Here is a 56475-nt window from a genome sequence, read left to right as displayed (position 1 = left end):
TTCGCCCCCGAGCAGGTGGAGTTCGTCGCCGGCGACTGCCGGGCGGCCGTGGCCGTCCTGCAGGGCGCCGAGGAGCTGGAGCGCTGGCGCCCGGCCCTGGAGCGCCTGCCGCACCTGCGCACGGTGGTCCTGCTGGACGCCGGCGCCGTGCCCGCGGAGCCGGGACCCGGCGGCACCGTGTTCGTCGGCTGGGAGGAGTTCCGCACCACCGGGCGCCGCCGCTACAGCGCCGACCCCGCGGCCGTGCACGAGCGCGCGGCCGCGCTGCGCCCCGAGGACACCGCCACTCTGCTCTACACCTCCGGCACCACCGGCAACCCCAAGTGCGTGCCCGAGACCCACCGCCAGGTCCTCTTCCAGGCCACCATCTCCCTGCGGGCCACCGACCTGCCCGTGGGCGGCTCCTCGATCAGCTATCTGCCGCTGGCCCACATCGCCGAGCGGGTCCTCAGCGTGTACCTGCCCCTGCGCGTCGCCGGCCACCTGCACTTCTGCCCCGACCCCGCCCAGCTCGGCGCCTACCTGGCCAAGGTGCGCCCGCACGCCCTGTTCGGGGTGCCCCGGGTGTGGGAGAAGCTGCAGTCGGGCCTTTCGGCCGCACTGGCCGCCGCCCCCGACGAGCAGCGCCGGGCCATGGCCGAGGCCGCCGAGACCGCCCGCGCCTACCTGGAGGCCGGCCAGTACGGCCGCGCCCGAGGCGCGGAGCTGGAGAAGCGCTTCGCCGAGGCCGACGAGCGGGTGCTGGCCCCCGTCCGGGCGCTGGTGGGCCTCGACCGCTGCGAGCACTTCATCACCGCCGCCGCGCCCATGCCCGAGGAGACGCTGCGCTTCTTCAGCGGCCTGGGCGTGCTGATCCGCGACGTCTACGGCATGACCGAGAACTGCGGTGCGGTCACCGCCAACCGCGTCGACGCCTACCGTTTCGGCAGCGTCGGGCTTCCCTCCGACGGCATGGAGGTGGCGGTGGCCCCCGACGGCGAGATCCTGGTGCGCGGCCCCGTCAACACCGCCGGCTACCTCAACCGGCCCGAGGACACCGCCGCGCTGTTCGACGCCGACGGCTGGCTGCACACCGGCGACCTCGGCTCCATCGACACCGACGGGTTCCTGTTCGTGCGCGACCGCAAGAAGGAGCTGATCATCACCGCCGGCGGCGAGAACATCGCCCCGGCGGCCGTGGAGAACCGCCTCAAGGAGCATGCGCTGATCGGGCAGGCGATGGCCTGCGGCGACGGCCGCCCCTACCCGGTGGCGCTGCTGACGCTGGACCCCGACACGGCGCCCGGCTGGGCGCAGGCCCGGGGCATCGCAGAGACCGACCTGGCGTCCCTGGCCGCGCACCCCGAGGTGCTGGCCGAGGTCGAGCGGGCCGTCGAGGCCGCCAACGCCCGCCTGGCCCGCGTCCAGCAGGTCAAGCGCTGGCGGCTGCTGCCGGGGGAGTGGACGGTCGCGGGCGCCGAGCTGACGCCCTCGCTCAAGCTCAAGCGCCGGGTCGTGCAGCGCAAGTACGCCGAGGAGATCGCCGCGCTCTACGCCGACTGAGCCCGCGCCGCGCAGCGCCGGGCGAAGCGCACGACCTCCTCCAGCACCTCGTCGCGGTTGATCTCGTTGAACACCTCGTGGCGGGCGCCGGGGAAGATGCGCACCGCGAGGTCCTCGCCGGCGAACTCCTCGATGCCCACCCGGGTGTCGGCGATCGGCACCAGGGTGTCCCGCGAACCGTGCACCCACAGCAGCGGGGTGTCGCCCAGCCGGCCGTGCTCGCGGATGCGCTCCAGCTCGGCGGTGAGGGCCTCCAGCAGCTCCCGCTTGAACGGCCCGTGCCAGACCAGCTCGTCGGCGGCGTAGTCGGCGCCCACCTGGGGATCGCGCGAGAGCGTGGAGGGGTCCACCGGGACGTCGGGGATCTCCGGTTCGGCCAGCAGCGCGCCCGCGGTGCTCCAGCGCCCCAGCACCGGCCCCGACAGCGCCAGCCCGGCGAGTTCGCCGGGATGCAGCTGGGCGTAGCGCGCGGCGATCATGCCGCCCATGGAGTGGCCGACCAGCACCAGCGGCAGCGTGCGGTAGGCGGTGCGCGCCTGGGTCACGAGCCGGTGCAGGTCCTCGACCACCCCGCCGAAGTCCTCGATGAGCACCCGTTCGCCCGAGGAGCGGCCGTGCCCGCGGTGGTCGAGCCCGTAGACCGCGGCGCCGTTGGTGCACAGCGTCCCGGCGGTGTGCTCGTAGCGGCCGATGTGCTCGCCGTAGCCGTGCACCAGCACCGCCAGCCACGTCGGCTCGGCGCTCTGGGGCGCCCACGCCCGCGCGTAGCGCCGCTCGCTGCCGCCGCTTCCGCCGGCCAGTTCCCATTCGCGCACGTTGACCACTGCGGCTCCTCTTCCGCTCGTCCTGTCCGTCCTGTGCTTTCCCGCGGGCCTGCGGGGTGCTTCGACGCGCCGTCTTCCCTCCTCGCTCGGTCGCTCGTTCCCTCGCTCCCTCGCTCGTCAGTCCAGACGGCGCCGCACCCCTCCGGCCCGCTCAAGCCTCGCTCCCTCGCTCGTCAGTCCAGCCGGCGCCGCACCCCTTCGGCCCGCTCGGGCCGGGGCACGCCCCTGGCGGGCAGCCTACGGGGCCCGGGCGCCCTCGTCGGCTCCCCCCGCCCACGCGGGGGTGCGCATCCGGCCGGCCGCGTAGGTGATCAGCGGGCCGGCCACGGCCAGGATGATCACGTAGGCCGCGGCGAAGGGCACCAGCCGGGGCTCCGCCACCGCGGCCAGGCCCGCGATCACCACGGAGAACTCGCCGCGCGGGATGAGCACCGTGCCGGCGCGCAGCCGGCCGCGGCGGCCCACGCCGTCGCGGCCGGCCGCATACCAGCCCACCGCCGTCTTGGTCAGCGCGGTGACAGCGGCAAGCGCGGCGGCGGCCGGCAGCATCGGCACCAGCTGGCGCGGATCGATCGTCAACCCGATCGCCAGGAAGAACACCAGCGAGAACAGGTCGCGCAGCGGCTCGACGGCCAGCCGCGTGCGCTGGGCCAGCTGCCCGCTCAGCGCCAGGCCGACCAGGAACGCGCCCACCGCCGCCGACGCGTGCGCGGCCTCGGCCGCCCCCGCCACCAGCAGCGTCAGCCCCAGGATGCGCAGCAGGAACTGCTCGGAGTCGCCGGTGTCGAGGACGCGGTTGATCGGCCCGTGCAGGCGCCGCGAGGCGAACAGCGCGATCGCCACCGCCAGCAGCGCCGTGGCCAGGGTGAAGGTGGTGCGGCCCAGCGTGCTGCCGATCACCGCCGCTCCCAGCAGCGGCAGGTACACCGCCATGGCGATGTCCTCCAGCACCAGCAGCGACAGCACCGAGGGGGTCTCGCGGTTGCCCAGCCGGCCCAGGTCGTCCAATAGCCGCGCCACGATGCCCGAGGAGGAGATCCAGGTGATGCCCGCCAGCGCGACCACCCCGCGCCAGTCCAGCCCCATCAGCAGCCCCGCGGCCGCCCCCGGCAGCGCGTTGAGCAGCGCATCCAGCAGCGACGACGGCAGGTGCAGCCGCAGGCTCTGGGAGAACTCCTCCGGCGAGAACTCCAGGCCCAGCAGCAACAGCAGCAGCACCATCCCGATGGCCGCGCCGGTGCCGATGAACTCGCCCGCCGCCGGCACGGGCGCCAGACCGCCCTCGCCCAGGGCCAGCCCCGCCAGCAGGTACAGCGGCACCGGGGACAGCCCCCAGCGCCGCGCGGCCGAGGAGATGAGGCTGAGGACGACCAGCACGGCGCCGAGTTCGAGGAACAGGGGGACGGAGATCTCCATGGCGCCGCGGCCTAGGAGGCGCCGACGATGTTCTCGACGCCGGCGATGCCCTCGTCGGTGCCGACCACGACGAGGACGTCGCCGGCCTGCAGCCGCTGGGCGGGGGTGGGGGAGGCGATGACGGTGTCGCCGCGCACGATGGCCACGATCGAGGCGCCGGTGCGGGTGCGCGCCCTGGTGTCGCCCAGGGTGCGGTCGCGGTAAGGCGAGTCCTCGCCGATCTCGATCTGGCCGGAGACCAGGCCGGGGACCTCGCGGGTGAGGTCGGCGAAGCGCTCGGCCACGCGCGGCGCCCCGAGCATCTCGGCCACGGTCTCGGACTCCTCGCGTGTCAGGTGCAGCAGGTGGCGCGGGGTGTCGGGATCGCCCCTGCCGTAGACGAGCAGCTCCGTCTCGCCGCTGCGGCGGGCGACGACGCCCACGCGCTCGCCGCGGGAGGTGGAGAACTCGTAGCGGATGCCCACGCCGGGCAGTAGGACCTCGGTGACCTCCATGCCCACCATGTTCCCGGGGTCCGCGCGTCTACGCCCGGGGGCGCGCGGCGCGCGGGCGGCCGGTGCGCGGCCGGTGGCCGGGAACGGCCGAGCCTCCTGCGCTGGCGCCACGATTCGTGGGATTGTATACAGGGCAGTAGAACCCGCAGTACCATCCCAACTCGGACGACGATTCACGCAACGGAACAATCGCCAATATCAGTCCAGTGATCTACAGACGCGACGAAACAGGCATCTTTAGGCTGGAGCTGCGCCGGGAACGATCCCAGTGACGTCACCGCCGACGCATCCGCATCGCTGAGGCTGGACGGCCACCCGGAAACTGAGAGGTGACGCGCCATGCTGGCCGATTCCTACGGAAGGGTCGCCACCGACCTGAGGGTCTCGCTCACCGACCGCTGCAACCTGCGCTGCACCTACTGCATGCCGCCCGAAGGGCTGGAGTGGCTGCCCAAGGACGAAGTCCTCACCGACGACGAGGTGAACCGGCTGATCCGCGTCGGCGTCACCATGCTCGGCATCGAGGAGATCCGCTTCACCGGCGGCGAGCCGCTGCTGCGCCGCGGCCTCACCGGCATCGTCGCCGCCGCCACCGCCCTGCGCCCCCGCCCGCAGACCGCCCTGACCACCAACGGGATCGGCCTGGCCCGGACCGCCCCCGCCCTCGCCGAGGCCGGCCTGGACCGCGTCAACGTCTCGCTGGACACCGTGCGCCCCGACGTCTTCGAGAAGCTCGCCCGCCGCCGCCGGCTGCCCGACGTCCTGGAGGGCATGGCCGGCGCCGCCGCGGCCGGTCTCACCCCCGTCAAGGTCAACGCGGTGCTGATGCGCGGCGTCAACGACGACGAGGCCCCCGACCTGCTGGCCTACTGCCTGGACCACGGCTACCAGCTCCGGTTCATCGAGCAGATGCCCCTGGACGCCCAGCACGGCTGGCGGCGCGACACCATGGTCACCGCCGACGAGATCCTCGACCGCCTCAGCGCCGCCTACCACCTGGAACCCGCCGACGACCACACCCGCGGCAGCGCCCCGGCCGAGCTGTTCTACGTCGACGGCGGCCCGGCCACCGTCGGCGTGATCGGCTCGGTCACCCGCCCATTCTGCGGTGCCTGCGACCGCGTGCGGCTGACCGCCGAGGGACAGGTCCGCAACTGCCTCTTCGCCCGCGAGGAGTCCGACCTGCGCCCGCTGCTGCGCGGCGGCGGCAGCGACGAGGACATCGCCGCCCGCTGGCGCGCCGCCGTCGCCACCAAGCTGCCCGGCCACGGCATCAACGACCCCAGCTTCCTCCAGCCGTCCCGCCCGATGTCGGCGATCGGGGGCTGAGGGAGATCTCGGCCCGGCAGCGAGGTGTCAGGACGGCGTCGGCACCGGGGCGGCCACGACGGCGGTGGGTTCGTCCAGCCACACCTCCTGCCGGTCGGATGTGACCGTCAGACCGAACCTGGAGTGCTCGGGCCGCCCCGCCGCTTCCCACCAGCGGTAGGCGGCGGCCAGTTCGTCGAAGAGCAGCCGGGGGCCGTGCTGGCGCACCTCGTATTCGCCTCTGCTTTGCGGGGTGACGCGCCACGACGCCCACGACCCCGAACCCGGATCCATCAGATACACAGTGAACTTCGGATTGCCGTCGATGTCGTCGTCGAAAACCAGCAGGTCCTTGACGCCCGGTAGCAGGAGGCCGATCGCGAAGGACGCGTCGAAGTCGCCCACCGGGTCGTAGGGGTGCAGGTCCGTGCTGCTCACCGCATACCCGTGCTCCGGGCGGACGCGATCATCCAGCGTCCCATGCGGAGTACGTTGCGAGCGGACCCACATGAACCCCGCATTCCCACCGAACCTCCCCGACGCGCGCAGCCCGTCCGCGGCCACGTCCAGTCGGGCCAGGGTGCCGTTGTGAAAGGACGTACCCCAGGGCGTCACGATTCGTCCGCCCGGTCGGGTCTGCTCCACCCACACGCCCGGAACCTGCTGCACGGCGGCGGTCGACAGGATCCGGTCGAACGGGGCGCCGTCCGGGTAGCCCTTCGTGCCGTCTGCGGCGACGACCTTCACCGGCCAGCCGGCCGCTGCCGTCGCCGTGCGGGCGGCATCGGCCAGGCGCGTGTCGACCTCGACCGTGGTCACGTTCTCCACGCCGACGACCGCACCGATCAGGGCCGCGTTCCATCCGGTGCCGGTGCCGATCTCCAGGACCTGCTGCCCGGACGCCAGATGGGCGGCCTCCAACATGTCCGCGACGATCGACGGTTTCGACGCCGAGGAAGAGAAATAGCCGCGTCCGGTGTCGGCGCCGTCGTCGAGCTGGGTGATCAGCGGCCGGTCCTCATAGCAGGCCGCCATCCACGCCTCAGGGTCGTCCTGGCGGCGTAGTCGCACCGGCGGGCTTCCGCTGTCGAGCCATACGGTGGCGGGCATGAAGAGGTGACGGGGAACAGCCGTGAACACGTCCCGCCACGCCGGAGGAAGGATCTCGGCGAGGCGGGCTTGGCGGTCGACGACGGTCGTCACTTGTCGTCCTCGCCGCGTTCGTGTCGGCCGCCACCGCTGCCGCCGTCGTCGGGAGTGGGCGGAGGGATGGGGCGGTCGGGTTTGTGGCCGTCGCTGTTGCTGGAGTCTTCGCGTTTGCCCATGGTGGTCTCCGAGCATCGGGGCCGTCGATGTGGAAGGTATCCGACCGAGTGCGGTCTGTACCAGCCTGACCAGGGGCGGCCACCTGGCCGCCAGGTCCGCACGTGGAGGTTGCGAGGAAATCCTGTTGCCCCTGCCCGCACCCGTCTGGCTTGATCGGGGACACACCCGGGCCGCCTTGTGGGTAGCGGTGCCGGCAGGTTTCGGCTGGAGGAGGTGGCCCATGGCCTACACCGAGGCTCCCGGTGCGCGGGTTCCCATCCGAATGTGGGCCGACCCCGACTCGGTCGAGCCCGCGGCGATGGACCAGTTGCGCAACGTCACACGGCTGCCGTGGGTGCACGGCCTGGCCGTGATGCCCGACGTCCACTACGGCAAGGGCGCGACCGTGGGCTCGGTGATCGCCATGCGCGACGCGGTCTCACCCGCGGCCGTCGGCGTCGACATCGGCTGCGGCATGACCGCGGTGCGCTCCAGCCTCAAAGCCGGCGACCTGCCCGAGGACCTGGGCCGGCTGCGCGCCGGGCTGGAGCAGGCGGTGCCCGTCGGCCACCAGGCGCACAAGCGCCCGGTCGACCCCAAGCGCGTCCACGGGCTGCCCACCTCCGATTGGGGCCGCTTCTGGGACCGCTTCGGCGCACTCGCCGGCCCCGTGCAGAAGCGCCGCGAGCGCGCAGCCCACCAGATGGGCACGCTGGGCGGCGGCAACCACTTCCTGGAAGTCTGCCTGGACGACGAGGACGCCGTGTGGCTGGTTCTGCACTCGGGCTCGCGCAACATCGGCAAGGAGCTGGCCGAACACCACATCGAGTGCGCCCGCGAGCTGCCGCACAACCGCGACCTGCCCGACCGCGACCTGGCCGTCTTCGTCAGCGGCACCCCGGAGATGGAGGCCTACCGGCGCGACCTGTTCTGGGCCCAGGAGTACGCCCGGCGCAACCGCGACGTCATGATGGGCCTGGCCTGCGACGTGCTGCGCAAGGCCGTGCCCGGCGCCGGCTTCGGCGAGCGGATCTCCTGCCACCACAACTACGTCGCCGAGGAGACCTACGACGGGGTGCCGGTGCTGGTCACCCGCAAGGGCGCCATCCGCGCGGGCACGGGCGAACTCGGGATCATCCCGGGGAGCATGGCGACGGGCACCTACATCGTGCGCGGGCTGGGCAACCCGGCCTCGTTCAACTCCGCCGCGCACGGCGCCGGACGGCGGATGAGCCGCAACCGGGCCCGGCGCGAGTTCACCCGCGAGGATCTCGTCGCCCAGACCGCCGGGGTGGAGAGCCGCAAGGACGCGGCCGTCATCGACGAGATCCCGGCCGCCTACAAGGACCTCAGCGCCGTCATCGAGGCCCAGGCCGACCTGGTCGAGGTGGTCGCCCACCTGCGCCAGATCGTCTGCGTGAAGGGATGAGGCCGCAACCCGGCTCCGGACCGCCCCGCGGCTAGCTCTCGGGGCCCGCGCCGGCGGGCGGGTCGGCGTAGATCCCCTCCAGCATGCCGGTGGCCTGGCCCACCTCGATGAGGTAGCCGTCCGGGTCGCGCATGTAGCAGCGGATCTCGGCCTTGCGGTCGATGGGTTCGGTGAGGAACTCGGCGCCTTTGCCGCGCGCGCGGTCGTAGAAGGCGGCGATGTCGGCGACCCGGATGTTCAGGAACGCCGAAACGGTGTCGCCGGCCTCCGGCGGGCGCAGGGTGATGCCGGGCTTGTCCGGGGTGGGGCCGCCGCCGGGATTCATGATGATCCAGGTGTTGGCGACCCGGACGATGCACGGGTTGTCCTCCAGCACCACCGAGCCCGCCAGCACATCGGCGTAGAAGGCCCGCGATCGGGCCACGTCGGACACCGTGAGGAAGTGGGTGACCACCAGGCCCTCGCTGGGCGCGGGAAGGTCGTTCGGATCCATGGCAGGCCGCCTCTCACGCCTCGGCGGCGGTTCTGCCGCCGAGGACGATCTCCTCGTCGGGGCCGGGGACCCGCAGCGCGGGCAGGGCCTGCTCGATCTCGGCGCGGGAGGGCTCCAGCCACGGCGGCAGTCTCAGCGCCCGGCCCAGCCGCATCAGCGGCTCGTCGACCGTGAACCCCGGCGGATCGGTGGCGATCTCCAGCAGCACGCCGCCGGGCTCGCGGAAGTAGATGGAGTGGAAGTACTGCCGGTCCAGCACCGGCGTCACGTTCAGCCCCTGGCCGACCAGGGCCTCGCGCCAGGAGACCTGCTCGTCGTCGTCCGGGGTGCGCCAGGCGATGTGGTGCACCGTGCCGGCCGCCACCAGGCCCTGGGGCACCTCGGGGCGGCACACCACGTCCACCAGGCCGCCGGCCCCGCCCTCGCCGGTGGCGAACCGGAAGCGGTTGTTCGCCTCCTCGGCGAAGCGGAAGCCGAGCGTGTCGGTGAGCAGCCCCGCGGTGTGTTCGTAGCCGGCCTCGGTCAGCGTGACCGAGTGCAGTCCCCGGACGGCGTGCTCGTCGGGGACCGGGCCGCCCTCCCACGCCGGCGCCGCATCGGCCTGCCGGTGGGCGACCAGCTCCAGGCCCAGGCCGTCGGGGTCGCGTACCGGCAGGGCCTCCTCCTCCAACCGGTGCGCCACGGTGCCGACGTCTGCCCCGCGTGCGCGCAGGCGTTCGCGCCACCAGCCCAGCGAGCCCTCCGGGACGGAGAAGGCCACGGCCGTGGCCTGGCCTGCGCCGTGCCGCCCCGGCGGCGCGCCCGGCCAGGGGAAGAACGTGATCAGCGTTCCGGGCTGCCCGGACTCCCCGCCGAAGTAGAGGTGGTAGGTGTCGGGTGCGTCGAAGTTCACCGTGGTCTTGACCAGCCTCAGCCCGAGGACGCCGTGGTAGAAGTCGGCGTTGCGCTGCGGATCGGTGGCGATCGCGGTCACGTGGTGCAATCCGGTGGGAGCACTCGGCATGGCTGCGCCTTTCTCCGTTTGCCGGCCCCGGCGGCCGGTCTCCGGGCGCGAGCTCCGCGTCGGATTCGGCGTCTCGCCTGCCCGTATCCGCCGGGCGGTGCCCTTGCCTGTAGCGGCCACGACTACCCCCGCGGCCCTGGGCGGTAACCGCGCGAGGACGTCGGGAGTGCGATCGGCGGGGCACGGACCGGCGGCCGCGGAGCGCGGATGGCATGCTGAAGGCGGCGCCGCCGTCGGCGGCGGCCCGGCAGCCGGGAGGGAGCGCGCGATGGCCGATCCGGAGCCCTTCGACGCCGTGATCCTGGCCGGGGGAGCGGCCCGCCGCATGGGCGGCGGCGACAAGCCCGGCCTCGACGTCGGCGGAGCCAGCCTGGTCGAACGCGTGGCCGCGGCGGCCGCCGCGGCCGCAGAGGTGATCGTCGTGGGACCGCCCCGCGAGCGCCCCGCCGCCCGCTACGTCCGCGAAGACCCGCCGGGCTCGGGGCCGGTGCCGGCCCTGCGCGCCGGACTGGCCTGGGTGGCGCGGCCGCGGTTCGCCCTGCTGGCCGGCGACCTGCCGTTCCTGCGCGCCGCCGACATCGAGGCCCTGCGGCGCGCGGCCGAGGGGCGCAGCGGCGCCGTGCTCGTCGACGCCCAGGGGCGGACGCAGTGGCTGCTGGGGGTCTGGCGCACCGACGCCGTCCGCGGCGCGCTGGCCGACTACGCGGGGCGCTCGCTGCGCGGCCTGCTGGGACCGCTGGATCCGCTGCCGGTGGCGGCCGAAGGCGCCCTGGTCCGGGCCGCGTTCGACTGCGACACCCCCGAGGAGCTGGCCCGTGCGCGCGCGGCCGGTGAGCAGGCGGGCGGCGACGGGAGCTGAGGGCCGCCCGCCGGGTCGGCCGCTTCCGCCGCGCGACGCCCGCACGGCGACCCGGGCGCCCCGCACCCGCCGCGCACGTCGGCGGGCCCTCACGCGTCCCGCGCCTGCGCGGCCTCCGCCGCCTCTTCGGTCGCGCCGGTCGCGTCGGCCTCCCAGCGCAGCAGGTCGCCCGGCTGGCAGTCGAGCACCTCGCACAGCGCGGCGAGCGTCGAGAAGCGCACCGCCTTGGCGCGGCCGTTCTTGAGCACCGCCAGGTTGGCCGGCGTGATCCCGACGCGCTCGGCCAGCTCTCCCACGGACATCTTCCGCTTGGCCAGCATCACGTCGATGTCGACGACGATCGGCATCAGATCACCCCGTCCAGCTCGTCGCGCATCCGCGCCGCCTCGGCGTCGCGGTCGATGGCCTGGGCCAGCAGCATCCGCAGCACCAGCACGATCAGGGCGACGCCCAGAACGGCCACGCCCACCCCGCCCAGCAGCAGGACCACGCCCGGGGCCACGGCCTCGCCCGGCGCGAGCAGGAAGCCGAGCGCGAACACCAGGAGCGCGGCCGCCACGAAGGCGCCGATGACGATGTGCACGTAGCGGAACGCGGCGGGGGAGAACACGGTCCCGCGCCGCACCATCGTCACCAGCCGCCACACGCACACCATGACGACCTGGGTCGTCACGATGCCCAGGACGATGATCACCAGCACCGGAACGCGCAGGTGCGCGACCTCGGGATCGAGCCCTTCCATGTCGGCGGCCAGCAGCGGCACCATCACCGCCTGCACGAACACCGAACCCGCGAGCAGTCCCGCGAGCACGGCGCGCAGTGCGAGCACCGTCAGGTTTCCCATCGCTTCTCCTTCGATCGAATCACGACAGGAATCTATCGATATTCGATAAGCATGGCAAGGCGTCCTGTCTAGGAGGCCGATCACCACAGGAGGTTGCGGCAATGGGGCTGTGATGCGCGAAGCGCTGTGCGCCAGCTTGCCGCCGAGCGGAGGTGCACTTTTGCGCCGGCCCGCCACCGGTGGTGCGGCTCCGCCTGACAGGTTCAGCGTGCGCTCGGCGGCAAGCTGTGACCGCGCTTCGCGAGGCGCACCCATTGCCGCAGCCCCGGTGGTGGCCGCCCCGGGTGGTGCCCGGTGGGTTCCTGGAAAGCGGCGCCCCCGCCGTTCTTAAACACGGCTTAACGGGCGCGGCCGACCCGCGGCGGCACGCAGGCATGCGGCGCGCAGCGTCTCGGTCTCGTTGATCACCGCGGGCCCGATATCAGCGGAAGCGGGCGGCGCGCCGGCGTCTCACCGCGCGAAAGAGCGCGCAGTGCGGTGCAGACGGCTCAGCCGGTGAAGTCGGCGAAGGGGACGGTCTCCAGCAGGAAGCCGCGCACGCCCAGGAACTCGCCCAGGTAGGCGCGGTGCTCGTCGCAGGCCAACCAGGTCTTGCGGCGGTCGGGCGTGTGCACCTTGGGGTTGTTCCACACCAGGACCCACACGGCGGGGTTGCGGCAGCCCTTGCGGGAGCAGTGCGGCGCCTCGTCCTCGGGCGCGTCGTTGCCTGCGGTCATCGTGTGCTCCCCTTCATCGCCCGGTCCTGCCGACGGCCGGCGGCTACGCAACGTACCCGTCGGCGCGCATGAAAAAGCGACGTCGGGTGGCTACGGGGGCAAACCACCCGACGTCGCAACCGGTGTTCCGACGGGGGCTCGAAACACCGCTCCAGCGCTCCGACGGGGGACCGGAGCGCTGAACCCCAATGTACACCGCCGATCCCGTGTGTACGTCAAGACTTAGTTACGACGTGATCTCGGGAGAGTCCCGCAGGTCAATCGCCCTGCTCCGCGAAACCCGAATAAACGGGCATGTTCCACACGTGTCACGGACCGCAGTCCCACGAGCGGGCAAAGCCCCGCTTAGCCGCGCGCCAAGCGGTCAGTGGTCCCCGCGCGCCCCGTTGTCCGCGCCGCCGGCGACGGGAAGTGTGATGGGACCACATCCGAGCAGGAGGCGCACATGTCGCACAACACCTACCGCGTCACCGAGATCGTGGGCACCTCGCCCGACGGGCTGGAGCAGGCCATCCGCAACGGCATCGACCGCGCCGCCGCCACCCTGCGCCAGCTCGACTGGTTCGAGGTCACCGAGATCCGCGGCCACCTGGAGGAAGGCTCGATCGGCCACTTCCAGGTCGGCATGAAGGTCGGCTTCCGCCTCGACGAGTAGGCCCGCAGGACCAGGCGGAGGGCCGGCCGGGCAGGCGCACGCGCCCCCGCCGGCCTTTCGGCCCGCGACGGGCGGATCCGCCGCCGGCGGAACCGCCCGCCCCCGTCACGATGCGCGGCTGACCGTGGACATGTTGAAGTCGGGCACCCGCAGCGGCGGCATGGCCGTGCGGGGGAACCTGTCGCCGACCTCGCGGCCCAGGGTGGGCACGGTGGCTCCGGCCTGGGTGGCGCGGTCGAGGAGGGAGACCGGGGACTCGTTGAACCGGAAGTTGTTCACCGCACCGGTGACCTCGCCGTCCTCGACGAGGTAGACGCCGTCGCGGGTCAGTCCGGTCAGCAGCAGGGTCTGCGGGTCGACCTCGCGCATGTACCACAGGCACGTCAGCAGCAGCCCCCGCTCGGTCTGCGCGACCATCTCCTCCAGGCTCGCGGCGCCTCCGTCGGCCTCCAGCACCAGGTTGTCGATGTGCGGGGTCAGCGGCAGGCCGGTCAGCTCCGCCGAGCGGCGGGTCTGGGTCAGGGCCGCGAGCTTGCCGCCGGAGACCCACTCGGTGCGGCTCAGCGGCAGCCCGTTGTCGAAGGCGGTCACCCGGCGCCCCGGGCCCGCGGCCGTGATGAACGGCGCGCACTCCAGCCCCGGGTAGGCGGGGTCGCTGAACAGCGTCAGCGGCATCGCCGACAGCCGCTCGCCGACGCGGGTGGCGCCCTGGCCCTGGGCGCCCGAGAACACGGTGCGCCCCTCGGCGGCGTCTCGCGCGGTGGCCGCGGAGTACAGGAACAGCATCAGGTCGGCGACCGCGCTGGGCGGCAGCAGGGTCTCATAGCGCCCCGCCTCGATGTCGACGGTGCGCCGGGCCCAGCGCATCCGCCGCGCCAGCTCCTCCTCCAGCGCACCGGCGTCCACATCGGAGAAGTCGCGGGTGGCGCTGCCGACCCAGGCCGAATGCCCGTCGGCGGCGGAGAACGACGTCCCCGTCTTGGCGTTCAGCTCGACCGTCCCCGACGGCTGGTCGTGGCGCAGCCGCACACCGGTCGAGCTGCCGAAGAAGACGGCCTCCACGGTGTGCTCGGCGTAGCCGTACAGCCGCCGCCCGGCCGCCGAGCCCCGCTCGAAGGCCCGGCCCAGCCCCGGCGCCAGCCCGGAGAACACCGAGATGTCGGTGGCGGGCACCGGCGCGTCCCAGTCCGCGGCCTGGGGAGTCCGGGCCGAATCGGGCTCCAGCAGCGCGGTGGCGTCCTCGGTGGGCAGCGCGTTGGCGGCGGCGTCCTCGGCCGCGCGCACCAGGTCCTCCAGGTCCTCATCGGCGAGTCCCGAGCGGGTGCGGGCGCCGACGGACACGCCGCGGCCGGAGGCGTCGAGCGCGATCACCGTGACCGTGCGGCCCTGCGTGGCGCCGTTGGTCGTCAGCGAGTTGCCGGCCCAGCGCAGGTTCGCCGTCGACGCCTCCTCGACCAGCACCATGCAGCCGTCCGCGCGCGCCAGCTCCAGCGCCCGCTCCACCACCGCCTGCGGGTTCATGCCGCTCACTTGCCTGCCTCCTGCACCGTGTTGAGGACGCGCACGCCCGAGAAGACCGCCGACGGGCAGCCGTGGCTGACCGCGGCCACCTGCCCGGGCTGTCCCTTGCCGCACATGAACGAACCGCCCAGCTCGTAGGTCTGCGGTCCGCCCAGGGCGCGCATCGACCCCCAGAAGTCGGTCGTGGTGGCCTGGTAGGCGACATCGCGCAGCATCCCGGCGATCCGGCCGTTCTCGATGCGGTAGAACCGCTGTCCGGTGAACTGGAAGTTGTAGCGCTGCATGTCGATCGACCAGCTCTTGTCCCCGACGATGTAGATGCCGCGCTCGACGCCCTCGATCAGCCCGTCGGTGGAGGGGCCGTCGGGGTCGGCGGCCAGCGAGACGTTGGCCATGCGCTGGATGGGCATGGTCGCGGGGGAGTCGGCGTGGGCGCAGCCGTTGGAGGAGTCGTAGCCCTGCAGGTGCGAGATGCGGCGGTCGCGCTGGTAGCCCACCAGGACGCCGTCGCGGACGAGGTCGAAGGACGTGGTGGCCACGCCCTCGTCGTCGTAGCCGATGGTGGCCAGGCCGTGCTCGACCGTGCGGTCGCCGGTGACGTTCATGATCTCCGAGCCGTAGCGCAGGCCGCCCAGATGGTCGGGGGTGGCGAACGAGGTGCCGGCGTAGGCGGCCTCATAGCCCAGCGCCCGGTCCAGCTCGGTGGCGTGGCCGATGGACTCGTGGATGGTCAGCCACAGGTTGGAGGGGTGCACGACCAGGTCGTAGGCGCCGGGCTGCACGCTGGGAGCGGCCAGTTTCTCGGCGAGCAGCTCGGGCAGGCTGTCGAGCTGGGGTTCGACCTGGGACATGTACTCCCAGCCGCGCCCGGCCGGCGGCGCGATGGTGCGCATGCTGTCGAGCAGGCCGTCGCGGGTGGCGAAGACCTCTGCCACCGGGGCGATGCGCACCCGCTGCTGGGTCGTGGTCGTGCCCGCGGTGTCGGCGTAGAACTTCTGCTCCTTGACCGCCACCATCGAGGCGTCGACGTGGTCGACCCGGTTGTCCTTGAGCAGGCGGCGGCTCCACCCGGCGAGCATGGCGGTCTGCTCGCGCTGGCCGACCTCGAAGGGGTCGACCTCGTAGGAGGAGACCCACGTGGCGTCGGGGTGCGCGGGTTCGGGGGCGAGCTCGATGCGCTCGGTGGCGGCCGCGGCCGAGACCTCGGCCACCCGCACGGCGCGCTCGGCGACGGAGGCGGCGGAGTCGGGGGTGAGGTCGGTGGCGGCGGCGAACCCCCACACTCCGTTGTGGACGACCCGCACGGCGAAGCCGAGGGTGTCGCTGTCGGACTCGGAATCGAGTTCGGCGTCGGAGAGCGAGAGGTAGCGGCCCCGGATGCGCTCCAGTCGGAAGTCGGCGTGGTCGGCGCCCAGATCGCGGGCCTTCTGCAGCGCCGCGTCGGCGAGCCGCCGCATCGGCAGGGCGAGGAAGTCAGGATCGATGTCAGGCACGGTTCCCCAACCTAGCGAGCCGGAGCCGTCCCATGCCAGGATGTTCCGCTCTCGGGGGAAACCGCCGGGGCGGGGGGCGGCCTCAGCCGCCTTCCTGCACGTCGACGTGCACGTGGTCGAGGTGGCGCATGATCGCGTTGTCGGGGTCGTCGGCGACATAGGGCCACCAGCCGCCGCGCGAGCCGCGGGCGTTCCAGATCTCGTCGTCGAAGATCACGTTGGCCACGTGCAGTTTCTCGGCGTGGGCGACCAGCCAGTGCGCCAAAAGCCAGCCCTCGCGCCGGTTCTCCTCGCTGATCGGCCGGTAGAAGAAGTCGATGGCCCGCCCGTCGTAGTGGGCGGAGTCCTCGCCGTGGCCGGTCGAGATGCCGCCGGGTTCGTAACCGCCGACGCTCACGGGGCCGAAGACCTCGTTCACGGAGTCGAGCACGGCCTGGGCGCGCGGCGTCAGCCCGGTCTCGGTGAGGTCCTGTTCGGCCAGGGCGTCGGGATCGGTGGCACGGCAGGTCAGGCTGGGCCCGGGCTCGTCCGGCGGGCCGTGCAGCAGCCGGTCGAGCACCGCGGGATCGATGCCGGAGGTGTCGGGGGCCTCGGCTCCGCGGGCGCGCAGCGCCGCCGCGGTCGTGGCCAGGCGCGCCTCCTCGACCGTCAGCAGGACCGTCCCCTCGGCGGTGCGCACGGAGCAGGGGTCGGCCCAGGGCAGGGCGGTGCGGTCGATCCCGGCCCGGGCCAGCAGCCACGGGCCGGCGGCCGCGAGTCCGCTGCCGCACAGGACCAGGACCGCCAGAATCACCAGGGCACGGCGGCCCCGGGTCGTGGGTGTGCGCATATGCCCGACTTTAGCCTGCGCGGAGGTGAAAGCCCGGCTTCAGTCGATCGCGGCGAGTCACCGGCGGCTCCGTGTCCGCCGCCGTGGCCTGGACGCCGCGTGTTTCGCTGAGAGCGAACGGTCACCCGGCGTCGCCGCAGGCATCGACCGCGGTGCCCCGCGGCGGACTCGGGCGGATGTGCGAACCTGCGCACATTGGGGCGGTGGCGGGTGACGGGCGAAGGCGGGCGGCGCGTAGCGTCTCCGTTGGGGCGGTGGCGGGTGACGGGCGAAGGCGGGCGGCGCGTAGCGTCTCCGTTGGGGCGGTGGCGGGTGACGGGCGGGAATAGCGCATCTCCGCCCAAGGCTGACGGGACGGAGGACACCGTGCGGCGGCGGGCCGAGAGGCCCGCCACACAGGATGGAGGCGTGCGTGCGCAGTTCGGCGGAGGCGGCATTCGACGCGGACGGCGGGCAGGCGGATCGGTCGGCGCACGGGGCGGACCTCGCCGCCGACGGCTTCCGCCGCGTCATGGCCGAGCACGCGGCGGGCGTGGTAGTGGTGACGGCCGCAACGCCCGACGGGCCGGCCGGGGTGACCGCCACCTCCTTCACCAGCGTCAGCCTCGACCCGCCGCTGGTGTCCTTCTACATCGGCGACCGCTCCTCGACCTGGCCGCGGCTGCGCGAGGCGCCCGCCTTCGCGGTGAACATCCTCGGCGAGGACCAGCAGGAGGTCGCCGCGCGCTTCGCCGCGCGCGGCATCGACCGCTTCGCGCCTCCCACGCGCTGGCAGCGCGGCGCCGACGGGCAGCCGCTGCTCCTGGGCGCGGCCGGCCACCTGCTGTGCCGCAAGCACGACGTCCTTGCCGTGGGCGACCACTGGCTCGTGGTCGGCCGGGTGGTCCGGACCCGCGTCTCGCCCGCCGCCGGACGCCCGCTGGTCTACCACCGGGGCCGCTACGGCGGGTTCTCGGCCTAGCCGCGGCTACGTCCTGCGCTTCGCGCCACGTACTTGTTCAGAACCGGCTTGCCGCCGAGCGGCGGTGCACATCATGCGCTGAAACCCGGCCACCGGTGGTGCGGATCCACCTGGCAGGTACCGCGTGCGCTCGGCGGCAGGCAAGCACGTGACGCGAAGCGTCCCCGCTGGGGTGGCGGCGGGCTGACGGGCGGGCCGCGCTACGCGAGGCGCGCCCATTGCCGCAACCCGGGGGTGGCCGCCCCAGGTGGTATCCGGCGGGCTCCTCTGCCCTGGCGACAGCAGGAACCCTCCGGGGACCATCCAAGTCGGGCACCACAGCGGCTGCGGCAATGGGGCTGGATCGCGCGTAGCGCTGCGTGCCAGCTTGCCGCCGAGCGCACGGCGCACCTTCGCGCCGGAAGCCCGCCACCGGTGGTGCGGCTCCGCCTGGGAAGAACCGCGTGCGCTCGGCGGCAAGCTGCGACCGCGCTACGCGAGGCGCGCCCATTGCCGCAACCCGGGGGTGGCCGCCCCAGGTGGTACCCGGTGGGCTCCTCGGCCCTGGCGACAGCAGGAACCCTCCGGGGACCATCCAAGTCGGGCACCACAGAGGCTGCGGCAATGGGGCTGGATCGCGCGTAGCGCTGCGTGCCAGCTTGCCGCCGAGCGCACGGCGCACCTTTGCGCTGGAAGCCCGCCACCGGTGGTGCGGGTCCACCTGGCAGGTACCGCGTGCGCTCGGCGGCAAGCTGCGACCGCGCTACGCGAGGCGCGCCCATTGCCGCAACCCCGATGGTCACCGCCCCAGGTGGTGCCCGGTGGGTTCCTGCAAAGCGGCGCCCCCCGCTCTCAAACAGGACGTAGCCGCGGCCGGCCGCTCTCCGCCTCAGGGGCAGAGGGCGTCCAGCGACGTGGCGTCCTCGCCGACCTGGCGGCCGGGGGCGTCGGGGGAGGGCTCGTCCAGGCCGGTGTACTCCTGCCAGGCGGTCTGGTCCTCGCCGCCACCGCCACCGTCGCCGCCTCCGCCGGAGGAGTCCGATTCGCCGCCGCTGGGCGAGGCGGCCACCTCGTCGTCGCCCTCGTCCTGCTGCTGGGCCGACTGCAGGTCCTCCTGCTCGCCGATCGCGTCGGCGATGAGCTCGCGGATGTTCTTCCAGTCCGGGTGGGCGGTGTTGACCTGCGGCGGGGAGAGCTGGAGCGTCGACATCCGCCCCTTGTCGGTCACCCGGTCGGCCAGGTCGATGAACGCCGGCACCTTGGCCTGGGGGATGTCGGTGCGCAGCGTCTTCTTGGTCGCCCCCGCCAATTCCTGGAAGCTGGTCAGCACCGTGGTCGGCTCGGTCTGCTCGGCGACGTACATCAGCAGGCAGCCCTGGCGGCCCATGCGGGCGTAGTCGTTGCTGTTGGTGCGGCTGCGGCCGTACCACAGCGCCTCGTAGCCGTCGAGGTGCTGATGGCCGGCCTCCAGCACCTTGCCCTCCTGGCCGTAGGGGATGGGCTCCTCGATGTGCACGTCGATGCCGCCGATGGCGTCGATGAGCGAGGCGAAGCCCTGCATGTCCACCAGCGCGTAGTAGTCCAGCTGCAGATCGAGCAGGTGGCTGATGACGCGCTTGAGGGTGTCGGCGGCCGGGTCCTTGGCCGAGGGGTCGACGGCCAGCTTCTTCGGGCTGTCCGCGACGGTCTGGTAGACCTCGTTGAGCAGGTCGTCGAAGCCGTAGGGCGGCGGGTAGCGCTCCGCGAGGGCCGTGCCGTCGGGGAACTGGACGTTCTCCAGGTTGCGCGGCAGACCGATCAGCACGACGTCGCCGTGGTCGACGTCGATGCTGGCCACGATCATCGAGTCGGTCCGCAGCCCGTAGCGGTTGCTGCCGGCGTCGCCGCCCAGCAGCAGCACGTTGACGCGGTCGCGCCCCGCCCACGGGTTGGCCTCGTCGTGCGGGGGCGCCCCCGCGTGCGGGGGCCCGAAGACGGAGTTGAGGGTGTCGTAGGCGGTGTAGGCCGTGCGCAGCACCGCGGCCGCCGGCGCGGCCACCGCCAGGCACAGGGCCAGGACGACGGCGCCGCCGGTGAAGCGGGTGAGCGCGCGCGAGCCCGGCGGGCGCACGATCACCCACGAGTGCACGATCACCGTCATCCACAGCACCGCGACCGCGAAGGTCACCGCGGAGGCGGTGAGCAGCCAGCGCCCCTGGACGGCCAGCTGCGCGCCGCTGAGGACGTCGCCGTTGAGCAGGGCGATGCCCACCCCGGCGGCGACAAGGAGGACCAGGTAGCAGCCCAGGATCACCCATCCGGCCGTGCGGCGGCGCATGCGCAGGTGGGCCAGGCCCGGAACGGGCAGCGATCCGGCCGTCCACAGCAGCGCCCGCGCGGTGGTCGCGGGACGGGAGGCGGCCGCGGGCTCCGGCTCCTGTCGATCCCGTCCTTGTGCCATGGATACCCCTTACTAAGCCGCCCGTCCCTGGTCGCCGTCCGACGGCCGGAGTCGTCGGGCGGTCGGACGTCGCACCCGTCCCTACCGCTCACGGCGACGAACATGCCGCAGAACAGTGTCTCGCTTTGCCGGAGTTGTTCGCACACGCCGCCCCGTCGTCGGCATGTTTGTTACGTGCCTGGGATGTCGGTATACCCGCCTGGATGTCCGTATCTCCGGCGATGGAGGGCCAAAGTCGTCCTTGTTTCTTTCGTGATCAGTAGTTAACCGTCGCAACAACTGCCATGATCTGGCCGCAGGAGGGGGCGGCGCCCGGGGGGAATGGGCGCCGTCATGTGAGGGAAAGGCATGCAATCGTGCTCGATGCGGTCGATGCGGCGCTCATCAGGGCGCTGCAGGGGGACGGAAGAGCGACATACCAGGCACTCGCCGACGGAGTGGGACTCTCCCGGACAGCGGTCCGGGCACGTGTCAAGCAGCTGGTCGGAGCAGGTGCCATCCGGATCGTGGGAGTGCTGCACGCCGGTGTACTGGGGATGGAGGTGTTCGCCCACATCTCGTTTCGCGTATCGGGCCCCGTCGGCCCGGTGCTGGAGGAGCTGGCCGGGCGCGAGGCGGTGGTCTTCGCCGCCCATACCGCCGGGCGCTTCCCGGTCGTTGCGCACGTACGCGTGCGCGACGACGAGGCGCTGGCCAAGGAGCTGGGCGCGCTGCGCTCGCTGAGCGGCGTCGTCGGAGCCGAGGCCTTCCGCGGCGGGGCCATCGCCAAAGACGCCTACAGCAGCGTACGCGAGCTGCGTGAGATCTCGATCGATCCGCTGGACTGGCGGCTGGTCCGCCACCTGCAGCGCGACGGGCGGGCGTCCTACGCCGAGCTCGCCCGCCAGGTCGGCCTGTCCCAGGCCGCGGCCCGCTCGCGGGTGGTGCGGCTGATCGAGGCCGGCGTCATCCACGTCACCGCGATCGCCGAACCGGCCGCGGTGGGCGCCAGTGAGCAGGTGGGCTTCGGGCTGCGCTGCCGCGGCGACTCGGCCGCGGTGGCCGCGCGGCTCGGTAGCCTGTCAGGGGTCTCCTTCCTCGCCACGGGCTTCGGGCGCTACGACGTCATCGGCTCGGCCAGCGCGGCCGACCGGCCCTCGCTGGTGGAGGCGCTGGAGGCCGTGCGCGGCTGCCCCGAGGTCACCTACGTGGAGACCTGGGAGCACCTGGCGGTGACCAAGGAGCGCTACGGCGGCGACTCCGTGCCCGCCGCCTGAGCGGTCCGCCGTCCCCGCCGCGCACGCGCTGCTCGGCGGGGACGGCGGCACACGGGTACGAAAAGCGGGGGCGATGGGCGACGAGGCACCGGGGGGCACGCTGCGGCTGCGCGGCCGGGAGTTCGGTCCCGGCAGCCACGCGGTGATGGCGGTGGTCAACCGCACGCCCGACTCCTTCTACGACCGCGGCGCCACCTACGCCTTCGGCGCCGCGCTGGAGGCCGCCGACGCCGCCGTCGCCCACGGCGCCGACATCGTCGACGTCGGCGGGGTCAAGGCCGGCCACGGCCCCGACGTCACCGTCGCCGAGGAGATCGACCGCACCGCCGGGTTCGTCGCCAAGCTGCGGTCGCGTCATCCCGGGCTCGTGATCTCGGTGGACACCTGGCGCTCGGAGGTGGGTCGCGTCTGCGTCGAGGCCGGTGCCGACGTGATCAACGACACCTGGGCCGGCGCCGACCCCGGCCTTGCCCGGGTGGCCGCCGAGACCGGCGCCGGGCTGGTGTGCAGCCACACCGGCGGGCTGGCGCCGCGCACGGACCCGCACCGGGTCCACTACGGCGACGTGGTCGCCGACGTCGCGGCCACGGTGACCCGACTGGCCCGCCGCGCGGTCGAGCTGGGCGTGCGCCCCGACCGCGTGCTCGTCGACCCCACCCACGACTTCGGCAAGAACACCTACCACTCGCTGGAGCTGACCCGCCGCCTGGGCGAGCTGGTCGCCGCGGGGTGGCCGGTGCTGGTGGCGGTGTCCAACAAGGACTTCATCGGAGAGACCCTGGACGTGCCCGTCGAGGAGCGCGGACCGGGCACGCTGGCGGCGCTGGCCGTCTCGGCGTGGCAGGGCGCGCGGGTCTTCCGCGTGCACGACACCGCCGCCGCGCGCGCCGCCCTCGACGCCGTCGCCGGGCTCCGCGCGGGTCCCGGCAGAGGTCGGAGGCTGTAACCGCCGGTAGCGGGTTTTTGGATTTTCCGCTTCGTACGTCTTGCGTGCCGGTTAAGTTACCCGTGAGTATAAGGGCAGTCGGGTCGCAGGGGAGAGCCCCGGCTCTTCCCGGCAGCCCCGCCCCGGGCCGGGCACCGGGCCCGCCGCCGGGAGCAGGGGGCGGCTGCGGCCCGCACGGCGCGCATGCAATGGGAGGCTGACGTGGCGCTTGCGGACACCATGACTGCGATGGGCACTGCCGCGCTGACGCGGTGCGGAGCCAAACCGCTGGGGTCCCACCTCTTCGCGGTCTGGCCCGGGTCGTCCTTCGCCGCCACGGCGCTTCCGGTGCGCTGCGCACCCGGCGACAACCTCGCCCTGCACGTGGCCGTCGCCCAGGCACCACCCCAGAGCGCCCTGGTCGTGGACGTCTCCGGCGAGCCCGAGTACGGCTACGTCGACGAGATCCTGGCCGTGGCCGCGCGCATGCGCCGCATCAGCGGCATCGTGATCGACGGGTGCGTGCGCGACGTCGCCGCGATCGCCCGCGCCGGACTGCCCGTCGTCGGCGCCGGGGTCTCGGTGCGCACGCCCGGCCACGACGCCGGCGGCGCCGTGGGCCGCGAGGTACTGCTCAACGACGACCGCGCGCCCACTCCCGTGCGCCGCGGCGACTGGATCGTCGCCGACGACGACGGCGCCGTCTGCCTGCCCCGCGGCCGGGCCGCCGCCATCGTCTCCGAGACCGTCGAGGCGGTCGCGGCCGACCAGCGCATCGTCGACGCGCTGATCGCGGGCGCGAGCACGCTCGATCTGCTCAACCTGGACCCCTCGCGCGTGGCCGGCTGGGAGGGCGCGGGAGTCGCCGCGGCCCGCTCGGCCGAGCGCGCCGGCTGAGCCGCCCCGGGATCGCCCCCAGCGGCGGTGATCTTGTACCGGTGGTCATCGTGCGCGATCACGCGTGGTCACCGGTACAAGACCGGCGAGCGGTTCAGGGCCGCGCCACCACGCCCGGGGTGCCGTCCTCCACCACGAAGCTCGCCCGCGTCGACACCGGCGCGCCCGGGCGGGTCACATACGGCACCACGCGGAAGTCGGTGCGCCACTCGGTGGGCGAGAGCGTGCAGCGCACGTAACCGCGCTGCTCGTTGACGAACGCGAAGTGCGGATTGGCCTCCAGGAAGCGCCGCCCCTGCTCGCTGATGTCCGCCCCGTCGCCGGTGGTGGAGATCGAGGTGCCGACGAACTCGGTGGCCACCGTCGGCGCGTCCTCGTCGCGGTAGTCGGCCTTCAGGTCGGCGGCGTAGTTCTGGTGCCGGTCGCCGGTGACCACCACCAGGTTGCGCACGCCCCGCTGCACCGCGGCGTCGAGCACCCGCTCGCGTTCGGCGGCGTAGCCGTCCCAGGGGTCCATCCACACGCTGGTGCCCTCACCGGGCGTGTTGTCGGTCTCGGTCATCGGCGACTGGTTGCCCAGCACCTGCCAGCGCGCCTGGGAGCTGCTGAAGCCGTTGATCAGCCAGTCGCGCTGGCGCTCGCCCAGCATGGAGCGGGACGGGTCGAAGCGGGCGTCGCAGTCGTCCTCCAGCCGCCCGCTGCACGCCTGGTCGTCGCGGTACTGGCGGGTGTCGAGCATGGTGAAGTCGGCCAGGCGGCCGTAGCGGATCCGGCGGTGCAGGCCCATGTCGGGGCCCGCCGGCATCGAGGACCGGCGCAGCGGCATGTTCTCGTAGTAGGCCTGGAACGCGGCGGCGCGCCGGCTCCGGAACTCCGCGCGCGGGTCGTCGTCCTGGGAGATCTCGTCGGCCCAGTTGTTGTCGACCTCGTGGTCGTCGGGCGTGACCAGCCACGGGAAACTGCCGTGGGCGTTCTGCAGGTGGGGGTCGGACTTGTAGAGCGCATAGCGCACCCGGTAGTGCTCCAGCCGGGTGGTCTCCACCAGCAGGTGGTCGGGGACCTTGCCGCGCAGGTCGCCCTCGATGGGGTACTCGTAGATGTAGTCGCCCAGGTGCAGCACCAGGTCGAGATCCTCGTCGGCCATGTGCTCGTAGGCGGTGTAGTGGCCCTGGTCCCACTTCTGGCAGGAGGCGAAGGCGAAGGCCATCGAGCCGGTCATCGACATCGGCGGGGGAGCGGTGCGGGTCCGGCCCACCGGGCTGACCTCGCCCATCGCGCGGAAGCGGTAGTAGTACTCGCGGCCCGCGCTCAGGCCGGAGACCTCGGGGTGGACGGAGTGGCCCAGTTCGGGCGAGGCCACCGAGGCGCCGCGGCGCACGACGCGCCGGAAGCGGGAGTCCAGGGCCACCTCGTACTCGACCTCGACGGGCTCGGTCGGCATGCCGCCCCGGCCGTCCTCGGCCAGCGGCTCGGGGGCCAGCCGGGTCCACAGCACGAAGCCGTCGTGGGTGGGGTCGCCGGAGCCCACGCCCAGGGTGAAGGGGAAGCCGGCCTTGGGCGCGGCGGAGGCGCTGGCGGAGAACAGGCCGGTGCCCAGCGCCACCGCGGCGGCCGAGGCGGTACCGATGCCGAGGAAGCGGCGGCGGTCGAAGCGGGTACGGGAGCGGGCGGGCACAGGGGCGGTGTGTCTCGGGGCGACGGGCACAGCAGACCTCCAGCAGGATTCGGGCCTTGTACGGGGGTCGGGTCCGAGCCGATGATCCGACCCCGCCGTGGCCGCAGAACGAGGCTATGGACACGCTGTGGTGAAGTCTCAGTGACACACCGTGGCGATCGCAGAGCGCTCGACATTCCGGGTCTGACCAGCCCGAAGGCCGCAAACGACCCCCGGCGCGGTCACGCCGAGGGCCTGGAGGTTCACCCGCTGTTCGCGCCGCGGGGGCGCGTGGGCGGGGGGTTACGGGGAGGGGTTAGAGAGAGTGAAGCTCGGCCAGAAAGGCGGCCCACTCGCGGTGGGGGAAGGCGAGGTGGCCGTGGTGGGGGTGCTGGGTGTCTCTGAGCTGGGCGGAGTCGCCGTCGGCGCGGCATTCGACGCAGTCGCCCGATGCGTGGCTGTACGTTGACTTAGTCCACTCGGTATTCACGTTCCGCCTCCTTGATCAGTGCGCAGCTATGGGACGGATCATAGGCAAAGGCGCTCAGCGTGCCCCATAGCGCCCCCAACCGGTGTACCTCGGCCATGTCGTCGATGAGCACGCCGCCGCTGACGTGCTCCGCATAAGCCATGGGCAGTCGGTCGTGGAACGAAAAGAGCCGGAAGTGACCGGCAAGGCCGGCGCGGGTACCCGCATCGTCCGGCAGGATCTGGACTCGGATTCGGCCCGAATCGATCAACTCGAGTACGTGGGAGAGCTGATCCGCCATCGTCTCGGCACCGCCGACCGCGGTTTTGAGGACGTGGTGCGGAATCACGTATTCCAGCGACGCCGACAGGGCCGCCAGCCGACTGCAACGCGCGGCGACGACGCTTCTCATGTCTTCGCCGGGACGCCCGTCTTCGAACAGCACACCGGCGTAGGCGGGGATCTGCAGGATTCCAGGCAGAACCATGGCGTTGAACTGCTTGATGTTCGCGGCTCTGGCCTCGCACTCGGTCGCTTGGCGCGACCATGTCGGGTCGCTGCTGCGAGCCTGCGTCCGAGTCCACCGGTCGAGCAAAGTGCCATTCGTTCCGTAAAGGTCTTCCAAGGCTCGGGCGGTCGGCCTTTGGCAAACGCGCTCGCCGCGTTCGAGTTTCCCGAGAAGTGAAGCGCTCTGCCCGATGGCGGAGGCTGCTTGATTAAGAGTCAGTCCGGCCTGAGACCGCTGATCACGTAGATACCTACCGAATTCCTCCCACATGTTTCGATGGTGCCATGCCGTCAGTACTTCTGCGCACCGTTCCGCACAACTCTTCCCAGCTTTGTGCAGGCGTTCTTGCTGGAGGTCGAACTCCGGGACACTTTCTGGACAAGAAGGCAGCTACGTGCACCGCCAGGAGCCTCCATGTCCTCAGGCGACTACTCCGACTTCCCCAAAGAAATCCAAATCCGACTCATCGACCTCAATCGGGTCAATTCAATGTACAAAGTCTGGGCCTCACGCAACGACGACGGCACCTTCGGCGCCTACTACGCCAGCCTGCGCCCGTTCCTCAACCGCGCCGGAAGCAGGTTCGCCCCCACGCTCGGCGCGGACTCCCACGTCCGCATGGAGCGCCTGCTCAACTTTCCGCCCGACCGCGTTCCGCCGCCGCGCATGCCCTCGGAGTGAGCCGTGGAAACCGACACCCGACCCGACCGCCGCGCACGCCCCTGGGACTGCCGCCTGTGCAACCGCGCCAACGAGGCCGGGCGCGACATCTGCGGCTACTGCGGAAACCCCGAATCGGCCAACCGCACACTGCCCCCGCTGCCGTGGCGTCCGGAGATCCCGCGCCTCCCGCGGCCCCGGCCCCCGCACATCCGCCCCCGCCGCTCGCGGGTGCGCCCCTACGTCCTCGCCCGCCCCGGGGCCTTCGCCGCCGGCGAGGAGGCCGCCGACGCGCCCCGGTGAGCCGGAGCCCGGTCGCCCGCCGCGCGGCGGGCGACCGGGCGCGGCCCGCAGGCCGGCGCCGTCACAGCAGTTCGGTGCGGTAGCGGGCGGCCAGGCGCGCTGCTCGGGCCCGGCGCACCGCCTGCTCCTCTTCGGAGGGGTCCGGCCCCGGAGGCGCGGCCTCCGTGCCGCCGGCGGGTGAGGCGATCTCCCGGAAGAACTCCTCCTGGCCCGCCGGGGTGCACATGCACAGCATCCGCGCGGGCTCCTGCGAGACGTTGCGGAAGTGGTGCGGCGCGTTGGCCGGGATGTTCACCGTCTCGCCCGCGTTCACGGACACGTCCTCGCCGCGGAAGGTGAAGCGCACCCGGCCCTGCAGGACGGTGAACATCTCCTCGAAGTCGTGCCGGTGCGGGGGCGGGCCACCGCCCGGCGGTACCCGCATGTCGATCAGGCAGTACCGGCCGTCGGTCTGCTCGCCCGAGAGCAGGATCGTGTAGACGTCGCCGACCAGCGAGATGCGAGGCAGGTCGTCGGACTCGGGGCGCACGACCGCGAGCCGGCGCCGCGGGTCGTCCGGCGGGATGGGCGGTTCGCTCGCGGACCGGGAGATCGCTGGGCCGGCCATGGCCACTCCTTCGTCGGGCGGGCCGGAGGCGGCCCCGGTGGGGCCCGGCCCGGTTGAAGCGGAACATTTCGTCCGCTTCAATGAAGCTAACCTTGCTGCGCCGGTCCGTCAAGGAGCGCCGGCAGCCGACCCCGTCCGCAGAGGAGGTCCATGGCCGCCCCGCGAAGGCCCCGCCGCGACGCCGAGGCCAACCGCCGGCGGCTGCTCGCCGCCGCCGCATCGGCCATGCTGCGCGAAGGCCGCAACGTTCCGCTGGCCAGCATCGCCGCCGAGGCCGGTGTCGGCGTCGGGACCCTCTACCGCAGCTATCCCGACCGCGACGCCCTGCTCCAGGCCCTCGAATACCGCGCATACGGACTGCTCAACGGCATCCTCGACGACATCGAGGACCGGGGCGCGCGCGGCCTGGAGGCGATCGAGCGGTTCCTGACCGGCACGTGCGCCGTCGCCGACCAGCTGTTCCTACCGCTGCACGGCGCGCCTCCGCTGGTCACCCCGGAGGCCGTGGCGGCGCGCCGCTCGATCAACCGGCGGCTGGAGGCCTTCATCGAGGCCGGCCGCAGCGACGGCGACATCCGCGCACCCGTCAACGCCACCGACGTGATCACCTTCAGCGCCCTCATCACCCAGCCGCTCACCCACGGCCCCGACTGGACGCACATGGCCGACCGCCAGATCGCCGTGTTCCTCAACGGGCTGGCGGCCGACGGCCCCCGCCGGGTTCCCGGGCCTTGCGTGCGCGCCGCCGACATCGAGGACGCCTTCCGGCGCCGCGCCTGACCCCGCGGCGACGGCTGCGCGGCGCCGTCTGAACCGACGAACGAGGAGGGAGGGCGGCGCGGCTACGTTTCTGTTTAAGGAGTCGGTCACCACAGGGGTTGCGGCAATGGGGCTGTGATGCGCGAATACCGCCCGTCACCCGCCACCGCCCCTAACGGAGGCGCTGCGCGCCGCGAGCTCATCGTGCCCGTCACCCGCCACCGCCCCTAACGGAGGCGCTGCGCGCCACGTACCTGTTCAGAGCCGGCTTGCCGCCGAGCGCACGGCGCACTTTTGTGCCGGAGGCCCGCCACCGGTGGCACGGCTCCACCTGGGACGGGCTGCGTGCGCTCGGCGGCAAGCTGTGTTCGCGCTTCGCGGGGCGCACCCATTGCCGCAGCCTCGGTGGTGGCCGCCCCGGGTGGTTCCCGGTGGGTTCCTGGAAAGCGGCACCCCCGCCGCTCGCGGGCGCGCCTTTGCGTCCTCGGCCCCCGCGCGGCCGGATTCGGCTAACGGCCCCCGGCCCGCCCGCGATCCCGGCACACTGGAGCCGGCACAGCAGGGCACGGGCGGGAATCCGGTGGACACGATGAGCGACGATGCGAACGCGGGCGGCGACGCCGCCGAGCCGGCCGAGGGGGCGGCCGTGTCGGCGCGCGGGCAGGCCACCCGGGCGCGATTACTGGCCGGGGCCCGCGCGGCGATCCTGGAGGGCGGCGGGACCCTGGAGGTGGCGGCGGTCGCGCGGCGCGCCGGGGTCTCGGCCGGGCTGCTCTACCGCTACTTCGCGGGCAAGGACGGCCTCGTGGCCGCCGTCGTCGACGACTTCTACGACTCCTATGACGGCGAGGTCTTCACGACCCGGCTGGACGGCGCGCTGAGCTGGCCCGAGCGCGAGCACGCGCGCCTGCGCAGGGAGATCGACTTCCTCTGCGACGCTCCGCTGGGCAGGATGATCGTCGGCCGGCGGCTGCGCGAGCCCGCCGCCGCCCAGACCGACGCCCAGCGCCTGGCCCGCCAGATCGACATCGCCGCGCGGAGCATCGCCAAGGCCCAGCGCGAGGGCGAACTGGACGGCTCGTTCTCGCCCCGCCTCGCCGCGGCCGCCACCCTCGGCGCGTTCCGCGAGCTGATGGCCGAGGCGCTCAGCGGCGACGCCGATCCGCCGCGCGCCGAGCTGCACGAAGCCATGTGGCGGGTGGGCTCCAGCCTGCTGCTTCACTCGCCGGCGAGCGACAGCAGTTCGTCCAGGTAGCAGGCCGCCTCGCGCAGCGCGCGGTCGGGATCGCCCGCGCGGACGGCGTCGGCCAGGCGCTTGTGGTCGAAGCTGGCGTTGTCCAGCCCGGCCCCGCCGCCGCTTCCGGGCTCGCCGTAGGCGGTGTGGGCGATGCTGTCGTAGACGGCCTGGGCGATGTCGTCGTACAGGTCGATCAGCAGCGGGTTGTGCGTGGCGTTGACGATCATGCGGTGGAAGGCGAAGTCGGACTCGACGAAGGCCGCCATGTCGCCCTCGTTCCAGGCGGACTCGCGCAGGGCAAGCGCGTGGTCGATGTCGGCCAGATCGGCGTCGGTGTGGCGCAGCGCCGCCAGGCGCGCGGCCTCCATCTCCAGAGCCCGCCGGACCTCCAGGTTCTCCCGCAGCCGCGAGCGCTCCAGCCGGCGGCGCAGCGCCCCGCCCAGCTCGCTGGAGGCGCGCACGAACGTCCCGGCGCCTTGGCGGATCTCCAGCAGGCCCGCGTGCGCGAGCGCGCGGACCGCCTCCCTGACGGTGTTGCGCCCCACCTCCAGCTGGTCGGACAGCTCGGACTCGGTGGGGATGCGGTCGCCGATGCCCCACTCGCCGGAGTCGATCTGGGCGCGCAGTTGGCTGATGACCTGGTCGACGAGGCCAGTGCGGCGCGTCGAAGCGAGAGGCACGCGTTACCTCCTACGGGTGGCGGCCACGAGCGGTATGGCCGATCGGTGTGCGGGCGGTTTAGGGCGGAGCTTAGACCAGACCAGGCCGCGAGTCGGTATTCGCGTCGAATGCGTTACGGTCATGATGTAGATCCCGTGATCCCATCTCTCATCTGGAGGCCGGCGTGACGGGCGCCTCAGCTGACACCGCAGTGCCGTCCGCGGACGGGGGCGGGCCCGTGGCCCCCGCCCGGCGGCCCCACCGCGTCGTATGGCTGCTGGCCGCCGGGGTGGCACTGGCCGCGCTGAACCTGCGCACGGGCATCACCAGCGTCGGTCCGCTGCTCACCGAGGTGACCGGGGGCCTGGGCATGTCCGCGGTGCTGGCGGGCGTGCTGACCACCCTGCCGGTGCTGTGCTTCGCCCTGTTCGCCTCGCTGACCCCGATGCTCATCCGCGCCCTGGGCGAGCACCGGCTGCTGGCCGCCGCGCTGCTCGCGCTGACCGTCGGGCTGTCCACCCGCCCGCTGGTCGACGGGGCCCTGCCCTTCCTCGTGCTGAGCGCGGTGGCGCTGTCGGGCGGGGCGGTGGGCAACGTGCTGCTGCCGACTCTGGTCAAGCAGCACTTCCCCGAGCGCGTGGGCGCGATGACCACCCTCTACACCACCTTCCTCGCCCTGGGCACCACCATGGCGGCCGCGGCGACGGTGCCGGTGGCGCAGGCCAGCGGGAGTTGGCGGGTGGCGCTGGGCTTCTACGGGGCCTTCGGACTGCTCGCGCTCCTGCCGTGGCTGGCGCTGCTGCGCCACGACCCGCCGCGCACCGGCGGCGCGGCCCCGATCGGGCTGCGCCGGGTGCTGGGCACGGCCATGGGCTGGCAGAGCGTGCTGTTCTTCGGCACCCAGTCGGCGGTCGCCTACATCATGTTCGGCTGGTACGCCGAGATGCTGCGCGCTGAGGGGATGAGCGCGGCCGAGGCCGGGCTGATGCTGTCCTACCTCACGGCGCTGGCGGTGCCGACCTCGCTGGTGCTGCCCGGTCTGATGGCGCGCGTGCGCGACCACCGCGGGTTCGTGGTGTTCTTCTTCGCCTGCTACGGGGCCGGGCTGACGGGGCTGTGGGTGTCGCCGCTGCAGGGCACCTGGGTGTGGACCACCCTGATCGGGATGGGCATGGCCACGTTCACGCTGGCGCTGACGTTCTTCGCGGTGCGTACCCGCACCTCCGGCGCGACGGCGGCGATGTCGGCCTCCAGCCAGAGCCTCGGCTACCTGATGGCCGGTCTCGGCCCCTTCCTGTTCGGCATGCTGCACGAGTTCACCGGCGGCTGGCACGCCCCGCTGGCGCTGGTGGGCGCCATGGTCACGGCCAACTTCCTGATCGGGCTGCTGCTGGGCCGCCCGCGCCATCTGGAGGACTCCCTGGCCCGGCACGAGTAGCGGAGCAGTGCCCGCGCCGACCGGATTCGCGGGTTCTCCGGACGAACGCGCCGCCGCCTGGCAGCCTTTCCTCATGGACGCCACCGGCATGCTGCAATCGGCGGAGTCCCTGCCGGACCACGGGCAGGGGCGACTCGGCAAGATCGCCCATGGTGCGCTCGCCGACGCCGTGACGCCCGGAGCCGCCGCCGAGCACCCGCGGCTCTACGTCGGGTACAACACGCTGCCCGACCCGCCTTTCCCCATGGCGGGGTTCCTCGGCAACGACGCGATGCGGGGCGCATGGCGGGCGTGCGGCGGCGAGCTGTGGACCTTCCTCGCCGAGGGGGCCCGCTCGCTGCGCGAGTCGCCCGTCCCGCAGCCCGGCTCCGTCGACGAGCGCAGCCGCAGCCTCCAGCGCATGATGCGCGTCGACGCCATGGTCCTGGTCTGGTCGGCGCACCTGATCACGCCCGAGGAGTGCGAGGGAGGGCGCGCGCTGGCCGCCAACATCGCCGAGGGGTATCTGCGCCCCGGCGACCTCGACGCCTCGCCCGCTGCACGGCCCTGCGTCGCGGCCTGGGCCGTCGACCGCGCGGGCACCGGCCTGATCCTGTGGCGGGAGGATCCCGCCGCCGACGGCGGGGCGGCCCCCGATTGCACGCCGACGAGCACCCGGGACCCCGTGGTAGCCGGGATCGCCGAACTTCTCGACGCCCAGTACACCTGGACCGCCACCGCCTTCGGATATTGACGCGCTTTTCCGGCTGAAGTCGGCTGGCGATCTGGCGAAGCCGGAAATCGCCGCCGTCGTAGTCCCTTTACGCCCCGCTGACCGGATCCCAGATCTTCGAACGAGAGGCGGAGGTCGCCCGCCGCGCGGCGCTTTTCCGGGGCCTGCCCGCTACCCGCCTGCGCCCGGGAGCCAGTCGACGCGGCCGAGCACATAGACCGAGCCGACGAAGGCGACGATGTCGATCAGCGAGTGGGCCGCCACCAGCGGCATCACCCGGCCGTAGCGGCGGTAGAACCAGCAGAACACCAGGCCCATCACCAGGTTGCCGAAGAACATGCCCAGCCCCTGGTAGATGTGGTAGGAGGCGCGCAGCAGCGAGCTGGCCACGGCCGCGCGCAGCGGCGACCAGCCCAGCTGGTCCAGGCGCAGCATCAGGTAGCCCACCACGATGACCTCCTCCAGCACGCCGTTCTTGACGGCCTGGAGCAGCAGGACGGGCACGGTCCACCAGTGGTCGTTGAGCGAGCTGGGCGCGACGGTCACCGACAGGCCCAGTTGGTGGGAGACGACGTAGACGACCAGCCCGCCGCCGCCGATCAGCGCGGCCAGCGCCGCCCCGCCCAGCAGGTCGCGGCCGGGGCGGGTGACGTCGAAGCCGATCGTGGCGGCCGACTCCCGGGTGCGGTGCAGCAGGTAGACCGCCAGCGCCACCGGCGCCATGGCGAACACCAGCGAGGCGAGCTGGCGGGAGAGGTCCAGCCACGGGCGCTGTTCCGCGGCCTGCGACCCGATCAGGCTGGCGGTCTGCTCGGCCAGCGACTCGGGGGCCGTGAGCGAGCCGACGAAGGAGATCACCGCCGCGACCGCGGCCGCGCCCAGCGACAGCGCCAGCACCAGGACGATCTCGCCGGCCAGCAGCCCGCGCGTCAGCGGAGCCGGGGCGGGTGCGGCGGCCGGCCCGCGGCCGGGTGCGGCCTCGCCCGGGGCGTCGTCCTCGGGCCGGTGGGCGCGCTCGTCGGAGGTGGGCTCGGGCATGGTCCCGATGATCGCACGCCGCGCGCGCCCGCCCGCACCCAGGCGGCAGGGTGCGGGCGGGCGCGCACAGGCCGGCGGCCCCGCGGGTGACACGGTTGCCGCGGGGCCGCCGGAGGCGACGGCGGCCCGCCGCGCCCCAGCCACGAAAGCGGGGCGGGCCTGCCGTCACGGGACGAGGAGCCAGTGTCAGTGAGCCGCTGAGAACTGGTCCTCTTCGGTGGAGCCGGTGAGAGCGGTGGTCGAGCCGTCCGGCGTGATCGCCGTGCTCACCAGGTCGAAGTAGCCGGTGCCGACCTCGCGCTGGTGGCGGGTGGCGGTGTAGCCGCGCTCCTCGGCGGCGAACTCGGCTTCCTGGAGCTTGACGTAGGCGCTCATGCCGCTCTCGGCGTAGCCCTTGGCCAGGTCGAACATCGAGTGGTTCAGCGAGTGGAACCCGGCCAGGGTGATGAACTGGAACTTGTAGCCCATGTGGGCCAGCTCGCGCTGGAACTTGGCGATGGTGGAGTCGTCCAGGTGGCGGCGCCAGTTGAACGACGGCGAGCAGTTGTAGGCCAGCATCTGGTCGGGGTACTCGGCCTTGATGCGCTCGGCGAACTGCCGCGCCACCTCCAGGTCGGGCGTGGAGGTCTCCATCCACAGCAGGTCGGAGTAGGGCGCGTAGGCCAGGCCGCGGGCCACGCAGGCCTCCAGGCCGTTGCGGACCCGGTGGAAGCCCTCGGCGGTGCGCTCGCCGGTGATGAACCGCTGGTCGGTCTCGTCGACGTCGCTGGTGATCAGCGTCGCCGCCTGGGCGTCGGTGCGCGCGATGACCAGGGACGGCACCCCGGCGACGTCGGCGGCCAGGCGGGCGGCGTTGAGCGTGCGGACGTGCTGCCCGGTGGGGATCAGCACCTTGCCGCCCAGGTGGCCGCACTTCTTCTCCGAGGCGAGCTGGTCCTCCCAGTGCACGCCGGCCGCACCGGCGGCGATCATGCTCTTCATCAGCTCGAAGGCGTTGAGGACCCCGCCGAACCCGGCTTCGGCGTCGGCGACGATCGGCGCCATCCAGTAGGGCGCGTCCTCGTCGCCCTCCGACCAGGTGATCTCGTCGGCCCGCTTGAGCGCGTTGTTGATGCGCCGCACGACCTGCGGGACCGAGTTGGCCGGGTAGAGGCTCTGGTCCGGGTAGGTGTGGCCGGCCAGGTTGGCGTCGGCGGCGACCTGCCAGCCGGACAGGTAGATCGCCTTGAGTCCGGCGCGGACCTGCTGGACGGCCTGGTTGCCGGTGAGGGCGCCCAGCGTGTTGACGTAGTCCTCGGTGTGCAGCAGCTCCCACAGCCGCTCGGCGCCGAGGCGGGCCAGCGTGTGCTCCTCGGTGACCGAGCCGCGAAGCCGGACCACGTCCTCAGCGGAGTAGGTGCGCTCGATGCCGGCCCACCGCGGGTTGGTCTCCCACTCCTGCCGGAGCGCCGCTGCCGCTTCCTGCTGACGACCGCTGATGCTCATGGTCTGTCACCGCCTTACGTGTATCCCCTGGAAGTCGTGCCGATGGGGAAGCTCCGCCGAGGGGCCCAAGCCCCGCCGCCGGCTGTGTTCCCCGCCGGTAACAACGATTCTTGTCAAAGTTCCAGGCTTTTTCGAGCCGGATCGGGGTGAAGATCTGGGAATCTTTCCCTACCATGAACCCATGGCGTACTTCGGGACTGAAGAAATACCGTCTTTGCCGGGGGACCTGGATCTGGTCACCTTTGGCCAGCGGCTGCGGCACCTGCGCCGCACACGCGGCATGACGCTGTCCGACCTGGGCGAGCGCGTGGGCCGGGCGCCCTCGCAGCTGTCGCTGCTGGAGAACGGCAAGCGCGAGCCCAAGCTGTCGCTGCTGACCTCCCTCTCCCAGGCCCTGGGGGTCTCGGTGGAGGAGCTGCTCTCGCGCCAGCCCCCCAGCCGGCGCGCGCAACTGGAGATCGCGGTGGAGGAGGCCCAGCGCGACCCCGTCTACCAGTCGCTGAACCTGCCCCACCTCAAGGTCGGCAAGCGCGTGCCCAACGACGTGCTCGAACACATCGTCGGGCTCTACGACGAGCTCAAGCGGCGCAGCGTCAAGCCCACCGCCACCCCCGAGGAGGCGCGGCGGGCCAACGCCGACCTGCGCCGCCAGATGCGCGAGCGCGGCAACTACTTCGAGGCCATCGAGAAGGCCGCCCAGGAGACCCTGGACGCGGTGGGCTACAGCGGCGGCGCGCTCTCCCAGGGCCAGATCCTGTCGATGGTGACCCACTACGGCTTCACCCTGCGCTACGTGCAGGACCTGCCGCGCTCGGTCCGCTCGGTCACCGACACCCGCAACCGGCGGCTCTACCTCAAGCGGGAGTCGCTGGGCATGCACAGCCCGCGCACGATCCTGCTGCAGACGCTGGGCCACTTCGTGCTCGGCCACGGCCAGCCGCGCGACTTCGCCGACTTCCTGCGCCAGCGGGTCGAGGCCAACTACTTCGCCGCGGCCGTGCTGATCCCCGAGTCCACCGCGGTGCCCTACCTGCAGGGGGCCAAGAAGGCGCGCGACCTGTCGGTGGAGGACCTGCGCGACGTGTACTCGGTCTCCTACGAGATGGCCGCGCACCGGTTCACCAACCTGGCCTACCGCCACCTCGACCTGGTCTGCCACTTCATCCGCAACGACGAGACGGGGATCATCTACAAGGCCTACGAGAACGACGGGCTGATCTTCCCCACCGACGACACCGGCGCCATCGAGGGCCAGCGGATGTGCCGCTACTGGTCGGGGCGCCAGGTCTTCGCCTCGCCCGACCGGTTCTCGATCTACTACCAGTACACCGACAAGCCCAACGGCACCCACTGGTGCGTGGCCCACGTGGACCCCAGCCGCGAGAAGAACTTCGCCATCACGCTGGGCGTGCCCTACAAGGAGTCGCGGTGGTTCCGCGGGCGCGAGACCACCAACCGCACCCAGTCCAACTGCCCCACCGGCGAGTGCTGCGTGCGCCCGCCGGCCGAGCTGGCCGCGCGCTGGGAGGGCCAGGTCTGGCCCTCGGCCCGCGCCCACTCCCACGTGCTCTCGGCGCTGCCCTCGGGGACCTTCCCGGGCGTCGACGAGACCGACGTCTACACCTTCCTGGAGCGCCACGCCGAGGAGTAGGCGCCGCAGGCACGCCCTCCCGGATACGCCACCGCGGCCCCGGACCCGCTCGCGGGTCCGGGGCCGCGTCATGCCCGCGAAGCATGTTACCGTTGGTAACATCTAGCCTGGCCGGTCCGCCGGCGCCGGTCCGACCGGGCGCGCAACCCCGGCCCCGCCACCCCCTGCCGCCGAGCCCCACCACAGGACGAGTAAGGACGAGTGCAGATGAGCGAGACCGCCGACAGCCCTGCCACCGGGTTCAGCCTCGAACTCGACGAGGACATCCGCGACGTCCGCGACTGGGCGCACGGGTTCGCCCGCGACGTCATCCGCCCCGCCGCCGCCGAATGGGACGAGCGCGAGGAGACCCCCTGGCCGGTCCTGAAGGAGGCCGCCAAGATCGGCCTGTACTCCCTGGACTTCTTCGCCAACCAGTGGCTGGAGCCCAGCGGCGTGGGCATCCCGGTCGCCTTCGAGGAGCTGTACTGGGGCGACCCCGGCATCGCGCTGTCGATCACCGGTACCGCGCTGGCCGCCGTCGCCGTGGCCGGCAACGGCACCCAGGAGCAGCTCTTCGAGTGGACGCCGCAGATGTTCGGCAGCCCCGACGACATCAAGCTCGGCGCCTTCTGCTCGTCCGAGCCCGACGCCGGCAGCGACGTCAGCGCGATCCGCACCCGCGCCGTCTACGACGAGGCCACGGACGAGTGGGTGCTCAACGGCACCAAGACCTGGGCCACCAACGGCGGCATCGCCGACGTGCACGTGGTCGTCGCCTCCGTCGAGCCCGAACTGGGCTCGCGCGGCCAGGCCAGCTTCGTGGTCCCGCCCGGCACCCCCGGGCTCTCCCAGGGCCAGAAGTTCGCCAAGCACGGCATCCGCGCCTCCCACACCGCCGAGGTCGTCCTGGACGACGTCCGCGTGCCCGGCCGCTGCCTGCTCGGCGGCAAGGAGCGCCTGGACGAGCGGCTGGCCCGCGCCCGCGAGGGCCGCAGCTCCAAGGGCCAGGCCGCGATGAAGACCTTCGAGGCCTCGCGCCCCAGCGTCGGCGCCATGGCGGTGGGCTGCGCCCGCGCCGCCTACGAGTACGCCCGCGACTACACCGTCCAGCGCGAGCAGTTCGGCAAGCCCCTCGCCGAGAACCAGGCCGTGGCATTCACCCTCGCCGACATGGCCACCCGCATCGACGCCGCCCGCCTGCTGGTGTGGCGCGCCGCCTGGATGGCGCGCAACGACAAGGAGTTCGCCCAGGCCGAGGGCTCGATGAGCAAGCTCTTCGCCAGCGAGACCGCCGCCTGGGTCACCCAGAACGCCATCCGCCTGCTCGGCGGCAACGGCTACACCCGCGAATACCCGGTGGAGCGCTGGCACCGCGACGCCACCATCTTCACCATCTTCGAGGGCGCCAGCGAGATCCAGCGCCTGATCATCGGCCGCGCGGTCACGGGGCTGCCGGTGCGGTGAGGTGCCACCGGACCCGCCGCGCCGTGCGGCGCCCGGCGCAGGCGCGGCTCGCGCGGGTGCGCCGGTCCGGGGACCGGGGTTTCCGGTCGTGTCCGATCACCGCCGGGCCGGGCGGTCGGGGCGGGCGCCCGCCGCAGCGCCGGGGCGCCGGGCTCGTCCCCGGAGCGGCGCGGCGGCCACCGCCATGTCTCCCGGTCGGGCCGGGCGAGCCCGGTCCGCGTTCGCGGCGGCGCCCAGCGGGTGGGGAGAGCCGGCCCGCTGGAAGTGACCGCCCGCATTCCGGCCGTCCGCTTTCGAGGCGAATCCCGGCGGAAGCGCGGACCGGGTTTTTCCGCTGGTCACGAGAGGGGAATATCCGTGTCGTAGTTTCCCTCTCACGTTAGGTGACACGGAATTGGACGGTGCGACCTTCGACCCCTCCAGTGAGGCGGTCTGGCCCGACGACCCCCGGTTTCCCGCCCTCAGCCGCGGATTCAACCAGCGGTGGATCGCCAAACCCGACTACGTGCGGCTGCTGCGCTCCACCGACGACACCGTCAAGGCCCTCCAGCAGGTGCTCGACGAGCGCAAGGACGAGGCCGGTCGCATCACGGTCCGCTCCGGCGGGCACTGCTACGAGGACTTCGTGTGCGGCACCGACGTCCGGGTGATCTTCGACATCAGCCCGATGCACGGCGTCTACTGGGATGAGGAGGTCGAGGCCTACTGCGTGGAGGCCGGAGCCACCAACTGGCACGCCTACAGCCACCTCTACCCCGAGGCCGGCGTGGCGCTGCCGGGCGGATCCTGCTACTCCGTGGGGATCGGCGGGCACGTGCCGGGCGGCGGGTTCGGCCTGCTCTCGCGCCACCACGGGCTTACCGTCGACTACCTCTACGGCGTGGAGGTCGTGGTGGCCGACCGCGACCGGATGGCCCGGCGCATCCGGGCCACCGCCGACGACAAGGACGAGGACCACCGCAGGCTGGTGTGGGCGCACGCCGGGGGAGGCGGCGGCAACTTCGGGATCGTCACCCGGTTCTGGTTCCGCGATCTGCCCCGGCCCCCGGCGTTCGTGCGGCTGTGCGGCCGGGCCTGGAAGTGGGACGACTTCAACCAGGAGGAGTTCCGCAAGCTGCTCAGGGCCTACAGCGCCTACTTCCGGGACAACCAGGACCCCACCACCCACAGCGGTCGGCTCTTCGCGCTGCTCAAGCTCAACCACCGCAGCAACGGCGAGATCCTGCTGACCGCCCAGGTCGACTGCGAGACCGCCGACAGCCACGATCCCGGCAAGCTCGCCATGGACGAGTTCCTGGCCGCGGTCGACGGTGCGATCACACCCGAGTCCAAGGAGCAGCACCGGGGCACGGGCGACCACCCGGCCGTCAAAGGGGCCAAGATGCCGCGGGTGATGCCCTGGCTCACCGCCACCCAGGCGCTCAACTCCTCGGGCGAGAACAGCCGCGGCAAGTACAAGTCCGCCTGCATCCGCAAGCCCTTCACCGACGACCAGATCGACGCGATGTGGGACTACCTGGGCAACACCCACTACCGGGAGTACACCAACCCGCGGGCGCTGATCCAGATCGACAGCTACGGCGGGCGGATCAACGAGGTGGCGCCCGCCTCCACCGCCGTCGCCCAGCGCGACTCCATCCTGAAGATGCAGTACCAGGTGTACTGGACCACGGGCGATCCCCAGGAGGACACCCACATCAGGTGGATCCGCGACACCTACGCCGCGACCTTCGCCGCGACGGGCGGAGTGCCCGCGATCGGCGGCGACGACGCCGTTACCGACGGCTGCTACATCAACTACCCCGATGCCGACCTCGACGACGGGGAGTGGAACTGGTCCGGGCAGACGTCGGCGCAGCTCTACTACAAGGAGGCGTACCCGACGCTGCGCGGGGTCAAGGCGCGCTGGGACCCCCATAACGTGTTCCGGCACCGGCAGTCGATCCAGCCCTGGGCCGAGGAGCCCGAGTAGCCCGCCGGAGCCGGTGGCCGCCGACGTTCAGACGGGAACGCGGCAGGGCCGGGCCACCCGCCCGGGTGCCCGGCCCGCCCCGCGGCGCCGTGCCCGCGAAACCGGCGGGTGGGCAGTGCCGGGCGGCCGCCGCCTCCCGCCGCGCAACCCGGGCGAAGTCCCGGCCGGATTTCCGGCGGCATCCGAGCGGACGTGCGGTTTCCGAGGGCCGGGGAATCGGCGCGGCCCGCGATGGCCGTTGGCCTCTTGATTCTTGCGGGGAATCGTTCCGGGTATCTGCGCAATCTGCGCCCCTGCCCCGGCCAGGTGGCCGGCGACATTTTCCGCGGATAACCGCAGGACACGGCCGTGCAAGAGCTGCATCGCCCGCGCAGGCGGGTGTGCGGGCGGCCGCGCCCGGGCGCGGAAGGCGGGTTGCGGCGGTGCGCGGAGGCGGTTTCGGTAACGAGCGAATTCGCCGTTCCGGTGGTGGGGTGATCTGCGCCGTCGTACCATGTGGGCACTTCAGACCGACCCCCCGAGTACGCAAAGGCGGCGTTGATGAGCGCGACCGACGGGACGACCACACCGGGCTCCGACCGCAAGTTTCCGCCCGAGATCGACATGAGTCAGCCCACCATCGCCCGGGTATACGACGCCATTCTCGGAGGCAAGGACAATTTCCAGGCCGACCGGGACGCCGCGGTGGTGTGGGCCGAGCAGGTGCCCAACGTGCGCGAGGTGGCCATCGACAACCGCGCCGGCCTGATCCGCGGGGTCCAGTACCTCGCCCGCCAGGGCATCGACCAGTTCCTCGACATCGGCAGTGGCCTGCCCACCGAGAAGAACACCCACGAGGCGGCCCAGGAGATCATCCCCACCGCCCGGGTGGTCTACGTCGACAACGACCCCATCGTGCTCGCGCACGGCCGCGCCCTGCTGGCCGAGAACGAGACCACCACCGTGGTCACCGCCGACTTCTTCCGGCCGCAGGAGATCCTGAACCATCCCGACGTCACGGGCATGCTCGACTTCACCCGCCCGATCGCGCTGATGGTCGTCGGGCTGTTCATGCACTTCAGCGACAAGGACGACCCCCGCGGCAAGGTCGCCGAGCTGATGGACGCCATGCCCTCGGGCAGCTACCTGTTCATCACCGACTTCGCCGACACCGGCGAGGAGGTGCAGAAGGCCATCGAGCGCGCCGGCCTGGAGACCCTCGGCAACGGGTGGATCCGCACCCCCGAGGAGATCCGCAAGCACTTCGTGGGCTACCCGCTCATCGAGCCCGGCCTGGACTTCCACTCGCGCTGGTTCCCCGGCGAGCCCGACCGCGAGGTCCCCGCGGTCGAGGACCTGGAGCCCCACCTGCGCATCATGATGGCCGGCATCGCCCGCAAGGACTGAGCCCAAGCGCCGGGCGGGCGCCCGCCCGGCGCCTGCGCCGATCCGCCGGCCGCGGCCCCGCCGGGCAGGAAGCGGCCGGCGGGGCCGCCCGGCCCTGCACAGCGGGGATGCGGGCGCTACCGTCTACGCGTGGCTTCCCGACCCGCACCGCAGACCGCCGCCGGCCGCGGCCGCAGCCCCGAGCGCCGCCGCGCCATCCTCGACGCCGCCGACAGGATCATCCAGCGCGACGGCCCCGACGCCTCGATGTCGGCCATCGCCGCCGAGGCGGGGATCAGCAAGCCGATCCTCTATCGCCATTTCGGCGACAAGAGCGGGCTCTACCGCGCGCTCGCCCAGCGCCACGTCGACCCGCTGATGGAGCGGGTCCGCGCCGAGCTGCACGCCGGCTCCTCGCTGCGCGTGCGCGCCCGCGCGACCGTGGGCGCCTACCTGGGCATGATCCGCGGGAACCTCAACCTCTACCGGTTCCTGATGGACCGCGCCACCTCCGAGGACCCCCGTACGCGCGGGGACCTGGGCATGATGGTGCGCCGCCTGGGCGAGGAGCTGGCCGGCGTGCTCCGCGACGACCTGCGCGTCGCCGATCCCGTGCGCGCGCAGATCACCGCCCACGCCGTCGTGGGCATGGTCCAGGCGGCGGGGGAGTGGTGGCTGGAGCATCCCGAGGTCGCCCCCGAGATCGTCATCGACGATCTGACCTCGGCGGTCGTCGGCGCGATCACCGGGCACGACCCGGTCCGCGAGCCCGGCGCCTGAGCCGCGGCGGTGGCGGGCGCCGGCCGGAGCCGTGCTCACGGACGTTCGCCTATTCCTTGACAGGAATATTCCCGAAGGGGCATATTGGTTGCCATGGAGAGGGTGTTCGAGGTTCTGGCCGAACCCAACCGGCGCCGGATACTCGACGCGCTGCGCCGGGGCGAGCGGCCCGTGGGCGAGCTCGCCGACCGGCTCGGCGTCAGCCAGCCCACGGTCTCCAAGCATCTGCGCACCATGCGCGAAGCCGGCCTCGTGGAGTCGCGGTCCGACGCCCAGCGGCGCCTGTACCGGCTGCGCACCGAGCCGCTGCGCGAGCTCGACGCCTGGCTGGAGCCCTACCGGATGCTGTGGGAGTCCCGGCTCGACGACCTCGAACGCCATCTCGCGACCATGGACGACGAGTCCGCTCGGCCGCCCGAGGACGGCTGAGCGGGCGCAGAGGGGGTACCGGCGTGAACGCAAGCGACGACGCGCGCAATCCGCAGGCCGCGGGCGCAGTGGGGACCGGAACCGGCGGCCCAGACGCCGCCGAGGAGGGGTACGGGCGGCTCGCGCCGGCCGGGGACCGCTGGACGGTGCGCATCGTGCGCCGCCTGCCCCACCCGCCGGAGAAGGTCTGGCGCGCCATCACCGAACCCGAGCACCTGGCCGCATGGTTCCCCAGCCGCATCGAGGGGCCGCGCGAGCCGGGAGCCGAGCTGCGCTTCGCCTTCGAGGGCGAAGACGAGACGATGAGCGGCCGGATGATCGCCTACGACCCGCCCCGGCTGCTGGAGTTCGACTGGGCGGGCGACGTCCTCCGCTTCGAGCTTCGCCCCGACGGCGACGGCACCGAGCTGGTCTTCTCCGACACCTTCGAGGAACTCGGCAAGGCCGCCCGCGACACCACCGGATGGCACGTCTGCCTGGACGCCCTGGCCGCCCACCTGCAGGGGGAGGTGGCCCAGACCGGCGGGCGGTGGAAGGAGCTGATGGCCCGCTACACCGAGCGGTTCGGGCCCGAGGCGGGCACCATCGGCCCGCCGGAGGGCATGGAGCCCGAGTAGAGCGCCTCCGGGACTTACGCGCGTAGGCAGCGGCGCTCCCCGAGCCGGCGCCGGCCGCCGGGTCGCCGCGCCCGCGAGGCGGGTGAGGGCCGGTGAAGGGCGGCGGCCGCGGCACAAGGCCGTGTTTGGTGGGTCGCTGTCCTACTGCGCGGCGCCCCAGCACCGCTCTCGCTGCGTTCTCTGGGCCCCTGACAGGCATCATGGCGAAGCCGCCTGTCAGGGACAGTCGACAGGGGGCCCGCCCCGGGCCCCCGCTGCGCGATGATGCGGAGCCTGCGGAGCTCGCGCAGGAGGGGGACTCCTTCCTCGGCCTTGCGAGAGCGGCACCGGGCCCCCGCTCGGCGATAATGGCGAAGCCCGCCGAGTAGGGGAGGCCCTATCGCGGCGCCCCGCGCCGGAAAACGGCGCTTCGCGCCATCGGGCGCGGGGCGCACACGAGTGCGCCGCTCGCTACGGACGAACCCACCAAACACGGCCTAGTGTGGTGCCCGTGAGCAACGGCAGACCGCCCACCAGCCGCGACGTCGCCCGCCTGGCCGGGGTTTCGCAGTCGACGGTCTCACTGGTCTTCCGCGGGGCCGCAAGCGGGCGCGTCGGGGAGCGCACCCAGCGGGCCGTGCGCGACGCGGCGCGGCAGCTGGGATTCCGACCGAACGCCGACGCCCGGCGGCTGCGGGTGGGCGGTCCCCGGATGGTGCTCATCGCCGTCCCCGACATCGTGAACCCGTTCTTCGCGCGGGTGTTCACCGGCGCGCGCGCCGCCGCCCGTGAGGCCGGGTTCCAGGTGGTGCTCTCGGTCCAGCGCGACCTGGAATCGGTCGCGGCCGACGTGGCCGGCCAGCAGATCGACGCGGTGCTCGCCTGCTCCCTGGAGGACGGCGGGAGGCCGCTGGACGACGCCGTGCCCGCCGTCGTTTTGGACGCCGAACCGCCGCAGGGCCAGGGCTCGGTGCGGTTCGACATCGCCCCGGCGCTGACCGAACTGGTCGAGCACCTGCACCGGCTGGGCCACCGCTCCATCGCCCACCTGCGCTCCGAGGTGGGCACCGCCACCTTCCGCGAACGCGCCGAGGCCGTCGACGCGGCGTGTGCGCAGCGCGGCATGAGCCGGGTGCACGCGGCCTGCGCCCTGGACCTCGACGCGGCCCGCGAAGCGGCGGCGCGGCTGCTGTCGGCGCAGGCGGACGGCGGGCGGCCCCCCTTCACCGCGGTGGTCTGCGACGACGACGTCCTGGCGGTGGGGGTCTACAAGGCCGCCCGGGCGCTGGGCCTGTCGGTTCCCGGCGACCTGTCGGTGACCGGGATCGACAACGTCGACCTCGCGCTGGCCGTCACGCCCGAGCTGACCACCGTCGACCTGCCCGGCGAGGAGTTGGGCGCGACGGGGATGCGCCGGCTCCTGGCGGTCCTGGAGGAGGGCGGGGGAGCGCCGGCCACAGGCCCGCATGCCGCCGGCGGCGGATGCGTGCGGCTGCCCGCCCGGCTGCTCATCCGCGACTCGACGGCTCCTCCCGCGCGGGGCTGACCCCCGGTGCGGCCGCCCTGGGTTCACCGCCGACGCGCAGCGACAGCAGCGCCGCGGCCGCCGTCACCGCACCGGTCACGACGAAGACCCCCGCGGCGCCCGCCGCGTCGGCGGCCGCACCGGCGAGGGCGGTACCCAGCGCGCTGCCCAGCATGAAGACCGAGATCAGCCAGGAGAACGCCTCGGTCGTGGTGCCCTGCGGGGCCAGCCGCCCCAGCAGCAGGAACGTGCACGCCAGGGCCGGCGCCAAGAAGAGGCCGGACAATGCGGCCAGCACCGTCATCAGAGCCACTCCGGGCATCAGCAGCAGCGGCAGGTAGCACAGAGCGAGCCCGGCCAGCAGCACCCGGAAGCGGGCGGCCGGCGCCAGCGGGATCCGGACCACGCCGTAGGTCAGCCCGCCCACGAGTGCGCCCAGGCCGTTGGCGCTGAGCAGAACGCCGGAGACGTCGCGGGCGGCGGCCTCCTCGGCGTAGGCGACGGCGCCCACCGCGAGGGCGCCCAGGGCGGCCCCGACGAACACGAAGCACATCAGCACCCGGCGCACCTGCGGCTCCATGAGCGGGCCCAGCCAGTTGGCTTTGCGCGGCACCGGCCGCCACCGGCGCACCGGCCGCAGAGCCGCGAATCCGCACGCGCCCGCCACCGTGATCAGCGCGGTGGCGATGACTGCATGCATGGGTAGGAAAAGGGCGGCCACGGCCGTGACGAGCAGGGGAGCGGCGACGAAGATGGCCTCCTGCAGCGCGGCGTCCAGCGAGTAGGCGGTCTCGCGCTCCTGCTCGCCGGCCACCAGCGTGGGCCACACCGACCGCAGGCACGACTCCAGGGGCGGGGTCAGCGCTCCAGCGGCGGCCGTCAGCGGGACAGCGACGACCAGCGGCGCGTCCGGAGCCAGTGCGAGGGCCGCGAATGCGGCGCCGGATGCGGTGCCGCTGACGACCAGCACGAGCGGCTGCCCGCGGAAGTCGACGATCCTGCCCAGCACCGGCCCGCCCACCGCGGTCCCGACTCCGTAGACGGAGATCAGCACGCCCACGATGCCGAAGTCCACCCCTTCGTGGCGGAACAGCAGGGTGAGCGCGAGGACCGCCATGCCGTTGGGCAGCCTCCCCACGATGCTCGTCGCCAGCGCCGTGGCGACGTGCGGCTTGCGGAGCAGGGCCAGATACGACTGCAGCACGGGCGTCCACCTTCGGTCGCGGGAAGGAAGTACTACGTAGTACTTCCGCAACAGCCTCGCACACCGGCTCACCGACCGGCAATGCGGGGGAGGGTTTCCGTGTGCCCGAGGGGCCGGGCGCTGCGCCGATCTCGCCCCGGGGTCACCGATCGGCCGAGCCGGTCGGTGCACCGGCCGAGCGTGCCGCCGCTTCGCCCGGCAGAGAGGAATGGAGGGCCCCGGTCGTGGGCAGTCGGCCTGCAGCGGAATCCTGCGAAAGGGAGCCGGTCATGACGGGAATTCCTCACCAGCAGCGGGCGGAAGCGGCCGAGCCGCCGACCGCCGAGCCGTCGACCGCCGAGCTGGTCAAACGGGCCTCAGAGCAGATCTCCGAGCTGGTCCGCGACGAGCTGCGCCTGGGCCGGCTGGAACTGCGCGAGAAGGGCAGGCGCACCGGGCAGGGAATCGGCATTTTCGGCGCGAGCGGCCTCGTGGCCCTCTTCGGCATCGGTGCCTTGGTCGCTGCGGTCATCCTGCTGCTCGCGCTCGTCCTCCCCGCGTGGGCGTCGGCGCTCATCGTCGCGGGCGGCCTGTTCGTGATCGCCGGCGTGCTCGCACTCGTCGGCAAGATGCGCGTCGGCAGCGCCAGCCCGCTGAAACCGGAGGAGACGATGCACAGCGTGCAGGGTGACATGACCGAGATCAGAGAGAGGGCGCGGCGATGACCAGGGAGACCTCCCAGCAGTCCAGCGTTCCCGAGCAGCGAGGGGGATCCCGTGCCGGGGAGCGCTCGGCCTCTGCAGGCGAGGAGACCGAGCGGCTGCGCTTGGAGATATCCCGGCTCCGCACCGAGTTGGGCGACACCATCGAAGCGCTCGCGGCCAAGGCCGACCTCAAGACCAGGACCCAGCAAGAGGCGCGGCGCGCCATGGACAAGGCGCGCTCGGTCCCCGGGGCGGCGACCCGAGGGCAGCGGTTCGCCGCCGCGGCCCTGTTGGGCGCGGTCCTCGCCGGAGCCGTCGGCGTCGTGGTACTGCGGCGGCGGTGGAGCCGGACGCACCTGCCCGCGGACTGAAGCCGCCGGACGGCGCTTCGGCCGGGTGGGTGCCACCCGAGGTAACCCGGGTGGGTGCCATCCGCGGCAACCACCAGGCCGGCGGATGGCTCGGGCCTGCGCGGATCGGTTCGGGTGGACGGTGGTCGGCCAAGTGACGAGGGCGGCGAGGGCGGTGGAGGGTTGCGCCTGCGCCCATCGGTTCGGGTGCTCGCCGGTTGCGCTTGCGACGAGAGCGGCGACGGCGGGCGGATGGCCGGGGCGGTGCTCATCGGTGCGGGTGCTCGCCGGTTGCGCACGCGACGAAGGCGGCGAGGGCGGTGGTGGGGGCCCTTCGTCGTGTTCAAGGAGTCGGTCACCACAGGAGGTTGCGGCAATGGGGCTGGGTTGCGCGAAGCGCTGTGCGCCAGCTTGCCGCCGAGCGCACGGCGCACCTTTGCCTCGGAGGCCCGCCACCGGTGGTGCGGCTCCGTCTGACAGGTGCAGCGTGCGCTCGGCGGCAAGCTGTGACCGCGCTACGCGAGGCGCACCCATTGCCGCAGCCCCGGTGGTGACCGCCCCAGGTGGTGCCCGGTGGGTTCCTGGAAAGCGGCGTCCGCCGTTCTGAGACACGGCTCGGGCGGGATGTTCCGGGCATTTCGCCTCGCGTTGGGTCGACGATGCCCGCCGATGGTGCGCGGTGGGGCTGCGCGGCGCACCGGAGCGCCGGATCTTCCGGGATGCGGAAGGAATCCGGGGTGGTTTGCCCGCAATGCCCGGCTGTGGCGGGAGGTGGCGGCGGCCGGGCGCCACGAGGCGCGCGTTTGGATCGCTTCGGGTGCGGATCCCCGGTCCAAACGCCATGATCATCGCCGATCCCGGCCGCGCGGGCCGCCCCGGCGCCCCCGCATACCGGACATCGCGGGAGGATTCGACGCCGCGGACGGCCCCCGCGCGGCCGAAGCCCGCCCCGGCGATCGCGCGGCGCACCTCGTCGCACCGCCGCCGCCCCGAAAGCACCGAATGTCCGGCTTCTGTGTCCGGGGTCCGCGTCGAGGGTGTCGGTGGGGCCACACTCGGCGTCGAGCGTGGCCCCACCGACACCCTCGACGCGGTCCGGGGGCGGTCCGGCAGCCAACCTGCGAACGAACCGGGACATCGGAGGCAAATGCTCGGGATCGGCGCTCCCAGCGGCGGCGATCTTGTACCTGTGGTGACTTGTTAACGCTCACAATAACCACGGGTACAAGATCGCTGATGGAGAGTTAGATTAAATCGGGCGTTCCGGGTTTTGGGTCGGGCGCGCGGGTGGGTGGGGCGCACCGGAACGCCACCCAGACGCGCCGCCCCCGTCGCTCACCGCCACCGGCCCCCACTCGGACCGATCCATGCCGCCCGAGCCCTTCACGCTGTCGTCGCCGCCTCGTCGGATGACCGGCCACCCGAGGGCAGCAACCGATGATCGCCGACCCGAACCCCGAGCTGTCGTTGCTGCCCTCGTTGCATGCTCAACCGGCGGGCACCGGGACCGATCCGTGCGGGCTGAGCCCTGCGCCGTCGTCGCCGCACCGTCGGGTGATCAGCCATTCGCTGCCGGCAACCGGTGATCGCTCAGTCCGGACCCCGCTGTCCTTGCTGCCCTCGTCGCGTGCCGCACCGGCGGGCACCGGCACCGATGGGCGCGGGTGCAGCCCTTCGCCCCCGTCGCCGCCTCGTCGGGTGACCGGCCATGCGCCGACGTCCGCCGGTGGTCGCCGGCCCGTACCTTTGGGGGCCCCGCTGCCCCCGTCGCCCACGGCCACCGGCGGGCACCGGCATCGATGGGAGCGGGCGCTTTCGCCGCCGTGGCCGCCTCGTCGGGTGGCCGACCATTTGAGGACAGCAACCGATGATTGCCGACCCGCACCACCTTCTTCTTCGCCGCCCCTTTGCCCACCGCTCCCAGCGCCCACGCGATCCGGTCCGGGGCGGTCGGCCCGACCCCCGCTGCCCGCCGCCGCTTGCGTGACCTCGGTCGGCCGCCGGCGCTTCACCGCTTCACCGTTCCGCCGCTCCACCCGCCTACCTTCACCCGCGCACCTTCACCCCCGCGCCTCCGCAGGACGGCGCTCGGCGCCGTCCGCGGCCTCCCCTTCCGGGGCCAGCCGCGACAGCATCGCCGGAAGTTCGCCCTCGTGGACGACCGCCAGGCGCCGGGTTGCGCGGGTGATGGCCACGTAGAGGTCGCGGCCGCCCGAGGCCGATGACGCCAGCACGGCGGCGGGGTCCACGATGACCACCGCGTCGAACTCCAGGCCCTTGCTCTGCGTCGGCGTGAGCACGGCGACGGGGTTGTCCAGCGCGTCCGGCCCGGCATCGGCCGCCGCATCCGGCAGGACGGCGGCGACCTCGCCGTGCCTGGCCGGCGGGACGATGACGGCCAGGCGGCCCTCGCCGATCTGCTCCAGCTCCGCGGCGACCAGGCCGGGAAGCCGCTCGGCGAGGCCGCCGTCCCCGCCCGGTCCGCCGTCCCCGCCCGGTCCGCCGTCCCCGCCCGGTCCGCCGTCCCCGCCCGGACCGCTTACGGCCACCGCGCGCGGCGGGGCGCCGCCCTCGCGCACCGACTCCGGCACCTGCTGCTCGGGCGCGACCTCGGCCAGCACGTCGGCAGCCACGGCCATGATCTCGGCGGGGGTCCGGTAGTTCACCAGCAGGCGCTCCTCGTGCAGCCTGCCGCCGACGTAGCGGCCCAGCATCTCCTCCCACGAGCGCGCCCCCGCCGCGCTGCCCGTCTGGGCGAGGTCGCCCACGACCGTCAGCGACTTGGCCGGTACCCGGCGCATGACGGTGCGCCAGGCCATCTCCGAGAGCTCCTGGGCCTCGTCCACGATGACGTGGCCGTAGGCCCACGTGCGGTCGGCCGCGGCGCGGTCGGCGGTGGTCAGCGCCGACGCCTCCTCCTGCCGGTCGGTGAGCGCCGCGGCGGAGTCCAGCATCATCCCGGTCTCATAGGTCCCGATGTACTCCACGACGTCCTGGGCGCGCCGCTCGGCCTCCTCGCGGCGCCGCCGCTCCTCGCGTTCGCGCTCCAGCTCGCGGCTGCCGTCGCTGCCCAGCAGCTCGGCGGCCTCGTCCAGCAGCGGGACGTCGCCCACCGTCCACGGCGAGTGGGCCGGGCGCACCAGCCGCCGCCACTCGTCCTCGGCCAGGCCCTGGCCCGCCGACAGCCGCTCGGCACCCGCGGCAGCCGAGGCGAGGCGCTGCGGATCGCTCAGCAGCTCACCGACCAGGCGCTCCGGAGTGAGCAGCGGCCACAGTTCGTCCACGGCCGCGCGCACCGCGGGGTCGGCCCACAGCGTCTCGCGCGCATAAGCGGTGTCCTCCTCCGAGCGCAGAGGGGCGTCGGGGTCCTCCAGCTCGGAAAGCCCCGCCCGGTCGGCCTGCCCGCTCTCCTCCAGCAGCGCCTCGGCGTCGCGCAGCGACTTCTCCAGCCACTCGTCCTGGGCGCGGGCCAGTTCCCACAGCATCTCGTTGACGAACAGCTTGCGGGCCTGGTTGTGCGGCAGGCCGAGTTCGCGCGCCCGGTCGCGCAGGCGCCGGCAGACCTCGCGGGCCACGCGCAGCTCGGTCCCGTCGGCCTCGACCACCAGGTCGTGCTCGGGCACGCGCTGGCGGTCGGCCACGGCCGCCTCCAGCACCGCGGCCATGCGCAGCGATCCCTTCACGGCGGCGGTGCGGGGAGCGTCCTCGGCGGTGGCCGCCACGCCCGGGTACAGCTGCCCGACGGTCTGCACGACGACGTCGGTCTCGCCGAGGGAGGGCAGCACCCGCCCGATGTAGCGCAGGAACGTCGGGTTGGGACCCACCACGAGCACACCGCGGCGCTGGAGGGTGTCCCGGTGGGTGTAGAGCAGGTAGGCGGCCCGGTGCAGCGCCGCGACGGTCTTGCCGGTGCCCGGGCCGCCCTGGACCACCAGCGCGCCGGGCAGCGCGGCGCGGATGACCCGGTCCTGCTCGGCCTGGATGGTGGCGACGATGTCGCCCATCCGCCCGGTGCGGCCCCGGCTCAGCGCGGCCAGCAGCGCGGCCTCGCCGACCAGGGCGCGGCGGTCGTCCTCGGTGAGGCCGTCGAGGTCGAAGACGTCGTCATCGATGCCGACGACGGTGCGGTCGCGCAGGTGCAGGTGACGGCGGCGCACCAGGCCGCACGGGAAGGACGGGGAGGCGGCGTAGAAGGGGCGCGCGGCGGGGGCGCGCCAGTCGATGAGGATCGTGTCGTGGTCCTCGTCGCGCAGGCCGATCCGGCCGATGTAGCGGGTCTCGACCGCCGAGTCGCCGGCGTCCCCGCCACCTCCGCCGCCTCGGCCGCCGCCGTCCCCGTCGATGTCGACGTCGATGCGGCCGAAGCACAAGCCGTTCTCCACCGCGTTGAGCCGCGCCAGGCGCGCCGCGGTCTCGCCGGCCTGGACGTCGCGCTCGGTCTGGGCGGCGTAGCCCCCGCCCCCGCCGCGGCCCAGCGTCTCCGACAGTGTCTGCGACGTCTGCGCGCGCAGCACGTCCAGGCGCGCATAGAGCCGGTCGACGTATGCCTGCTCGGCGCGGACGGCCGCCGCGCGCCCGTCCTCACCGGAGTCGGCCCGACCGCTGTCTTGAACATCTGCCATGCTCATGGTATCCTTGAACTGAGATGTGTGCGCTTTTCTGATTCTGGCTAGCTCTACAGCGTACCACGTCGACGCCCACGTCCGCGGTCCTGCGCGCGCGTCGACGCCCCGGTGGCGATGGCGCCTCTTCCATCTCTTTCCTCCCGCCCGCCGGACTCGATGCGCTATGCTCGCTCCCATGCGAATCGCACCCGCCCGCCGACAGTGGTGGCGCCGCTTCTAGGCGGCGCTTGCAGGTACGCGATTCCACCAGCCCAGCGGCCGCCCGTACCGGCGGCCGCATTCGCCTTTATGGGCCCCGGTCCGGCGCGGCTCCCACACACCCGCCCCGCCCAGCGCAAAGGACCGGCCGTGACCACAGGCTCAGCCACCCCGAACCCTCCCGGCACCGCGACATCGGACGCGGACCGCAGCTCCTACCGCACCGCCGGCGGCATCGCCGTCGAACGCACCGCCGCGCCCTGCGACCCCGGCGCCCTCACCGCGCTGGTCACCTCCGTCGAGCACCGCCGCGGCGGCGTGCTGTCCTCGGGTATGGAGTACCCCGGCCGCTACAGCCGCTGGCACCTGGGCTACGTCGACCCCTGCCTGGAGATCGCCGCCCGCGGCCGCCGGCTCACCGCCACCGCGCTCAACGACCGCGGCCGGGTGCTGCTGCCGCTCATCGCCGACGCCTTCGCCCGGCACGGCGACGCCTCCCGACCCGACCCCGGCACCTCCGTCGAGGTCGACGTGCCCGAGCCCGCGCCAGGAGAGTTCTTCCCCGAGGAGCAGCGCAGCCGCCGCCCCAGTGTCTTCTCCGTACTCCGGTCGGTGGTCGCCCTCTTCTCTGCCGCCGAGGACCCCCACCTCGGCCTCTACGGCGCCTTCGGCTACGACCTCGCCTTCCAGTTCGAGCCGGTGGAACCGGTGCTGGAGCGCGATCCCGCCGACCGCGATCTCGTGCTGCACCTGCCCGACGCGATCATCGTGCACGACCGCAAGCGCGAGACCTGCCTGCGCTACACCTACGAGTTCACCGCGCCCGAGCGGCCCGGCGGCGGCCCGGAGCCCCGCAGTACCCGCGGGCTGGAGCGCACCACCGCGCCCACCCCGGCCGCGCGCGCCGCCGAGGTGCCGCCCCAACCCGAACCCGGCAGCTACGCCCGCATCGTCGCCGAGGCCAAGAAGCGCTTCGCCCGCGGCGACCTGTTCGAGGTCGTCCCCGGCCATCGCACCTACGGCGCCTGCGACTCCCCGGCCCGCTTCTACGAGCATCTGCGCGCCCGCAATCCCGCGCCCTATGAGTTCTTCTTCAACCTCGGCGGCGGCGAGTACCTGGTCGGCGCCTCGCCCGAGATGTTCGTCCGGGTCAGCGGCGCACCCGGTCGGGGGCAGCGGGTCGAGACCTGCCCCATCTCCGGAACCATCCGCCGCGGCGAGGACCCCCTGGGCGACGCCGAGAACATCCGCGCCCTGCTCACCTCCGCCAAGGAGGAGTCGGAGCTGACGATGTGCACCGACGTCGACCGCAACGACAAGTCGCGGGTCTGCGAACCCGGCAGCGTCCGGGTCATCGGGCGCCGCCAGATCGAGATGTACAGCAGGCTCATCCACACCGTCGACCACATCGAGGGCCGGCTGCGCCCCGAGTTCGACGCGCTCGACGCCTTCCTCACCCACATGTGGGCCGTCACCGTGACCGGCGCGCCCAAGACCTGGGCGATGCGCTTCATCGAGCAGCACGAGACCACACCGCGGCGCTGGTACGGCGGCGCCGTGGGCGTCATCGGCTTCGACGGCTCGATGAACACCGGCCTGACGCTGCGCACCGCCCACATCCGCGACGGCGTCGCCACCGTGCGCGTGGGCGCCACCTTGCTGCACGACTCCGACCCCGAGGCCGAGGAGCGCGAGACCTTCCTCAAGGCCCGCGCGCTGCTGGAGACCCTCGCCCTCGACGAGGCCGCCGACTCCGCGGCCGCCCGTGCGCCGGAACCGGCCACCGCGGCCGAACCCGCCGGGGCGGGGATGCGGGTGCTGCTCGTCGACTACGAGGACTCCTTCGTCAACACGCTCGCCGACTACGTGCGCCGACACGGCGCCGAGGTCACCACGGTGCGCCACGGCTTCGACCCCGCCGTGCTCGACAAGCTCGCCCCCGACCTGGTCGTGCTCTCGCCCGGTCCCGGCCTGCCCGCCGACTTCGGCGCGGCCGCCCTGCTGGATGAGCTGGATGCGCGCCGCCTGCCCGTCTTCGGCGTGTGCCTGGGGCTGCAGGCCATGGTCGAGCACGCCGGCGGCGAGCTGCTGACCCTGGACGAGCCTGTCCACGGCAAACCCGGCCGCGTCCGCGTCAGCGGCGGCGACCTGCTGAGCGGGCTCGACGAGGACGGCCTGTTCACCGCGGCCCGCTACCACTCCACCTACACCACGCCCGCGCGGGTCAAGGGCTTCGCCGTCACCGCCACCGTCGACGGCGCCGACGGCGAGCCCGTGGTCATGGCCGTCGAGGACTCCGCCGCGCGCAAATGGGCCGTGCAGTTCCATCCCGAGTCGATTCTCACCGCGGCCGTGGGGGAGCGGATCATCGAGCGGGTCCTGCGCATGGCGCGCTGAAACGCCGCCGCAGAGGCCCGGCCGGGCACGGGGCCGGGCCCGGAGCCCGCGCGCGCCGGGCCGCGCGCCTCACGCCGCGCGGCCGCGCCCCCGCCCGGCGGTGTGCCTGCGACCCCCGCTTCCCCATAGGCTCGGCTGCATGGACGTGAAACTTGGCAGGGTCGTGATCACCGGAGCGGCGGGCGGCATCGGCCGCACCGTGCGTTCGGGACTGCGCGAGGAATCCGACCACCTGGTGCTGGTGGACACCGAGGACATCGAACCCGACGGCGACGGGGAGACCGCCGTCAAGGCCGGCGTCGGCGACCGCGACGCGCTGCGCGAGGCCTTCGGCGGTGCCGACGCGGTCGTCCACCTCGCCGGCACCGCCGAGGAGGCGTCCCTCGACGAATTGATCGACGCCAACGTGCGCGGCACCCTCAACGTCCTGGAGGCGGCGCGCCGGGCCGAGGTGCCCCGCGTCGTCCTGCTCTCCAGCAGCCGCGTCACCGGCAACTACCCCATCCACCACCACGTCTTCCCCGACGAGCCGCCCCGCCCCGACGGCCTCAACGGGGTGACCAGAGTGGCCGAGGAGGCCCTGGGCCAGCTCTATGCCGACACCTTCGGGCTGCAGGTGGTCGCGCTGCGCGCCGGCTCGTTCGGGGAGCGGCCCACCGAGACCCGCCACCTGGCCACCTGGCTGAGCCCGCGCGACTGCGTCGGCTTCGTGCGCGCCGCGCTCACCGCGCCCAACGTCAACTTCGTCGCGGCCTACGCGGTCTCCGGCAACGCCCGCCGGTTCTGGGACCTCAGCGTCGGCGAGAGCGAGCTGGGCTACCGGCCCGCCGACGACGCGGCCCGCTACGCCGGCGACTTCCCCGACGACGACCCCTTCTGGCACGGCGGCCCGCAGGGCGGCGCCGCCGCCGGAGCCGAGGCGATCCTGCCCCACCTGGAGGAATGAGCCTCCGAGGCACCGTTGCGCCCTGCGGTGTTAAGAGATCACCGCCCGGGTTAGTCGTGAAGGCATGGGTATTCTCATGCTGATACTAGGGATCGTGCTCATCGTCGCCGGCATCTTCGCGCTGGTGCGCCGGCAGCTGCTGTGGGGCATCGTGCTGATCGTGGTCGGCGTGATCGTCGCCCCGGGCATCGCCTATCTGGGCTGAGCACGCCCGGCGGCCGCGGCGGCCGCCGGGGACAACGGAACCGGAACTCCTCCCCACCGACCGGCCTCCAAGGCCGGTCGCGTAGGCGACCATGGCCCCGACCCCTCGCACGCACCACCCCTTCACCCCGTCTTCGCAGGTCCCGCCGCCGCGATGAAGCGGCCGGGGCCTGCTTTCTTCGTCGCCGGGCGATGCTAGGTTCTGACGGACACCGCCGAGCCGACGACAGCCGGCGCCGCCCCGCGGCCCGCCGGCCCTTCGGCGCGGCGGCGGCCGCAGCAGCACAGCAGCGCCGGGCCGGTCCGGCCCGCCGATGGGGGAGTAGAGCACGGTGAAGAGCGTCGAGCCCGAGGTCCATCTGATCGCCCGCCCGCAGTTGGACTACGACGAGATCGCCGCCTACCTCGCCGAGGTCGGCGGAGGCAGCTGGCTGCAGCGCCTGGACCGCGGCGAACTCGACACCGTCCTCAACGACCCCCAGAACCTCGCGGAGTTCGCCGGCCGCCTGTGCTACCGCTCGTGGGAGCCCGGCCTCAACCCCAACGTCACCCGCGTACGCACCGATCAGGACCAGTACCTCGGCAACATCCTGGCCAGCATGCACGGCTCGGTCCTGGAGCACGTGAGCTTCAGTTTCGTGCTGCACAACGTGAGTCGGGTTTGCTGCTACGACTCCGAGACCGAGGTCCTTACCAAGGACGGTTGGGTTCCGTGGCCCAAGATCCAGGGCGACGAGACGTTCGCGACTCTGAACCCGGATACGGGCGAACTGGAGTACCAGGAGGCCACCGAGGTATACCACGCGGATTACGACGGCCCCATGTACCGCGTCCGTTCCGAGCAAGTCGACCTGCTGGTCACCCCGAACCACCGGATGTGGGTGCGCCGCTACGACACACAGGCGGCCAAGCGGGGAGAACGGGACTTCGAGATCGAGTATGCGGAGAACCTGCTGCATAAGCGCGTGCAGTACCAAAAGGCGGCGCGGTGGCGGGGATATACACCGGAGCACGTGAAGATCCCGGGGACGACCCGTACCTATCGGCGGAGTGACACCGGGACAGTCGGCGAGCGGGCGTATCCCGGTATGGAGTTCCCAGCCGAGCCCTTCGCGCGCTTCCTCGGCTACTTCCTCTCCGAGGGCTGTATCAACGGCCACCAGATCATTCTCTCCCAAAACCGGGGAGAGGTTCTGGAGCGGATGCGCATGACTATCGAGGAAATGGGACTCCCTGCCTATCTCCCCGGGACCGGCAACGGACAGGTTCGGACCCAGTGCACCGCTCTGCGCGACTTCCTCGGCGAACTCGGTCACTCCTATGAGAAGTACGTGCCGGACATGGTGCAGGGTTGGGCGCCGGAGACGATCCGCGTCTTCCTCGAT

At 72.9% G+C, this 56475-nt stretch carries 51 protein-coding genes and 2 pseudogenes (2 of these 53 running past the window's edge); 30 read left to right on the top strand and 23 right to left on the bottom strand.

Going from position 1 to position 56475, the window contains the following annotated elements:
• Positions 1–1542, top strand: the 3' portion of a protein-coding gene (locus FZ103_RS24415) for a long-chain fatty acid--CoA ligase (protein ID WP_156004569.1). Its footprint begins 351 nt before the window's first position; the window shows 1542 of its 1893 coding nt (coding positions 352–1893); its start codon lies beyond the left edge, outside the window; it ends in the stop codon at positions 1540–1542.
• Here FZ103_RS24415 and FZ103_RS24410 read toward each other — a convergent pair.
• From FZ103_RS24410 to FZ103_RS24400, 3 genes are all read right to left on the bottom strand, one after another.
• Positions 1530–2366, bottom strand: coding sequence for an alpha/beta hydrolase (locus FZ103_RS24410; protein WP_186356813.1), 837 nt, complete (start codon positions 2364–2366; stop codon positions 1530–1532). The genes FZ103_RS24415 and FZ103_RS24410 overlap by 13 nt on opposite strands.
• A gap of 237 nt (positions 2367–2603) precedes the next feature.
• A complete protein-coding gene (locus FZ103_RS24405) occupies positions 2604–3782 on the bottom strand; it encodes a cation:proton antiporter (RefSeq protein WP_156004568.1) in 1179 nt (392 codons plus the stop codon).
• An 11-nt stretch (positions 3783–3793) separates the two neighbouring features.
• Positions 3794–4276: a cation:proton antiporter regulatory subunit gene (locus FZ103_RS24400; RefSeq protein ID WP_156004567.1), complete on the bottom strand. Its 483-nt coding sequence runs from the start codon at positions 4274–4276 to the stop codon at positions 3794–3796.
• Positions 4277–4615: 339 nt separating this feature from the next.
• Here FZ103_RS24400 and moaA point away from each other — a divergent pair, with 339 nt between their 5' ends.
• The gene (moaA, locus tag FZ103_RS24395; protein ID WP_156004566.1) at positions 4616–5605 is read left to right on the top strand and encodes a GTP 3',8-cyclase MoaA; all 990 of its coding nucleotides are present in this window, start codon (positions 4616–4618) and stop codon (positions 5603–5605) included.
• A 27-nt stretch (positions 5606–5632) separates the two neighbouring features.
• Here the strand turns inward: moaA and FZ103_RS24390 are convergent, their stop codons facing one another.
• Together FZ103_RS24390 and FZ103_RS25810 are read right to left on the bottom strand one after the other, a co-directional pair.
• A complete protein-coding gene (locus FZ103_RS24390; protein WP_186356812.1) occupies positions 5633–6787 on the bottom strand; it encodes a methyltransferase domain-containing protein in 1155 nt (384 codons plus the stop codon).
• A complete protein-coding gene (locus tag FZ103_RS25810) occupies positions 6784–6909 on the bottom strand; it encodes a hypothetical protein (RefSeq protein WP_255430290.1) in 126 nt (41 codons plus the stop codon). Before FZ103_RS25810 ends, FZ103_RS24390 begins: the two co-directional genes overlap by 4 nt.
• A gap of 221 nt (positions 6910–7130) precedes the next feature.
• Between FZ103_RS25810 and FZ103_RS24385 the strand changes: the two genes are divergently transcribed.
• Positions 7131–8318: an RtcB family protein gene (locus FZ103_RS24385; RefSeq protein WP_156004565.1), complete on the top strand. Its 1188-nt coding sequence runs from the start codon at positions 7131–7133 to the stop codon at positions 8316–8318.
• Positions 8319–8349: 31 nt separating this feature from the next.
• Here the strand turns inward: FZ103_RS24385 and FZ103_RS24380 are convergent, their stop codons facing one another.
• Both FZ103_RS24380 and FZ103_RS24375 read right to left on the bottom strand, forming a co-directional pair.
• Positions 8350–8811, bottom strand: a complete 462-nt coding sequence (locus tag FZ103_RS24380; RefSeq protein WP_156004564.1) for a VOC family protein — start codon at positions 8809–8811, stop codon at positions 8350–8352.
• 13 nt (positions 8812–8824) lie between these two features.
• Positions 8825–9814, bottom strand: coding sequence for a ring-cleaving dioxygenase (locus FZ103_RS24375; protein ID WP_156004563.1), 990 nt, complete (start codon positions 9812–9814; stop codon positions 8825–8827).
• Positions 9815–10082: 268 nt separating this feature from the next.
• Between FZ103_RS24375 and FZ103_RS24370 the strand changes: the two genes are divergently transcribed.
• Positions 10083–10673 (top strand): molybdenum cofactor guanylyltransferase, encoded by a 591-nt coding sequence (locus tag FZ103_RS24370; RefSeq protein ID WP_156004562.1) that lies wholly within the window; start codon positions 10083–10085, stop codon positions 10671–10673.
• Between the two features lie 89 nt (positions 10674–10762).
• On the opposite strand, the gene FZ103_RS24365 is transcribed toward FZ103_RS24370, so the two are convergent.
• The 3 genes from FZ103_RS24365 to FZ103_RS24355 form a co-directional block, all read right to left on the bottom strand.
• Positions 10763–11020, bottom strand: a complete 258-nt coding sequence (locus tag FZ103_RS24365; RefSeq protein WP_156004561.1) for a helix-turn-helix transcriptional regulator — start codon at positions 11018–11020, stop codon at positions 10763–10765.
• Positions 11020–11517 (bottom strand): DUF2975 domain-containing protein, encoded by a 498-nt coding sequence (locus FZ103_RS24360; protein ID WP_156004560.1) that lies wholly within the window; start codon positions 11515–11517, stop codon positions 11020–11022. Before FZ103_RS24360 ends, FZ103_RS24365 begins: the two co-directional genes overlap by 1 nt.
• Positions 11518–12005: 488 nt before the next feature.
• Complete coding sequence (locus FZ103_RS24355) at positions 12006–12233, bottom strand: hypothetical protein (RefSeq protein ID WP_156004559.1); 228 nt, start codon at positions 12231–12233, stop codon at positions 12006–12008.
• A 445-nt stretch (positions 12234–12678) separates the two neighbouring features.
• Between FZ103_RS24355 and FZ103_RS24350 the strand changes: the two genes are divergently transcribed.
• The gene (locus FZ103_RS24350; protein WP_156004558.1) at positions 12679–12888 is read left to right on the top strand and encodes a dodecin; all 210 of its coding nucleotides are present in this window, start codon (positions 12679–12681) and stop codon (positions 12886–12888) included.
• 105 nt (positions 12889–12993) lie between these two features.
• Here FZ103_RS24350 and FZ103_RS24345 read toward each other — a convergent pair whose 3' ends face one another.
• The 3 genes from FZ103_RS24345 to FZ103_RS24335 form a co-directional block, all read right to left on the bottom strand.
• Positions 12994–14409, bottom strand: a complete 1416-nt coding sequence (locus FZ103_RS24345) for a metallopeptidase TldD-related protein (protein WP_156004699.1) — start codon at positions 14407–14409, stop codon at positions 12994–12996.
• 5 nt (positions 14410–14414) lie between these two features.
• A complete protein-coding gene (locus FZ103_RS24340) occupies positions 14415–15902 on the bottom strand; it encodes a TldD/PmbA family protein (RefSeq protein WP_186356811.1) in 1488 nt (495 codons plus the stop codon).
• 82 nt (positions 15903–15984) lie between these two features.
• The gene (locus FZ103_RS24335) at positions 15985–16731 is read right to left on the bottom strand and encodes a hypothetical protein (RefSeq protein ID WP_156004557.1); all 747 of its coding nucleotides are present in this window, start codon (positions 16729–16731) and stop codon (positions 15985–15987) included.
• A gap of 412 nt (positions 16732–17143) precedes the next feature.
• Here FZ103_RS24335 and FZ103_RS24330 point away from each other — a divergent pair, with 412 nt between their 5' ends.
• The gene (locus tag FZ103_RS24330) at positions 17144–17692 is read left to right on the top strand and encodes a flavin reductase family protein (RefSeq protein ID WP_394350138.1); all 549 of its coding nucleotides are present in this window, start codon (positions 17144–17146) and stop codon (positions 17690–17692) included.
• A gap of 868 nt (positions 17693–18560) precedes the next feature.
• On the opposite strand, the gene FZ103_RS24325 is transcribed toward FZ103_RS24330, so the two are convergent.
• Entirely contained in the window at positions 18561–20111 is a 1551-nt protein-coding gene (locus FZ103_RS24325) for an LCP family protein (protein WP_156004555.1), read from the bottom strand.
• Between the two features lie 356 nt (positions 20112–20467).
• Between FZ103_RS24325 and FZ103_RS24320 the strand changes: the two genes are divergently transcribed.
• The 3 genes from FZ103_RS24320 (at position 20468) to FZ103_RS24310 (ending at position 23189) form a co-directional block, all read left to right on the top strand.
• Positions 20468–21367, top strand: coding sequence for an Lrp/AsnC family transcriptional regulator (locus FZ103_RS24320; protein ID WP_186356810.1), 900 nt, complete (start codon positions 20468–20470; stop codon positions 21365–21367).
• 73 nt (positions 21368–21440) lie between these two features.
• Entirely contained in the window at positions 21441–22313 is an 873-nt protein-coding gene (folP, locus tag FZ103_RS24315; protein ID WP_186356809.1) for a dihydropteroate synthase, read from the top strand.
• Positions 22314–22541: 228 nt separating this feature from the next.
• On the top strand, positions 22542–23189 hold the full coding sequence (locus FZ103_RS24310) for an RraA family protein (RefSeq protein WP_156004553.1): 648 nt from the start codon (positions 22542–22544) through the stop codon (positions 23187–23189).
• A gap of 94 nt (positions 23190–23283) precedes the next feature.
• Here FZ103_RS24310 and FZ103_RS24305 read toward each other — a convergent pair whose 3' ends face one another.
• The 3 genes from FZ103_RS24305 to FZ103_RS24295 all read right to left on the bottom strand — a co-directional run bounded on the left by FZ103_RS24305 (position 23284) and on the right by FZ103_RS24295 (position 26090).
• Positions 23284–24864 carry an alkaline phosphatase D family protein gene (locus FZ103_RS24305; protein WP_186356808.1) on the bottom strand — a complete coding sequence of 527 codons (1581 nt, stop codon included), beginning with the start codon at positions 24862–24864 and terminating at the stop codon, positions 23284–23286.
• Between the two features lie 295 nt (positions 24865–25159).
• The gene (locus FZ103_RS24300; RefSeq protein ID WP_186356807.1) at positions 25160–25333 is read right to left on the bottom strand and encodes a DUF397 domain-containing protein; all 174 of its coding nucleotides are present in this window, start codon (positions 25331–25333) and stop codon (positions 25160–25162) included.
• Positions 25314–26090, bottom strand: coding sequence for a helix-turn-helix transcriptional regulator (locus tag FZ103_RS24295; RefSeq protein WP_156004552.1), 777 nt, complete (start codon positions 26088–26090; stop codon positions 25314–25316). Before FZ103_RS24295 ends, FZ103_RS24300 begins: the two co-directional genes overlap by 20 nt.
• A gap of 144 nt (positions 26091–26234) precedes the next feature.
• Between FZ103_RS24295 and FZ103_RS24290 the strand changes: the two genes are divergently transcribed.
• Together FZ103_RS24290 and FZ103_RS24285 are read left to right on the top strand one after the other, a co-directional pair.
• Positions 26235–26501 carry a hypothetical protein gene (locus FZ103_RS24290; protein ID WP_156004551.1) on the top strand — a complete coding sequence of 89 codons (267 nt, stop codon included), beginning with the start codon at positions 26235–26237 and terminating at the stop codon, positions 26499–26501.
• 3 nt (positions 26502–26504) lie between these two features.
• Entirely contained in the window at positions 26505–26783 is a 279-nt protein-coding gene (locus FZ103_RS24285; RefSeq protein ID WP_156004550.1) for a hypothetical protein, read from the top strand.
• A 61-nt stretch (positions 26784–26844) separates the two neighbouring features.
• Here the strand turns inward: FZ103_RS24285 and FZ103_RS24280 are convergent, their stop codons facing one another.
• A complete protein-coding gene (locus tag FZ103_RS24280; RefSeq protein ID WP_156004549.1) occupies positions 26845–27390 on the bottom strand; it encodes a cupin domain-containing protein in 546 nt (181 codons plus the stop codon).
• Between the two features lie 150 nt (positions 27391–27540).
• On the opposite strand from FZ103_RS24280, the gene FZ103_RS24275 reads away from it, so the two are divergent.
• Positions 27541–28170, top strand: coding sequence for a TetR/AcrR family transcriptional regulator (locus tag FZ103_RS24275; protein ID WP_156004548.1), 630 nt, complete (start codon positions 27541–27543; stop codon positions 28168–28170).
• Between the two features lie 568 nt (positions 28171–28738).
• Positions 28739–29404: a TetR/AcrR family transcriptional regulator gene (locus FZ103_RS24270; protein WP_156004547.1), complete on the top strand. Its 666-nt coding sequence runs from the start codon at positions 28739–28741 to the stop codon at positions 29402–29404.
• Here FZ103_RS24270 and FZ103_RS24265 read toward each other — a convergent pair.
• On the bottom strand, positions 29368–30066 hold the full coding sequence (locus FZ103_RS24265; protein WP_186356806.1) for a FadR/GntR family transcriptional regulator: 699 nt from the start codon (positions 30064–30066) through the stop codon (positions 29368–29370). The genes FZ103_RS24270 and FZ103_RS24265 overlap by 37 nt on opposite strands.
• Before the next feature lie 218 nt (positions 30067–30284).
• Here FZ103_RS24265 and FZ103_RS24260 point away from each other — a divergent pair, with 218 nt between their 5' ends.
• Both FZ103_RS24260 and FZ103_RS24255 read left to right on the top strand, forming a co-directional pair.
• Positions 30285–31484 (top strand): MFS transporter, encoded by a 1200-nt coding sequence (locus FZ103_RS24260; protein ID WP_343233692.1) that lies wholly within the window; start codon positions 30285–30287, stop codon positions 31482–31484.
• Positions 31485–31557: 73 nt separating this feature from the next.
• On the top strand, positions 31558–32217 hold the full coding sequence (locus tag FZ103_RS24255; RefSeq protein WP_156004546.1) for a hypothetical protein: 660 nt from the start codon (positions 31558–31560) through the stop codon (positions 32215–32217).
• Between the two features lie 150 nt (positions 32218–32367).
• Here the strand turns inward: FZ103_RS24255 and FZ103_RS24250 are convergent, their stop codons facing one another.
• Both FZ103_RS24250 and aceA read right to left on the bottom strand, forming a co-directional pair.
• On the bottom strand, positions 32368–33234 hold the full coding sequence (locus tag FZ103_RS24250; protein ID WP_156004545.1) for a CPBP family intramembrane glutamic endopeptidase: 867 nt from the start codon (positions 33232–33234) through the stop codon (positions 32368–32370).
• 186 nt (positions 33235–33420) lie between these two features.
• Positions 33421–34719: an isocitrate lyase gene (gene aceA / locus FZ103_RS24245; RefSeq protein WP_156004544.1), complete on the bottom strand. Its 1299-nt coding sequence runs from the start codon at positions 34717–34719 to the stop codon at positions 33421–33423.
• Positions 34720–34933: 214 nt separating this feature from the next.
• Between aceA and FZ103_RS24240 the strand changes: the two genes are divergently transcribed.
• The 8 genes from FZ103_RS24240 to FZ103_RS24205 all read left to right on the top strand — a co-directional run bounded on the left by FZ103_RS24240 (position 34934) and on the right by FZ103_RS24205 (position 44504).
• Positions 34934–36370, top strand: a complete 1437-nt coding sequence (locus FZ103_RS24240; protein WP_156004693.1) for a helix-turn-helix transcriptional regulator — start codon at positions 34934–34936, stop codon at positions 36368–36370.
• A gap of 207 nt (positions 36371–36577) precedes the next feature.
• Positions 36578–37816 (top strand): acyl-CoA dehydrogenase family protein, encoded by a 1239-nt coding sequence (locus FZ103_RS24235; RefSeq protein WP_156004543.1) that lies wholly within the window; start codon positions 36578–36580, stop codon positions 37814–37816.
• Positions 37817–38210: 394 nt separating this feature from the next.
• A complete protein-coding gene (locus FZ103_RS24230; protein WP_156004542.1) occupies positions 38211–39788 on the top strand; it encodes an FAD-binding oxidoreductase in 1578 nt (525 codons plus the stop codon).
• A gap of 540 nt (positions 39789–40328) precedes the next feature.
• On the top strand, positions 40329–41174 hold the full coding sequence (locus tag FZ103_RS24225) for an SAM-dependent methyltransferase (RefSeq protein WP_156004541.1): 846 nt from the start codon (positions 40329–40331) through the stop codon (positions 41172–41174).
• A gap of 129 nt (positions 41175–41303) precedes the next feature.
• Positions 41304–41933: a TetR/AcrR family transcriptional regulator gene (locus tag FZ103_RS24220; protein ID WP_186356805.1), complete on the top strand. Its 630-nt coding sequence runs from the start codon at positions 41304–41306 to the stop codon at positions 41931–41933.
• 93 nt (positions 41934–42026) lie between these two features.
• A complete protein-coding gene (locus tag FZ103_RS24215) occupies positions 42027–42362 on the top strand; it encodes a helix-turn-helix transcriptional regulator (RefSeq protein WP_156004540.1) in 336 nt (111 codons plus the stop codon).
• 23 nt (positions 42363–42385) lie between these two features.
• On the top strand, positions 42386–42979 hold the full coding sequence (locus FZ103_RS24210; RefSeq protein WP_186356804.1) for an SRPBCC family protein: 594 nt from the start codon (positions 42386–42388) through the stop codon (positions 42977–42979).
• Between the two features lie 490 nt (positions 42980–43469).
• Positions 43470–44504 (top strand): LacI family DNA-binding transcriptional regulator, encoded by a 1035-nt coding sequence (locus FZ103_RS24205; RefSeq protein WP_343233690.1) that lies wholly within the window; start codon positions 43470–43472, stop codon positions 44502–44504.
• On the opposite strand, the gene FZ103_RS24200 is transcribed toward FZ103_RS24205, so the two are convergent.
• Positions 44467–45687 (bottom strand): MFS transporter, encoded by a 1221-nt coding sequence (locus FZ103_RS24200; protein WP_156004539.1) that lies wholly within the window; start codon positions 45685–45687, stop codon positions 44467–44469. The two genes, FZ103_RS24205 and FZ103_RS24200, sit on opposite strands and share 38 nt — an antisense overlap.
• Before the next feature lie 269 nt (positions 45688–45956).
• Here FZ103_RS24200 and FZ103_RS24195 point away from each other — a divergent pair, with 269 nt between their 5' ends.
• Together FZ103_RS24195 and FZ103_RS24190 are read left to right on the top strand one after the other, a co-directional pair.
• Positions 45957–46391: a phage holin family protein gene (locus tag FZ103_RS24195; protein ID WP_156004538.1), complete on the top strand. Its 435-nt coding sequence runs from the start codon at positions 45957–45959 to the stop codon at positions 46389–46391.
• Positions 46388–46741: a DUF3618 domain-containing protein gene (locus tag FZ103_RS24190; protein ID WP_156004537.1), complete on the top strand. Its 354-nt coding sequence runs from the start codon at positions 46388–46390 to the stop codon at positions 46739–46741. Before FZ103_RS24195 ends, FZ103_RS24190 begins: the two co-directional genes overlap by 4 nt.
• Before the next feature lie 2039 nt (positions 46742–48780).
• Here the strand turns inward: FZ103_RS24190 and FZ103_RS24185 are convergent.
• Positions 48781–51342 (bottom strand): UvrD-helicase domain-containing protein, encoded by a 2562-nt coding sequence (locus FZ103_RS24185; RefSeq protein WP_156004536.1) that lies wholly within the window; start codon positions 51340–51342, stop codon positions 48781–48783.
• A gap of 351 nt (positions 51343–51693) precedes the next feature.
• Between FZ103_RS24185 and FZ103_RS24180 the strand changes: the two genes are divergently transcribed.
• From FZ103_RS24180 to FZ103_RS26125, 5 genes and pseudogenes are all read left to right on the top strand, one after another.
• Positions 51694–53940: an anthranilate synthase component I gene (locus FZ103_RS24180; protein ID WP_343233689.1), complete on the top strand. Its 2247-nt coding sequence runs from the start codon at positions 51694–51696 to the stop codon at positions 53938–53940.
• A 139-nt stretch (positions 53941–54079) separates the two neighbouring features.
• On the top strand, positions 54080–54886 hold the full coding sequence (locus tag FZ103_RS24175) for an NAD(P)-dependent oxidoreductase (RefSeq protein WP_156004534.1): 807 nt from the start codon (positions 54080–54082) through the stop codon (positions 54884–54886).
• 64 nt (positions 54887–54950) lie between these two features.
• Positions 54951–55091, top strand: coding sequence for a GPGG-motif small membrane protein (locus FZ103_RS25035; protein WP_186356802.1), 141 nt, complete (start codon positions 54951–54953; stop codon positions 55089–55091).
• A 331-nt stretch (positions 55092–55422) separates the two neighbouring features.
• Positions 55423–55764 (top strand): annotated as a pseudogene (locus FZ103_RS25800) (FAD-dependent thymidylate synthase); the annotation flags it as partial.
• A 147-nt stretch (positions 55765–55911) separates the two neighbouring features.
• Positions 55912–56475: pseudogene (locus tag FZ103_RS26125) on the top strand (LAGLIDADG family homing endonuclease); its annotated part runs 147 nt beyond the window's last position; the annotation flags it as partial.

This window comes from Streptomonospora sp. PA3 (assembly GCF_009728995.1).
Taxonomy (GTDB): Bacteria; Actinomycetota; Actinomycetes; order Streptosporangiales; family Streptosporangiaceae; genus Streptomonospora.
The sequence above is the reverse complement of the archived record's forward strand: the minus strand, read 5'-3'. Positions and strand labels throughout refer to the sequence as shown.

Bases quoted from the DNA above. Each gene is read 5' to 3' on its own strand.
- FZ103_RS24405 (WP_156004568.1), bottom strand. From the start codon at position 3,782: ATGGAGATCTCCGTCCCCCTGTTCCTCGAACTCGGCGCCGTGCTGGTC.
- FZ103_RS24400 (WP_156004567.1), bottom strand. From the start codon at position 4,276: ATGGAGGTCACCGAGGTCCTACTGCCCGGCGTGGGCATCCGCTACGAG.
- moaA (WP_156004566.1), top strand. From the start codon at position 4,616: ATGCTGGCCGATTCCTACGGAAGGGTCGCCACCGACCTGAGGGTCTCG.
- FZ103_RS25810 (WP_255430290.1), bottom strand. From the start codon at position 6,909: ATGGGCAAACGCGAAGACTCCAGCAACAGCGACGGCCACAAACCCGAC.
- FZ103_RS24385 (WP_156004565.1), top strand. From the start codon at position 7,131: ATGGCCTACACCGAGGCTCCCGGTGCGCGGGTTCCCATCCGAATGTGG.
- FZ103_RS24380 (WP_156004564.1), bottom strand. From the start codon at position 8,811: ATGGATCCGAACGACCTTCCCGCGCCCAGCGAGGGCCTGGTGGTCACC.
- FZ103_RS24375 (WP_156004563.1), bottom strand. From the start codon at position 9,814: ATGCCGAGTGCTCCCACCGGATTGCACCACGTGACCGCGATCGCCACC.
- FZ103_RS24370 (WP_156004562.1), top strand. From the start codon at position 10,083: ATGGCCGATCCGGAGCCCTTCGACGCCGTGATCCTGGCCGGGGGAGCG.
- FZ103_RS24365 (WP_156004561.1), bottom strand. From the start codon at position 11,020: ATGCCGATCGTCGTCGACATCGACGTGATGCTGGCCAAGCGGAAGATG.
- FZ103_RS24360 (WP_156004560.1), bottom strand. From the start codon at position 11,517: ATGGGAAACCTGACGGTGCTCGCACTGCGCGCCGTGCTCGCGGGACTG.
- FZ103_RS24355 (WP_156004559.1), bottom strand. From the start codon at position 12,233: ATGACCGCAGGCAACGACGCGCCCGAGGACGAGGCGCCGCACTGCTCC.
- FZ103_RS24350 (WP_156004558.1), top strand. From the start codon at position 12,679: ATGTCGCACAACACCTACCGCGTCACCGAGATCGTGGGCACCTCGCCC.
- FZ103_RS24345 (WP_156004699.1), bottom strand. From the start codon at position 14,409: ATGAACCCGCAGGCGGTGGTGGAGCGGGCGCTGGAGCTGGCGCGCGCG.
- FZ103_RS24335 (WP_156004557.1), bottom strand. From the start codon at position 16,731: ATGCGCACACCCACGACCCGGGGCCGCCGTGCCCTGGTGATTCTGGCG.
- FZ103_RS24325 (WP_156004555.1), bottom strand. From the start codon at position 20,111: ATGGCACAAGGACGGGATCGACAGGAGCCGGAGCCCGCGGCCGCCTCC.
- folP (WP_186356809.1), top strand. From the start codon at position 21,441: ATGGGCGACGAGGCACCGGGGGGCACGCTGCGGCTGCGCGGCCGGGAG.
- FZ103_RS24310 (WP_156004553.1), top strand. From the start codon at position 22,542: ATGGGCACTGCCGCGCTGACGCGGTGCGGAGCCAAACCGCTGGGGTCC.
- FZ103_RS24295 (WP_156004552.1), bottom strand. From the start codon at position 26,090: ATGTGGGAGGAATTCGGTAGGTATCTACGTGATCAGCGGTCTCAGGCC.
- FZ103_RS24290 (WP_156004551.1), top strand. From the start codon at position 26,235: ATGTCCTCAGGCGACTACTCCGACTTCCCCAAAGAAATCCAAATCCGA.
- FZ103_RS24280 (WP_156004549.1), bottom strand. From the start codon at position 27,390: ATGGCCGGCCCAGCGATCTCCCGGTCCGCGAGCGAACCGCCCATCCCG.
- FZ103_RS24275 (WP_156004548.1), top strand. From the start codon at position 27,541: ATGGCCGCCCCGCGAAGGCCCCGCCGCGACGCCGAGGCCAACCGCCGG.
- FZ103_RS24270 (WP_156004547.1), top strand. From the start codon at position 28,739: ATGAGCGACGATGCGAACGCGGGCGGCGACGCCGCCGAGCCGGCCGAG.
- FZ103_RS24255 (WP_156004546.1), top strand. From the start codon at position 31,558: ATGGACGCCACCGGCATGCTGCAATCGGCGGAGTCCCTGCCGGACCAC.
- FZ103_RS24250 (WP_156004545.1), bottom strand. From the start codon at position 33,234: ATGCCCGAGCCCACCTCCGACGAGCGCGCCCACCGGCCCGAGGACGAC.
- aceA (WP_156004544.1), bottom strand. From the start codon at position 34,719: ATGAGCATCAGCGGTCGTCAGCAGGAAGCGGCAGCGGCGCTCCGGCAG.
- FZ103_RS24235 (WP_156004543.1), top strand. From the start codon at position 36,578: ATGAGCGAGACCGCCGACAGCCCTGCCACCGGGTTCAGCCTCGAACTC.
- FZ103_RS24225 (WP_156004541.1), top strand. From the start codon at position 40,329: ATGAGCGCGACCGACGGGACGACCACACCGGGCTCCGACCGCAAGTTT.
- FZ103_RS24215 (WP_156004540.1), top strand. From the start codon at position 42,027: ATGGAGAGGGTGTTCGAGGTTCTGGCCGAACCCAACCGGCGCCGGATA.
- FZ103_RS24195 (WP_156004538.1), top strand. From the start codon at position 45,957: ATGACGGGAATTCCTCACCAGCAGCGGGCGGAAGCGGCCGAGCCGCCG.
- FZ103_RS24190 (WP_156004537.1), top strand. From the start codon at position 46,388: ATGACCAGGGAGACCTCCCAGCAGTCCAGCGTTCCCGAGCAGCGAGGG.
- FZ103_RS24185 (WP_156004536.1), bottom strand. From the start codon at position 51,342: ATGGCAGATGTTCAAGACAGCGGTCGGGCCGACTCCGGTGAGGACGGG.
- FZ103_RS24175 (WP_156004534.1), top strand. From the start codon at position 54,080: ATGGACGTGAAACTTGGCAGGGTCGTGATCACCGGAGCGGCGGGCGGC.
- FZ103_RS25035 (WP_186356802.1), top strand. From the start codon at position 54,951: ATGGGTATTCTCATGCTGATACTAGGGATCGTGCTCATCGTCGCCGGC.